The organism is Streptomyces sp. NPDC054765 (assembly GCF_053612065.1).
The window spans coordinates 1-49591 of record NZ_JBSHBP010000045.1 but is presented as its reverse complement, the minus strand read 5'-3'; the positions used below and the strand labels follow the sequence as shown (position 1 = coordinate 49591).

General features: G+C 70.5%; 40 protein-coding genes, 1 rRNA gene, 2 pseudogenes and 2 riboswitches. Of the genes and pseudogenes, 19 read left to right on the top strand and 24 right to left on the bottom strand.

Going from position 1 to position 49591, the window contains the following annotated elements; all coding sequences use genetic code 11:
- From ACWGJY_RS25770 to ACWGJY_RS25760, 3 genes are all read right to left on the bottom strand, one after another.
- The coding region (locus ACWGJY_RS25770; RefSeq protein ID WP_453263212.1) for an IPT/TIG domain-containing protein at window positions 1–974 on the bottom strand (974 nt) is incomplete at its 3' end.
- Between the two features lie 503 nt (window positions 975–1477).
- Window positions 1478–2137, bottom strand: a complete 660-nt coding sequence (locus ACWGJY_RS25765) for a TetR/AcrR family transcriptional regulator (RefSeq protein ID WP_453263211.1) — start codon at window positions 2135–2137, stop codon at window positions 1478–1480.
- Entirely contained in the window at window positions 2131–3381 is a 1251-nt protein-coding gene (locus ACWGJY_RS25760; protein ID WP_453263210.1) for a cytochrome P450, read from the bottom strand. Before ACWGJY_RS25760 ends, ACWGJY_RS25765 begins: the two co-directional genes overlap by 7 nt.
- 142 nt (window positions 3382–3523) lie before the next feature.
- Here ACWGJY_RS25760 and ACWGJY_RS25755 point away from each other — a divergent pair, with 142 nt between their 5' ends.
- From ACWGJY_RS25755 to ACWGJY_RS25735, 5 genes are all read left to right on the top strand, one after another.
- Window positions 3524–4540, top strand: coding sequence for a DUF5954 family protein (locus ACWGJY_RS25755; RefSeq protein WP_453263209.1), 1017 nt, complete (start codon window positions 3524–3526; stop codon window positions 4538–4540).
- Between the two features lie 233 nt (window positions 4541–4773).
- Window positions 4774–6756 carry a hypothetical protein gene (locus ACWGJY_RS25750; RefSeq protein WP_453263208.1) on the top strand — a complete coding sequence of 661 codons (1983 nt, stop codon included), beginning with the start codon at window positions 4774–4776 and terminating at the stop codon, window positions 6754–6756.
- A 37-nt stretch (window positions 6757–6793) separates the two neighbouring features.
- Window positions 6794–8341, top strand: a complete 1548-nt coding sequence (locus tag ACWGJY_RS25745) for an ABC transporter substrate-binding protein (RefSeq protein WP_453263207.1) — start codon at window positions 6794–6796, stop codon at window positions 8339–8341.
- Window positions 8342–8728: 387 nt separating this feature from the next.
- Window positions 8729–10873 carry a prolyl oligopeptidase family serine peptidase gene (locus ACWGJY_RS25740; RefSeq protein WP_453263226.1) on the top strand — a complete coding sequence of 715 codons (2145 nt, stop codon included), beginning with the start codon at window positions 8729–8731 and terminating at the stop codon, window positions 10871–10873.
- 209 nt (window positions 10874–11082) lie between these two features.
- Entirely contained in the window at window positions 11083–11628 is a 546-nt protein-coding gene (locus tag ACWGJY_RS25735) for a Rieske (2Fe-2S) protein (RefSeq protein ID WP_453263206.1), read from the top strand.
- A gap of 260 nt (window positions 11629–11888) precedes the next feature.
- On the opposite strand, the gene ACWGJY_RS25730 is transcribed toward ACWGJY_RS25735, so the two are convergent.
- Window positions 11889–12869 carry an AraC family transcriptional regulator gene (locus ACWGJY_RS25730; RefSeq protein ID WP_453263205.1) on the bottom strand — a complete coding sequence of 327 codons (981 nt, stop codon included), beginning with the start codon at window positions 12867–12869 and terminating at the stop codon, window positions 11889–11891.
- Between the two features lie 526 nt (window positions 12870–13395).
- Here ACWGJY_RS25730 and ACWGJY_RS25725 point away from each other — a divergent pair.
- Together ACWGJY_RS25725 and ACWGJY_RS25720 are read left to right on the top strand one after the other, a co-directional pair.
- The gene (locus tag ACWGJY_RS25725) at window positions 13396–14616 is read left to right on the top strand and encodes a styrene monooxygenase/indole monooxygenase family protein (RefSeq protein ID WP_453263204.1); all 1221 of its coding nucleotides are present in this window, start codon (window positions 13396–13398) and stop codon (window positions 14614–14616) included.
- 74 nt (window positions 14617–14690) lie between these two features.
- Window positions 14691–16415 carry a styrene monooxygenase/indole monooxygenase family protein gene (locus tag ACWGJY_RS25720; protein WP_453263203.1) on the top strand — a complete coding sequence of 575 codons (1725 nt, stop codon included), beginning with the start codon at window positions 14691–14693 and terminating at the stop codon, window positions 16413–16415.
- Window positions 16416–16677: 262 nt separating this feature from the next.
- On the opposite strand, the gene ACWGJY_RS25715 is transcribed toward ACWGJY_RS25720, so the two are convergent.
- Window positions 16678–17325 (bottom strand): cysteine hydrolase, encoded by a 648-nt coding sequence (locus ACWGJY_RS25715; protein WP_453263202.1) that lies wholly within the window; start codon window positions 17323–17325, stop codon window positions 16678–16680.
- A gap of 304 nt (window positions 17326–17629) precedes the next feature.
- Here ACWGJY_RS25715 and ACWGJY_RS25710 point away from each other — a divergent pair, with 304 nt between their 5' ends.
- The 3 genes from ACWGJY_RS25710 (at window position 17630) to ACWGJY_RS25700 (ending at window position 21324) form a co-directional block, all read left to right on the top strand.
- Complete coding sequence (locus tag ACWGJY_RS25710; protein ID WP_453263201.1) at window positions 17630–18112, top strand: pyridoxamine 5'-phosphate oxidase family protein; 483 nt, start codon at window positions 17630–17632, stop codon at window positions 18110–18112.
- A 238-nt stretch (window positions 18113–18350) separates the two neighbouring features.
- The gene (locus ACWGJY_RS25705) at window positions 18351–19811 is read left to right on the top strand and encodes an acyl-CoA synthetase (protein ID WP_453263200.1); all 1461 of its coding nucleotides are present in this window, start codon (window positions 18351–18353) and stop codon (window positions 19809–19811) included.
- 139 nt (window positions 19812–19950) lie between these two features.
- Complete coding sequence (locus ACWGJY_RS25700; protein ID WP_453263225.1) at window positions 19951–21324, top strand: carboxyl transferase domain-containing protein; 1374 nt, start codon at window positions 19951–19953, stop codon at window positions 21322–21324.
- Window positions 21325–21346: 22 nt separating this feature from the next.
- Here ACWGJY_RS25700 and ACWGJY_RS25695 read toward each other — a convergent pair.
- Window positions 21347–21875: pseudogene (locus ACWGJY_RS25695) on the bottom strand (LysR substrate-binding domain-containing protein); the annotation flags it as partial.
- A 2-nt stretch (window positions 21876–21877) separates the two neighbouring features.
- On the opposite strand from ACWGJY_RS25695, the pseudogene ACWGJY_RS25690 reads away from it, so the two are divergent.
- Window positions 21878–22057: pseudogene (locus ACWGJY_RS25690) on the top strand (EamA/RhaT family transporter); the annotation flags it as partial.
- Window positions 22058–22439: 382 nt separating this feature from the next.
- Here the strand turns inward: ACWGJY_RS25690 and ACWGJY_RS25685 are convergent.
- Entirely contained in the window at window positions 22440–23771 is a 1332-nt protein-coding gene (locus ACWGJY_RS25685) for an aminotransferase class I/II-fold pyridoxal phosphate-dependent enzyme (protein ID WP_453263199.1), read from the bottom strand.
- 35 nt (window positions 23772–23806) lie between these two features.
- Here ACWGJY_RS25685 and ACWGJY_RS25680 point away from each other — a divergent pair, with 35 nt between their 5' ends.
- Both ACWGJY_RS25680 and ACWGJY_RS25675 read left to right on the top strand, forming a co-directional pair.
- Window positions 23807–24472, top strand: a complete 666-nt coding sequence (locus ACWGJY_RS25680) for a pyridoxamine 5'-phosphate oxidase family protein (protein ID WP_453263198.1) — start codon at window positions 23807–23809, stop codon at window positions 24470–24472.
- A 9-nt stretch (window positions 24473–24481) separates the two neighbouring features.
- Window positions 24482–25144 (top strand): FMN-binding negative transcriptional regulator, encoded by a 663-nt coding sequence (locus ACWGJY_RS25675; protein WP_453263197.1) that lies wholly within the window; start codon window positions 24482–24484, stop codon window positions 25142–25144.
- A 231-nt stretch (window positions 25145–25375) separates the two neighbouring features.
- On the opposite strand, the gene ACWGJY_RS25670 is transcribed toward ACWGJY_RS25675, so the two are convergent.
- Both ACWGJY_RS25670 and ACWGJY_RS25665 read right to left on the bottom strand, forming a co-directional pair.
- Window positions 25376–26536 carry an EamA family transporter gene (locus ACWGJY_RS25670; protein ID WP_453263196.1) on the bottom strand — a complete coding sequence of 387 codons (1161 nt, stop codon included), beginning with the start codon at window positions 26534–26536 and terminating at the stop codon, window positions 25376–25378.
- Between the two features lie 70 nt (window positions 26537–26606).
- Entirely contained in the window at window positions 26607–27137 is a 531-nt protein-coding gene (locus ACWGJY_RS25665) for a Clp protease N-terminal domain-containing protein (protein WP_453263195.1), read from the bottom strand.
- 373 nt (window positions 27138–27510) lie between these two features.
- Here ACWGJY_RS25665 and ACWGJY_RS25660 point away from each other — a divergent pair, with 373 nt between their 5' ends.
- Window positions 27511–27939: a type II toxin-antitoxin system Rv0910 family toxin gene (locus tag ACWGJY_RS25660; protein WP_453263194.1), complete on the top strand. Its 429-nt coding sequence runs from the start codon at window positions 27511–27513 to the stop codon at window positions 27937–27939.
- A gap of 120 nt (window positions 27940–28059) precedes the next feature.
- On the opposite strand, the gene ACWGJY_RS25655 is transcribed toward ACWGJY_RS25660, so the two are convergent.
- On the bottom strand, window positions 28060–28686 hold the full coding sequence (locus tag ACWGJY_RS25655; protein WP_453263193.1) for a PadR family transcriptional regulator: 627 nt from the start codon (window positions 28684–28686) through the stop codon (window positions 28060–28062).
- Window positions 28687–28896: 210 nt separating this feature from the next.
- Here ACWGJY_RS25655 and ACWGJY_RS25650 point away from each other — a divergent pair, with 210 nt between their 5' ends.
- Window positions 28897–29718 (top strand): PhzF family phenazine biosynthesis protein, encoded by an 822-nt coding sequence (locus ACWGJY_RS25650; protein WP_453263192.1) that lies wholly within the window; start codon window positions 28897–28899, stop codon window positions 29716–29718.
- 125 nt (window positions 29719–29843) lie between these two features.
- On the opposite strand, the gene ACWGJY_RS25645 is transcribed toward ACWGJY_RS25650, so the two are convergent.
- On the bottom strand, window positions 29844–30686 hold the full coding sequence (locus tag ACWGJY_RS25645; protein WP_453263191.1) for a CPBP family intramembrane glutamic endopeptidase: 843 nt from the start codon (window positions 30684–30686) through the stop codon (window positions 29844–29846).
- Between the two features lie 173 nt (window positions 30687–30859).
- Here ACWGJY_RS25645 and ACWGJY_RS25640 point away from each other — a divergent pair, with 173 nt between their 5' ends.
- Window positions 30860–32011, top strand: a complete 1152-nt coding sequence (locus ACWGJY_RS25640; protein WP_453263190.1) for a substrate-binding domain-containing protein — start codon at window positions 30860–30862, stop codon at window positions 32009–32011.
- Between the two features lie 46 nt (window positions 32012–32057).
- On the opposite strand, the gene ACWGJY_RS25635 is transcribed toward ACWGJY_RS25640, so the two are convergent.
- Window positions 32058–33611 carry a glutamate-cysteine ligase family protein gene (locus tag ACWGJY_RS25635; protein ID WP_453263189.1) on the bottom strand — a complete coding sequence of 518 codons (1554 nt, stop codon included), beginning with the start codon at window positions 33609–33611 and terminating at the stop codon, window positions 32058–32060.
- A gap of 567 nt (window positions 33612–34178) precedes the next feature.
- Between ACWGJY_RS25635 and ACWGJY_RS25630 the strand changes: the two genes are divergently transcribed.
- Window positions 34179–34769: a hypothetical protein gene (locus tag ACWGJY_RS25630; protein WP_453263188.1), complete on the top strand. Its 591-nt coding sequence runs from the start codon at window positions 34179–34181 to the stop codon at window positions 34767–34769.
- 344 nt (window positions 34770–35113) lie between these two features.
- The gene (locus ACWGJY_RS25625) at window positions 35114–35308 is read left to right on the top strand and encodes a DUF5999 family protein (RefSeq protein ID WP_281392292.1); all 195 of its coding nucleotides are present in this window, start codon (window positions 35114–35116) and stop codon (window positions 35306–35308) included.
- Window positions 35309–35392: 84 nt separating this feature from the next.
- Here ACWGJY_RS25625 and gcvP read toward each other — a convergent pair whose 3' ends face one another.
- Complete coding sequence (gene gcvP / locus ACWGJY_RS25620) at window positions 35393–38278, bottom strand: aminomethyl-transferring glycine dehydrogenase (RefSeq protein WP_453263187.1); 2886 nt, start codon at window positions 38276–38278, stop codon at window positions 35393–35395.
- Between the two features lie 61 nt (window positions 38279–38339).
- Window positions 38340–38466: riboswitch (glycine riboswitch) on the bottom strand.
- Window positions 38467–38564, bottom strand: a riboswitch (glycine riboswitch).
- A 114-nt stretch (window positions 38565–38678) separates the two neighbouring features.
- On the opposite strand from gcvP, the gene ACWGJY_RS25615 reads away from it, so the two are divergent.
- On the top strand, window positions 38679–39068 hold the full coding sequence (locus ACWGJY_RS25615) for a PRC-barrel domain-containing protein (protein ID WP_327701500.1): 390 nt from the start codon (window positions 38679–38681) through the stop codon (window positions 39066–39068).
- Here ACWGJY_RS25615 and ACWGJY_RS25610 read toward each other — a convergent pair.
- From ACWGJY_RS25610 to rrf, 11 genes are all read right to left on the bottom strand, one after another.
- Entirely contained in the window at window positions 38972–40441 is a 1470-nt protein-coding gene (locus tag ACWGJY_RS25610) for a DNA polymerase IV (protein WP_453263186.1), read from the bottom strand. The genes ACWGJY_RS25615 and ACWGJY_RS25610 overlap by 97 nt on opposite strands.
- Before the next feature lie 66 nt (window positions 40442–40507).
- Window positions 40508–41113, bottom strand: a complete 606-nt coding sequence (locus ACWGJY_RS25605) for a MerR family transcriptional regulator (protein WP_453263185.1) — start codon at window positions 41111–41113, stop codon at window positions 40508–40510.
- Between the two features lie 187 nt (window positions 41114–41300).
- Window positions 41301–41774 carry a bifunctional nuclease family protein gene (locus ACWGJY_RS25600; RefSeq protein ID WP_006606439.1) on the bottom strand — a complete coding sequence of 158 codons (474 nt, stop codon included), beginning with the start codon at window positions 41772–41774 and terminating at the stop codon, window positions 41301–41303.
- A 56-nt stretch (window positions 41775–41830) separates the two neighbouring features.
- A complete protein-coding gene (ftsR, locus tag ACWGJY_RS25595; protein WP_453263184.1) occupies window positions 41831–42577 on the bottom strand; it encodes a transcriptional regulator FtsR in 747 nt (248 codons plus the stop codon).
- A 17-nt stretch (window positions 42578–42594) separates the two neighbouring features.
- Window positions 42595–43440 (bottom strand): FHA domain-containing protein, encoded by an 846-nt coding sequence (locus ACWGJY_RS25590; protein WP_453263183.1) that lies wholly within the window; start codon window positions 43438–43440, stop codon window positions 42595–42597.
- Between the two features lie 118 nt (window positions 43441–43558).
- Window positions 43559–44608, bottom strand: coding sequence for a DUF881 domain-containing protein (locus tag ACWGJY_RS25585; protein ID WP_453263182.1), 1050 nt, complete (start codon window positions 44606–44608; stop codon window positions 43559–43561).
- Window positions 44609–44613: 5 nt separating this feature from the next.
- Window positions 44614–44946: a small basic family protein gene (locus ACWGJY_RS25580; protein WP_003984969.1), complete on the bottom strand. Its 333-nt coding sequence runs from the start codon at window positions 44944–44946 to the stop codon at window positions 44614–44616.
- A complete protein-coding gene (locus tag ACWGJY_RS25575; protein WP_453263181.1) occupies window positions 44943–45875 on the bottom strand; it encodes a DUF881 domain-containing protein in 933 nt (310 codons plus the stop codon). The genes ACWGJY_RS25580 and ACWGJY_RS25575 overlap by 4 nt, the downstream gene beginning before the upstream one ends.
- Before the next feature lie 75 nt (window positions 45876–45950).
- A complete protein-coding gene (locus ACWGJY_RS25570) occupies window positions 45951–48446 on the bottom strand; it encodes a sugar phosphate nucleotidyltransferase (RefSeq protein ID WP_453263180.1) in 2496 nt (831 codons plus the stop codon).
- A gap of 123 nt (window positions 48447–48569) precedes the next feature.
- Window positions 48570–49178, bottom strand: coding sequence for a CDP-alcohol phosphatidyltransferase family protein (locus ACWGJY_RS25565; RefSeq protein WP_453263179.1), 609 nt, complete (start codon window positions 49176–49178; stop codon window positions 48570–48572).
- Window positions 49179–49326: 148 nt separating this feature from the next.
- Window positions 49327–49443, bottom strand: a 5S ribosomal RNA gene (gene rrf / locus ACWGJY_RS25560).
- Window positions 49444–49591 lie beyond the last annotated feature (148 nt).

Below are 49591 nucleotides of genomic sequence, written 5' to 3'. Positions count from 1 at the left end.
TTGAACGTGACCCCGGCCCCGCCCAGACTGCTCCCCGAGATCACAAACGCCGTACCACCCGCAGCACTCCCCGACGACGGCGACAGCAGTGTCACCACCGGCGGTGGCGGCGTGGTGTAGGTGAATCCACCGGCGACCGTGGTGCTGCCGGCCGGTGTGGTGACCACGACCGGGACATTGCCGAGCGGTCCGGCGGGGGTGAAACCGACCAGCGCCGTACCCGACGCATTCACCGAAACCCCCGTCGCCGCAACCCCGTTGAACGTGACCCCGGCCCCGCCCAGACTGCTCCCCGAGATCACAAACGCCGTACCACCCGCAGCACTCCCCGACGACGGCGACAGCAGTGTCACGACGGGAGGGGGTGGGGTGTAGGTGAATCCACCGGCGACGGTGGTGCTCCCCGCCGGTGTCGTGACGACGACCGGGACGTTGCCGGCGGGGCCGGGCGGTGTGGTGCCGGTGAGCACCGTGCCCATGGCGTTGATCGACACTCCGGTGGCCGGAACCCCGTTGAAGGTGACCGTCGCGCCGGTGAGGTGGGTGCCGATGATGGCGAAGGCGGTGCCGCCGGCGGTGGGCCCGCTGTTGGGCACGAGGGCGGTGACCGTGGGACCGGCGGGTGTGACGACGGTGTAGGTGTAGCTCACCGGATTGGTGTTGCCCCGCGGGGTGGTGGCGACCACCTGGACGGTGCCCGCTGCGTGCGGCGGCGCGAGGACGGTGAGCGAACCGCCGGAGGGGTCCTGGGTGACGAGGGTGGCGGGGATGCCGTCGAAGGTGACCTGGCTCGCGCCCTGCAGGCCGGCCCCGGTGAGCAGGACGGTGGTCCCTCCGGTGGTCGGCCCCGAGTCCGGAATGGCCTCGTAGAGCCTCGGGTATCTCGGCCGGTTTCCCCCGTCCCCGCCCCCGTCCCCGCCGGGCCAGGAGCCCGGGGACTGCGGATTTCCTTGCTGCTGTATCACTGCGGACATGGCTTCTCCCTGAGCAGCCGCCGCTCCGTCGCCGTGCACGCACCGCTGCGTGAACGGATCACCGGGGAGCGGAAGTTGCTGCCGTCGAATGCTGGATGTGGATGCCTGCGACGGTAAGGTTCCCGGCAGATCGGAAGAAGGCGTGCAGGTGACAGCAATGACGCGTTCGGCGATCAAAATGACCATACGGAAACGAGCGTCGCTCCCGCACCGCGGAACGGCGTGCGCCTGGTGTTCCGGCACTCCTTTTGCACGCCGGTCAGGGCACGGGCCGGCGGGGCGTGCACGTCGGACGGTCCGCGGCAGACCGGCAGCGGCCCCGGACCACTCGCACGGCAGGGGTGGTCAGCTCTCCACCAACTCCGCATACCCCTTGCCGAGCTGCGCCGTGGCGCACCCCCGGGACGGAGCCCCGCTCTCCGCCGCCCGCCCCGGCCACCTGCTGTGCGTACGCGTCCACCGCATGCACCGGCCGGTGGAACGGCACCGCGGCCGCACCGACGTCACGGGCGGTGGGTGACGGGTGCCAGCCACACCCCGACAATCCCGTCGATCAGGCCGGAGGCCGCGTCGTGCCAGCTGGACCGGGCGGTGGGGGCGCTCTCGGCGAGTGCGCGTTCCCGCTCGGCGCACATGTGCACGATCAACTGCCGTGCCATGGCGCCGCGTTCGATGTGCACCTCGGGCGGCAGGTCGGGCAGGCACCGGTTCAGGCCTTCGACGGTCTGCCGTAGCGCCGGGGACGTGAGCGACTCCTCCACCATGATCTCCCGGAGTGCGGGGTCGGTCATCACCTGGGCGCAAAACCGCGCGTACCAGGTCGGGCTGCCCAGGGCCGCGAGGTGCTCGGGGACCGGGCGGACCAGGCAGGCCACCCACTCCCGCAGGTCGACGCAGTCGCCGGTCCCGGCCAGCAGCCGCACGCGTACCCGCTCGATCTGCTCGGCGTGCTTGCGCGCGATCGCCCGCACCAGATCGGCCTTGGTGCCGAAGTGATAGCCGACCGCGGCGTTGTTGCCCTGCCCCGCGGCCTCACTGACCTGACGGTTGGACACCGCGTACACCCCGTGCTCGGCGAACAGCCGCTCCGCCGCGGTCAGGATCAGCTCCCGCGTCGCGCTGACCTGCTCGGCCCGTACGGTCCTGCCCACCGCGGTCACCACCGCACCGGAACGTCGCGCAGCCCGCCGACGGCGAGGCCTTCGAGCCGGCGCAGATCCTCGACCGGGACGGCCAGTTCCAGGGTGGGCAGCCGGCGCAGCAGAACGTCGAGTACGACCTGCAGCTCCGTGCGGGCCAGCGCCTGCCCCAGACACGAGTGTGCGCCCGCGCCGAATGCCAGATGGGGGTTCGGGCTGCGGCCGAGCATCATCTCCCCGGCATTGCCGAAGGCGGTCTCGTCACGGTTGGCCGCGGCCATGCTGCACACCACCGTGGTGCCGCGCGGCAGCACGGAGCCGGCGACCTCGGCGTCCTCGCCGATGTACCGCGGCATTCCGAATCCGGGGTTGGCGTCACACCGCAGCGCCTCTTCCACCGCGGAACGCACCAGCGACCGGTCCGCCAACAGCTGTTCCCAGCGCCGCCGGTCGGCGAGCAGCATGGCCACCATTTTCCCGATCATGTTCGCCGTGGTCTCGTGCCCGGCGACCAGCAACGCCTGGCCGGTGGCCACCAGTTCCGTGTCGGTCAGCCGGCCGCCCTCGGAATCGGTGGCCGTGATCAGCTCACCGAGCAGGTCGTCGCCCGGCGCCGCCTTCCTGGCGGCCACATGACCCGCCATGTAACGGGTGAACTCGGCCTGTGCCGCATCGACTTCCCGCTGCGCGTACCGGGTCAGGTTGAGCAGCGTGTCGGACCAGTAGGCGAAGGAGTCCCGGTCCGAGTCGGGGACCCCGAGCAGGTCACAGATCACCCACACCGGCAACGGGAACGCCAGGCCGGCCTTGAGATCCGCGGGGTGACCGCGCTCCAGCATGCCGTCGACGAGCCGTTCGGCCATTGCCTCGATGCCCGGTCGCAGCGCGGCCATGCGCCTGGCCGTGAACCATTTGACCACCATCCGCCGCCACCGCTGATGCCCCTCACCGCTCTGGGGGATCGACATCGCCATCGAGCTGTTGAACACCCCGCCCGACTCGCTGTCCGAGAGCCGGGCCGCGTCATCGGCGTTCAACAAGCGGGTGAACCGCGGGTCGGCCAACACCTGTTTGACGTCGTCATAGCGCGTCAGCAGCGACGCCTCATCCCCGCTGGGCAAGGTCACCCGCGCCACCGGACACGTCTCCCGCAGCTGCCCCCACTCCGCCGGCGGCCCGAGCGCCGTCCCACCGGGAATCGGATAGTCCAGCGCCTGCTCACCCTCGCCTTGCCCCACCGCGCACTCCTTCGCTCCGGTCTTCGCCACACGCTCAGGCAACCCGGCCGCACCCCATAAGTCAAGCAACTGACTTACATCTGCCCCACGGGAAACGACAGACCCGTGCCGGACTCTGATCATTTGCGGCGTTCCGGCCGACCGCCCGTCACCCGGACCTCACCATATGCACATGGGTGATGACTGGAAGCGACAGATCGACCGGCTCCACGAAGGGCTGGTGCGCCGCGACGATCCGACCGAGTGGGTAACCGAGGCCGACGCCGTCGACGCCTCCTACCGCTACCCCCATCTCATGCTCCGCGGCCCGGTCTTCGGCATCGCCGCACTCAGCCCCCACACCACCGACGGCTGGCGGCTGCTGAGACCCGCAACCAGCGGCACTCCCCAGGAAGCCCGGGACGCCCTCAACTCGCTGCTGTGGTTCAAGGCGAAGGACGACACCGACGATCCCCGCCACCGCCGCGAACTCCTCGACGCCGTCTCCGTGCTCGAATGCGAACCGGTCGACGAACTCACCGTTCTCGGCGTGCGCTACCGAGTCGTCCGGGGGGACGAGTTCACCCGCAGCGGCCCCAGCGGCCTCGAACCGCCGCGCCCCACGGACCCGCCCCCGGCCGACGCCTCCTGGGACACCCGGCACCAGCCCCCGTCACCCGATCCGGGCTTCGCCCTCGCCCCGGACAAGGACCGCGGCTTCATGGCCGGTGCCATGAAACTGGGGCTCAAGGGGTTCGCCTACTCCGGCCCGCGGTTCCCCGCCGACGTACGCAAGGACTCCGAGCGGGCCCTCACTTCCCACCCCGATGTCGCGCTCCTCCCCGTCGGGTTCGGAGTGGTCGAACGCCACGGCCGCGGATGGCTGCCCAAGGGCGCCCTCATGCCCACACCGCACGACGCCCGTCGGCTGCTCTTCGACGCGATGACCGAATTCTGGCCCCTGCTCCACAAGTTCACCGACCGCCAACGAGCCCGATACGCCCAGGCAGCAGAGCAGTTCAAAGCCGCGGGCCGGGCCGACGAAGCCCGCGTCGGCGACGCCGTGTACCGGATCTGCCGTATCGAGCGGATGGTCCGCTCCGGCCCCGACGGACCGGAACCGCCACGCCCCTCGGACGAGGACGACTACGGTCCGACAAAGATCCACCCCACGATGGACGAGAACGGCACCATCCACCACGGCGGCTGAACCACCGGCCGGCCGCATCCCCAGCGGGAAGCGGCCGGCCGGCGGCCCGCATCGCAGCTCTCCGTCGCCCGTACAGCGCGCCGCATTTCGGGACGTTGGGTGAAACGCTGGCACGTTGTGCGTACGCATGCCAACCTTCTGTAATCAGCCGACGACTGTCGTCGCTGACATCACAGCTGCTGTCAGCACAGCGCTGTCTTCACAGGGGGCCGAGCCGCGTGACGGAACGTCCGTTGGGGATACCAGGGGTCGAGGCGCTCTACGAGGAGTGCCGCACCCGCGTACAGGACGGCAGGGCCGCCGGCACCGGGCGGGGGCTTCCCGCGATCGTCCTCGTCGGCCCGCGCGGCAGCGGCAAGACCACGACGCTGAACTGGCTCGGCTACCTCGGATCGCGGCGGCCGCACGCATATTTCGACTTCGGTTCCGCCGCGACCCGCAGGCCCCACGAGGTCGCCGGCCGTCTGGCGTACGGGCTGTCGCACCGCTTCCCCCGGCAGACACCGCTGGCCTTCCCGCGGCTGACCCTGGGGCTGTTCGTGGTGGCCCCCGAGCTGTCGTTGGACGCGACGGACCCCGAACGGGCCAAGAAGCAGTTGCGCCAGGCGCTGCGCGGGCCCCAGGAGCCCAGCGCCGCGGGCGACCGGGTCGCCGCGGTCGCCGGGCTGCTGCAGGACCTCAACCTGCTCCGGATCCCCGGCGTCAGCCTGCTGGCCAGCCTGATCCGGCAGCCGCCCAGTATGCCGCTGCGGGTCACCCGGCACACCGGATTCGCCTGGTACGCCGGTCCGTTGGCGGCCCTCGACGCACTGGTCGAACTCAATCAGCTGAGCAAGAGCGAGGAGCCGGCGGACCGGGCCGCGGTGGACCGGCGGCTGTGCGAGGCGTTCCTTGCCGATCTGCGCGGCGAATACGCACGGCGCCAACGCGACCGCAACTGCGTCGTGTTGCTGGACAACATCGACGCTCCCGGCGGACGGGAGTTCCTGGACCTGCTGATGGAACTCCGGGACGCCGGCGGGGAACCGGATCCGCTGCTGGCCGTCGCCGCGGCGTCGAACGTCGGCCGGGTGCCCGCGATGTTCGCGAACGGACCGGCGGGCGTACGGGTTCGCGCCCCCGAGCAGGCCTCCTACACCGACTGGGAACAGGCCGTCCCGGACCCGCCGCCGAACCGTTCCTGGCGCTGGTACTGCGTCCAGCTGCGCGGACTGACCGCCGGCGAGACGGCGCAGCTCGGCACGAACACCGCCGCGCGGCTGCCGGAGGCGCCGCTGCTCGCGCACCGGCTGACCGACGGCCATCCATGGAGCGTCCGCCAACTGCTGGCCGCCTCGGCGCGCCTGGTGGGCCGTGAGGAGCCGGAGACGCTGCTGCGGGCGGTGCTCTCCGGCACCGCGCCATCCGCGGAGGGCACCGACGCAGGACCGCCGCTGGAAGAAGCGGCGCGGCAGTATCTGCTCCGGGATCTGACCGACGACCAGCACCGTGCGCTCGTCGAGTGCTGTGCCGCCCGCGAGTTCGACGCCGCATGCGACGCGGGCCTCCTCGACGGCTTCCAGCTGCACACCCGCGATTCGCTGGCCCGGGTGGTCGCGACCCGGCTGTGGCTGGCCGATCCGGTCCCCCAGGATGCCGAAGCGCGCGGCGGCCGGGGTGCCGGGTATCTCGAAGGGGTCCATCCGCACCCGTTGCGCGGCAGCGCCGTCCTGCACCCGTGGCTGCGTCTGCTGCTGTTGCAGGAGTTGGCGGCCCGTCCGGACCGCTGGGACGCCGTCCACGGAAAGCTGCGGACCTGGCACGCCCATCACGGCCACCCGCTGGAAGTGCTGTACCACTCGCTGGCCCTCCACCGGGTGGACGACGTCATCGACCATCTCGCCCGGCGTCTGGTCGAACTCTCCGACACGGACATCTGGCTGTACGAGCTCTACACGATCACCGCCGCGCCGCTTCGTGAACCGGTGGTACCGGAGCAGTCCGCCACGCTGCGGGTGGAGCAGCTGGCCGCCGGCCTCGCGCCCCGCTCGTTCGCGGAACACACACCGCTGACCCTGCTGGTGGTCGGGCTGTGGCTGGCGTCCGATCCACGCAACCGTCTGCCCGGCGCGAATCCCGAGCTCAATCGCACGATCAACGCGATGCTCCAGGACCTGGCCATGCGCTCCGTCCCCCGCCGGATCGGGCTCATGCACGAGGCCGCCAAGTACGTGTGAGCGCAGTGGAGCACCCCGTCCCCTAGGAGCTGGCACCATGCATCTGCCCACGCAACCCGCCGACGAACTGCCCCCTTGGTGGAAGGGATGGCGAGGGGTTGCCGCCCTCCTCGTCGCACTGGCCCTGACAGCCGGCGGACTCTGGTTCTTCTGGCCGGCCACACAGGACAACAGCTGTGCGGCGGACCAGCCGGGGCTGCACTGGTCCGGCACCGGCGCGCAGCGCGAGTGCGTCGGCATCACGGATGAGAAGGCGTTCTCCTTCGACCCCCGGCTCAAGGTGATCACCGACCGGATCGCGCAGGAGAACAGACGGGTCCGCGCCCAGTGGGAGAAGCCCGCAGCCGGCAAGAGCCGCCTGCCCTACGTCAAGGTCGCCGTGCTGACGCCCCTGACGGAAAGCGACACCAGCGCGCTGCCGATCGAGGAGATCCGCACCAGCCTGGAGGGTGCTTTCATCGCGCAGTGCCGGGCGAATGCCTGCCCCGCACTCTCCACGACCAGCTCCACCGGCATTCAGGGCAAGACGCCGCTGATCCAGCTCGTCCTGGCCAACGAGGGCCGTAGTGAGACGCATTGGCAGCCGGTGGTCGGCCAGCTGGCCGACCTGGTCCATGACGCGCATCCCCTGGTCGCGGTCACCGGTATGGGTGTCAGCATCCCGGAGACGCAGGCGGCGGCCACCGAACTCAGCAGGCTCAAGATCCCCGCGATCGGGGCGGTCCTGACCGCCACCGACCTCCATGCGCCGCACCTGTTCAAGGTGTCGCCGTCCAACGTCGACTACGCCAAGGCGCTGCGCCGCTATCTGGACCACTCCCCGCTGGCGGGCCGCCGCGGCTACCTCGTCTTCGACAGCCGGGACGACAACTACGTCAAGACCATGCGCAAGGCCTTCGACGAGGAGTTCGGCGACTACATCGGACGGCGGCGCGCCTCGTTCGTCGGCACGACCGGCCACAGCTCGGCGGGCATCCCCCGGCTCTTCTACAACGCCGTCAACAACATCTGTCTGACCAAGGCGGAAGTGATCTTCTACGCCGGGCGCGACCGCGACCTCGCCGATCTCGTCCGGGCCCTGTCCACCCGTAGCCAGTGCGGTCATGACACGCCGATCACGGTGATGACCGGGGCAACGGGAACGTTTGCGCAGGGACAGCAGGTACGGGGCCTGCTCAAGGACAACAAGATCACCATTTTGGACGTCGCGGCAACGAGCCCCGCCCAGTGGACCCGTGGCGTCCATGCCCCGCCCGGCTTCAAGCCCTTCCACCAGGCCCTGCGGGATCTGGGCTTCCCCGACTCGGTGATGGACGACGGATACGCGATCATGCACCACGATGCCGTGCTGACCGCGGTGTGGGCCACGCGCAGCGTCACCGGCCAGACCGGCAAGGAAGCGCCCGACGTCCAGGACGTCTACAACGAGATCACCAATCTGCACGACGCGAGCACCGTTCCCGCGGCCGGCGGAGAACTCAGCTTCGACGACGCCTCCAACGGCTGGCCGCACAACAAGCCGGTGCCTGTCATCCGGCTGCCCGAGCCCCTCAAGGATCCCGGCCCGCCGTATCTGGTGCCGTGACCGGGGTCCGCGGTGCGCAGGAGCCGGCTCGGCAGCGACCGGGGGTGGACGGGCACCTCGAACTCCGGGTCGTACAGTTCGTCGTCCTCTTCGACCGGAACGGCCGGCCGGTCCCCGCGCCGCCGGATGCGTGAAAGTCGGGCGCCATCGGCTGCCGGGGGACACCCTCCCTGGACCGGCCTGCGGCTTTCCCGGTCCTGACCGGTCCCTGCCCGGTCTCTCGCTCACCGGGAAGCGCGGGCGTCGCGGTCCGCTCTTTTCCGTGGCTCTCGGACCTGCCTATGTTGCCTCCAGGGATCGCCGCACCCGGGACCACCGCGGACCCGGCCCCTCAGCATCCTGGAGGACAGCACCTTGCACCGCAGCACCGTGAACTCCGCCCCCACCATGAGCTCGGCACCGTCTCCGCGCTCCACGCATTCGGCTGATTTCCCCCGTCAGTTCGCCCGCAGCCGCCGCTTCTCCCTCGGAGTGCCCCGGCACTTCACCGTCTCCCCCGACGGCAGCCGGGTGCTCTTCGTCCGGACGGTCTCGGGCACCGATCCCGTCGGCCGGCTGTGGCAGTACGAGGACGGCGCGGAACGGCTGTTGGCCGATCCGGCTCTCCTGGTGGGCGCCGGCTCCGGAGCGGTCCCGCAGGAGGAGCGGCTGCGCCGGGAGCGCGCCCGGGAGCGGTCCGTGGGAGTGGTGTCCTATGCGGCCGACGGCGCCGCCCGCCTTGTGGCGTTCGCGCTGTCCGGGGCCCTGTGGGCGGTACGCACCGAGGGCGGCACGCCGTTCTCCGTGCCCGCCGCCGGTCCGGTGGTCGACCCCCGCCCCTCCCCCGACGGCCGGCACATCGCCTATGTGAGCCGCCGCTGTCTCCATGTCGTCGATCTGACCGGCGCCGACCGTCAACTGGCCCGTGCGGAGGGCCCCGAGATCTCCTACGGCCTCGCCGAATACGTCGCTGCCGAGTCCATGCACCGGATGCGCGGCTACTGGTGGGCACCGGACAGCCGCCATGTCCTGGTGGCCAGGGTCGACACCGGCCCGGTGGAACGGCGTTACGTCAGCGATCCGGCCGACCCGGCGAAGCGGCCGCAGGCGATCCCCTACCCGGCGGCCGGCACCCCCAACGCGGAGGTCACCCTGCAGCTCCTCTCCCTGGCGGGGGAACGGGTCGACGTGGAGTGGGACCGGACGGCGTACGAGTACCTCGTGGACGCCGGCTGGGATGCGCACGGCCCGTTTCTCGCCGTGCAGAGCCGTGACCAGCGCATCGTGCGTACCCTCTCGGTCGATCCGGCGACCGGGGCCACCGAGGTGCTGCATGAGCGGACCGATCCCGCATGGGTGGAGCTCGTCTCCGGTACCCCGGCCCGTACGGCGTCGGGCGCGCTGGTGCTCCCGGAGGACGACGGTGACACCCGGTATCTGACCGTCGGCGGCCGACGGGTCACCCCGGACGGGCTGCAGCTGTGCGGAGTCCTCGGGGTCGAGGGCGAGCAGGTGCTGTTCACCGCGAGCGAGGACCCGTTGGAGACCCATGTGTGGTGCCATGAGCCCGGCCACGGCACCCGTCGGCTGAGCCGGGGTCCCGGCAGGTACACCGGCGTGCGGCGGGGCGGCACGGTCGTCCTGTCAGGGGTGACACCGCGGGGCACGGAAGTGGGCGTGCTGCGGGGAACGGAACCGGGGATGCCGGCGGGGGCCGCAAAGGGCGCGGCGTACCGGCCCATCGGCTCGCTCGCGGAGGAGCCGGCGGTCACCCCGCGACCGCTCCATCTGACCCTCGGTGAGCGGCAGTTGCACGGCGCGCTCTTCCTGCCGTCGTGGCACGAGGAGGGTGCCGGGAAGCTGCCGGTGCTGCTCGACCCCTACGGCGGCCCGGCCATGCAGCTCGTGGGACGGGCCCGCGGATGGCCCAGCTGTGTGTCGCAGTGGTTTGCCGAGCAGGGGTTCGCGGTGCTGGTGGTCGACGGGCGTGGGACCCCGAACCGGGGCCCGGCCTGGGAGAAGGCGATTCACGGTGACCAGCTGACGCCCCCGCTGGAGGACCAGGTGGACGCGCTGCGGGCGGCCGGAGCGCGCTTCGGCGACCTGGATCTGACGCGGGTGGCGATCCGTGGCTGGTCGTTCGGCGGGTTCCTGGCCGCGGCCGCGGTGCTGCACCACCCCGACATCTTCCACGCGGCGGTGGCCGGCGCCCCGCCCACCGACCAGCGGCTGTACGACACCCACTGGAAGGAACGGTTCCTGGGCCACCCGGAGGAGCATCCGGAGAACTATGCACGCTCCTCCCTCACCGGCCGCGGCCATCTGCTGCGCCGCCCGTTGCTGCTGATCCACGGGCTCGCGGACGACAATGTGGCGGCCGCGCACACCCTGCGCTTCTCCGCGGAGCTGCTCGCGGCGGGCAGACCGCACAGCGTGCTGCCGCTGCCCGGCGCCACACATCTGCCGGCCGACGACGCGGTCAATGAGCAGCTGCTGCACTTCCAGCGGGACTTCCTGCTGGATGCGCTGGGGGAGCACGCCGACGGGGGCTGAGGGGGCCCGGTGGTGCGCTCGGCGGTGCGCTCCGGCGGTGCGCCCGGCGTTCCAGGCCGCGGCTCCTCATCGGCCCTCCACAGGGGCCGCTTCGGCGGAGCGACATCATCCCGCGTTGAACATGCCGGGCCATCGCTCCGTATGGACCTTGTGCAACGTCCTGGAGCACCACGCGCACCGAAGGCACCACCAAGAACCGGAGGCACACCATGGCTCGACAGGCAGCGTCGGAGCGGACGGAGACCGAAGCGGTGACGGCGGCGGAGGACACCGGCCGGCCGACGGCAGGGGGCAAAGCGGCACGGCGCACCGTCGTCGCGGCGGTCGGCGCGGCCGGGCTGACGGCGGCGCTCGCAGCCTGCGGCGGCAGCACGGCGGACGCGGGCAGCGGCGACTCCAAGGCCGCGGGTGGTGACCAGGCCGGCGGCTCGGGCGCGAGCGGTGGGGGCGCCGCCGGTGGCGGGAGCGGCACGGTCCTCGCCAAGACCTCCGAGATCCCCCAGGGCGGCGGCAAGATCTTCAAGGCCGACAAGGTCGTCGTCACCCAGCCGAAGGACGGCGAGATCAAAGCGTTCTCCGCGATCTGCACCCACGCGGGCTGCGTCGTCGGCGAGGTCTCCGGCGGCACCATCAACTGCATGTGTCACGGCAGCAAGTTCGACATCAACGACGGCAGTGTGAAGAAGGGCCCCGCCACCAAGGGGCTGGCGCCCGCCAAGGTGAACGTCAAGGGAGGCTCGGTCGCCCTCGGCTGACGGCCCGGCCGCCCGGCCGCTCGCCGGGCTGGAGTCCCGGCGGGCGGGTGTCCCGTGCGCCGCTCCAGCCGGCTGGGGAGAACCTGGGGAGAAGCAAGCCCGCTCCCCTTCGAGCTGCCGCCCGCCGCCCCGCCCCGGCCTGGCGGCCCTGCCTGGTCGAGGCCGAGCGGCACCGTCAGGACGGAGGACAGACACAACGGCCTGCATCGTCCGGCCCGCCGCCCGCTGATCGACAGGGCGGCCGAAAGACCGAATTTCTCCTACGACCGCAACGTCTCCGAAGGCGACTCCCCGAACTGTTGGCGGTACGCGAGTGAGAAACGCCCCGGGTGCAGGAAGCCCCAGCGGGAGGCGACGGCGGTGACGGTCGCGGCACCAGGGTCGGAGGCCAGGAGTTCCTTGCGTACGCGGTCCAGACGGACCTCGCGCAGGTACGCGAGCGGTGTCGTGTCGAGATGCCGGCGGAAGCCTTCCTGAAGGGCCCGTACGCCGACGCCGACGCATTCCGCGATCTCCGCGACCGTGAGCGGCTCAGCGGCGTGTCCCTCGATGACCTCCATGGCACGGCGGACCGCGGGCGGTGCGACGCGCGGCTGCTCGCCGAGCAGCGCCGAGGTGTAGTTGTGGGGCTGAGCCATCAACAGCTGGGTCATGAGGAGTGATTCAAGCTGTTTTGTCACGAAGGGCTGGCTTGTCATGCCACCAGGCCCCTCCGCCTCCCGGCGCATGAGGTCGACGATGTTGAGCCAGGATCGGGAGCCCGGCGTGGTGAGGTTCATGCCGAGCGAGAAGTGGATCGGGCGGCGCACGGTGCGGCCGAGCAAACTGCCCAGGTGCGATTCCAGCGACGATCGGTCGAACCACACGATCAGCTGCGGATTGCCGTCACCCCAGCGCATGTCCAACTTTCCGTCCGGAGAGGGGACAGAAGCGAGTTCTGGGGAGGAAATGATCTCCTCGCGGCCGCAGGTGATTTCGGCGTAACCGGCGAGCGGGATCTGGACGAGGAAAAAGCTCTCCAGATCGCCCGGTGTGATCCGGACTTCCGTTCCGTAATCGAGGTAATAGAGACCTGTCCGATCGAAGGGTGCGCCGTGCAGCCTGGCGTCGAGCGTCGCCGAGCGCCGCATGATGCGCAGCTCATGCGGGCAGAAGGCGCGCCCGACCTCGGCCCGCGCCTCCCAAATGTCCGCTGTATGGAACCGCTGGTGATTTGCGAGGGGGGACTCTTCAGCGGGCATGTGAACCTCCACCGCCGAGATGCGCGATCGGGACAGCAACCCGCGTGATCCGGATAGCGCAGGTGATCTTGCCATACCAAGATTGCCCCCTGACCACCGCGGACCCGAGAAAATCCTGGGAATCAGCAATGCAGGGAATGCCGGGCCGGACTGCGCTCGTCAGAGGCGGAGTCACGCCCAGTGGACAGGCCGTCGCATGCGTGCTGCGCGTATGACACGCGACCGGCGCGGCGAGGGCCGCCAAGGCCGTACCCCCGCACGTCGCGGCACCCTTGCCGCTGCTGCCCCGGCTCGCCGATTCGGCCGGGCCCCTTTGGCCGGCCGGGTTACTCGGGGCCCATCCCCCGGTCCTACGGGTGACCCGGCCTCCCGCGGCTGCCCGCCGGCCCCCTCCGGCGGGCAGCCGCATTCCACACAACCGCCGCCCACTCGCTGACGCCGCCACGTGCCGAAACGCCGCACAGCGCACGGCACTGCACGGCACCGCTCAAAAAACCGCACACCCCAATCCCCGGAGATCCCCCTCATGCGCAAGATCACCATCGTCGGAGCCGGCCAGGCCGGTCTCCAGCTCGGCATCGGCCTGGTCGACCACGGTTTTGACGTCACCCTCGTGTCCAACCGCACCGGAGACCAGATCCGCGACGGCCGGGTCGTGTCCAGCCAGGCCATGTTCGGCACCGCGCTGGCCCACGAGCGCAACCTCGGCCTCGACTTCTGGGGCGACGCCTGCCCGTCGATCGACGGTCTCGGCGTGAGCATCGCCGACGGCCAGGGTGGCCGGGCGCTCTCCTTCGACGCCCGCCTCGAGGCCACCGCCCGCTCCATCGACCAGCGCGTGAAAATGCCACTCTGGATGGGCGAGTTCGCGCGCCGCGGCGGCCGTCTGGAGCTCTGTGAGGCCGGCCTCGAGGACCTGGAGCGCTACGCCGCCGAGTCCGACCTGGTGATCGTCGCGGCCGGCAAGGGCGAGATCGCCGGGCTGTTCGAGCGGGACGCCATGCGTTCCCCGTACGACGCTCCGCAGCGCGCGCTGGCCCTGGCGTACGTCACCGGCATGGCACCGCTGCCCGACCGCCCCGGCGTCAGCTTCAACGTCATCCCCGGCGTGGGTGAGTACTTCACCATGCCCAGCCTCACCACCAGCGGCCCTTGCGACATCATGTTCTTCGAGGGCATCCCGGGTGGCCCGCTCGACTGCTTCGACGGGCTCACCCCCCACCAGCAGCTGGCGAAGTTCCAGGAGCTGCTGCGGAGGTACGTGCCGTGGGAGGCCGAGCGCTGCACCGATGTCACGCTCACCGACTGGAACGGCACCCTCGCGGGCCGCTTCGCGCCGACCGTCCGCAAGCCCGTCGCCACGCTGCCCTCCGGCGCGCAGGTCCTCGGCCTCGCCGACGTCGTCGTCCTCAACGACCCGATCACCGGCCAGGGGTCCAACAACGCCTCGAAGTGCGCGGCCTCCTACCTCGCCACCATCCTGGACCACGGCGAGCGCCCGTACGACGTCGCGTTCATGGAGCTGGCCTTCGGCCGCTTCTGGGACAACGCGCAGTCTGCCACGGTCTGGACCAACGCGATGCTCGGTGCCCCGCCGCAGCACGTCCTGGAGATCTTCGGCGCGGCGAGCGCCAACTCCCGTATCGCCGCACGCTTCGTCAACGGCTTCGACGACCCGCGCGACTTGATGCACTGGTTCCTGGACCCGGTCGCCGCGAAGAATTACCTAACAGAGAGCGGCGCCTGAGTGGCCCTCAGGAGCCGCCAAAGCAACTGACACTACGTCAGCGAACAAACGTCACGAGATCGGGACAGCAGTACATGAGAAGGATCGCGGTGGTTGGCGCCGGGCAGGCGGGTGCCCAACTCGCCCTGGGCCTCCAGGCGCACGGTTATGACGTCACCTTGGTCACCGACCGCGACCCCGACGAGATACGTCGCGGCCCGGTCATGTCCAGCCAGTGCATGTTCGACACCGCGCTGCAGAGCGAGCGCGAACTCGGCCTGCACCACTGGGAGGACCAGGCCCCGGACATCTCCGGCATCGCGCTCTCTCTCATCGGTCCGCACGGTACTCCGAACGTCTCCTGGCGCGCACTGCTGGAGGGCCCTGCACACTCCGTCGACCAGCGGGTCAAGTGTGCCGCCTGGATCGAGCAGTTCGCGGACGGCGACCGCGGCGAGATCGTGCTGCACGAGGCGGGCGTCAACGACCTCGAATGGTACGCCCGTACGCACGATCTCGTCGTGGTCTCCACGGGCAAGGGCGAACTGAGCCAACTCTTCCCGCGCAACTCCGAACTCTCCCCGTACGACCGGCCGCGCCGTGCGCTTGCCCTGACGTACGTCACGGGAACGGCACCGCGGGAGGGGGAGGACGCCGTCCACTACCGCCTGGTCCCCGGCGTCGGCGAATACTTCTCCTTCCCTGCCCTCACCACCACCGGCCCCTGCGACATCATGGTCTTCGAAGGTGTCCCCGGCGGCCCGATGGACTGCTGGGACGACATCCGCACACCTGAAGGCCACCTCACCCGCTCACTGGAAATCCTCCACCGGTTCTTCCCCGACGAATACGAGCGCTACCGGCACGCCCGACTCACCGACAGCGGCGGCGTGTTGCGCGGCAGGCTCACGCCGACCGTCCGGCACCCCGTCGCCCGCCTGGCCTCCGGCCGGCACGTCCTCGGCATGGCCGACGCCGTCATCCTCAACGATCCGATCACCGGCCAGGGTTCGAACAACGCGGCCCAGGCCGCGACCCACTACCTCGACAGCATCCTCCGCCACGGCACCGCCGAATTCACCCCGCAGTGGATGCAGCTCACCTTCGACAACTTCTGGCGCGGCTGGGCTCAATGGGCCGTCGGCTGGACCAACTCCCTCCTGACCGACCTGAGTCCCCACCACCACGAACTCCTGACAGCGGCGGCCGAGATCCCCTCTGTCGCCGGCGCCCTCGCCGCCGGATTCGACGACCCGCGCACCCTCTACCGCTGGTGGTTCGAGGAGGCCGAGGCACACCGCTTCCTTGCCGAGAAGCGCGCCCAGCACGCCGCCCGCATCGACGGCCGCGAACTGCGCCGCGCGCTGGGCCAGTACGCCACCGGCGTGACCGTGGTGACGGCCCGCGCCCCCGACGGCCGCAACGTCGGCATGACCGCGAACTCCTTCACGTCCGTCTCGTTGAACCCGCCCCTCGTCCTGTGGTGCCCCGGCAAAAACAGCCCGAGCCTCCCGGACTTCACCGACGCCTCGCACTTCGCCGTCCACATACTGGCCGCCGACCAGCACCACCTCTCCCGCCAGTTCGCCACCCCGGCCGACGACAAATTCCGCGGTACCCCCACCACCCCCGGCATCGCCGGCACCCCCCTCCTGGACGGCGCGGTCGCCCGCTTCCAATGCCGCACCGTCCAACGCCTCGACGCCGGCGACCACATCATCTTCCTCGGCGAGGTCGAACAGTACGAGGCCGACGGCGGTACCCCTCTGGTGTTCCACTCGGGGTACTACCACGTGGCGACGAAGCATCCAGATCTGTGAACGCGCATGCGGATCCGTTCCGTTCTTCTGCGCGATGGAGAGAGACTTCCCGAGGTTGTCCCATGACACCGGACTTCCCCTCCAGACGCCCCGGGCGCGACGGTCTCCGTCCGCGCCCGGGGCGTCGAGGGTGACGCTGCGCCGCGCCCCGGACCCCCTATGTCCCGGCCATGTAATTCGTCACGAACCGGTGGATCTCGCGGTCGGCGCCGCATTCTCCGCCGAGGAGTGCCTGCTGCGCCCGGCCGTCCGCCGTGCCGGGTCAGCGGGCACGGCGCGGGCGTCGCCAGCCGGTCAGGATGTCGTCGGTGGTGGTGACGGTGGCCACCAGAGCGAGGGTGTTGCGGACCATTGCGGGGGTGTAGTCGGCAGGCACCCCCGCAATGGCGTCCGCGGGCACCACGGCCGTGTATCCGAGGTTGACCGCGTCGAACACGGCATTGGGGATGGCCACATTCGCCGACACCCCGGTGACGACAAGTGTCCGGCACCCGAAGTTGCGCAGCAGCGCGTCCACCTCGGTGCCGGCGATCGGCGAGAGGCCGTGCAGTCTGCGCACCACCAGGTCGTCGCCCGAGACGGGTATCGGATCGGCGATGCGTACCGCGGTGGATCCGGTGAGCTGCTGGACGGGCAGCCGCTCGGCCGCCTTGAAGAGGCGGGCGTTGTGGCTGGCGCCGCGGCCGTCGGGACGGCGTTCGGCCACGGCGTGCAGCACCTGGACGCCGGCGTCATGGGCGGCCGCCACCAGCCGGGCGACATTCGCCAGCGCCCCCGACTTACGGGCCGCGTCGGCCAGTTCGGGCAGCGCACTGTCCGGACCGACCACACCGTGTTGGCACTCGACGGTGAGCAGCACCGTCGAGGCCGGGTCCAGTTGCTCGATGAGCCGTGCAGCACCCGAGGACATCGCATTCCCTTCTGACGTGCCGGTTTTCCTGCGGACCGGCTTTCCTGCGGACATGGTCCTGCCGGACGCGTTTCCCCGGAGGGCCTGGTTCCTCGCCTGACCAGGCTCCCCGTCCGACCCATGACCCGGTTTCCCGGCCTGTCCGGGCCGGGCGAGGGTACCGGGCATTGCGCACGCCAGGAAGTACCCCCATGATTCCTGACACTCAGTCAGATGAACGGGGTCGGTTTCAGGCAAGCAGATCGGTTTCAGGCAAGCAGGTCAGTTCCCCTGCGCGGGGGCACACGACGGAGGGCGATGACGGATGGCCGGCACACAACGGCGCGGGCGCCGGATCATGATGACGCAGGACGAGCTCGACGCGTTCCTCGCGGCGCGGCGCACCTGCCGGGTCGCGACGGTCGGCGCAGACGGTGCGCCGCATGTGGGGGCGCTGTGGTTCGTCTGGGACGGTACGGCCCTGTGGCTGTATTCGATCACCCGCAGCAAGCGGTGGGCGCAATTGCGCAAGGACCCGCGGATCGCGGTGGTCGTCGATGACGGGCACGAGTACGGCGAGCTGCGCGGGGCCGAGCTGGCGGGCCGCGCGGACTTCGTCGGCGAGGCGCCGCGCACCGGTGAGCCGTGCCCCGGCCTCGACACCCCGGAGCGGCTCTTCGCGGAGAAGTACTTCGGGATGCCTGGGATATCCGGAATATCCAGGATGCCGCACGACGGCCGCCATGCGTGGCTGCGCCTGACGCCGGAGTCGATCACGTCGTGGGACTTCCGCAAGATCCCGGGGTGAACGGGATGTGCGGGGTGAACGGGATGAATGAGGTGAGCGGGGTGAGTGGGAGGGCGCGGGGTGCGTCGGGGCGATGCCCGCGGACGATAGGGCCGGGGTCGGTTACCCGGAGGTGATCGCATTGTCAGTGGTCTCTGCGAGAGTGGTGTGGGTCAGCCCGTTCGGCACCGGCAGGGGTGCGGGAGCGGGACGGCCCGGCCGCGACGGGCCGGGCGCCGACGAGGACGAAGGAGATCCGGTGAACGTGCTCTTCCCCGCGCTGCGCGACGCTTCGCCCGCGCCCGCGCTGCGCTTCGGCGACCGTGCCCTCAGCTATCACCAGTTGGCGTCGGTGGCCGGTGCGCTCGCCGAGCGGATCGCCGGTGAGACCCGTATCGCCGTCTGGGCGACGCCGACGCTGGAGACCTCGGTCGGTGTGGTGGCCGCGCTGCTCGCCGGAGTGGCCGTGGTGCCGGTGAATCCGAAGATCGGCGAGAGCGAGCTGGCGCATATCGTGACGGACAGCGCCCCGTCTCTCGTCCTGGCCGAGCCGGGTGCCGATCTGCCGGAGCCGCTCGCCGCGCTGTCCCGGGTCGACATCGAGGCCGCGGAGCCGCCGGAGGACGCCGAGCCGGCCCCGCTGCCGTACGAACCGGGCGACGAGGCACCGGCCCTGATCGTCTACACCTCCGGCACGACCGGGCCGCCCAAGGGCGTCGTCCTCCCCCGGCGTGCCCTTGCACACACCCTCGACGCCCTGGAGGACGCCTGGCAGTGGACCGCCGATGACGTCCTCGTCCATGCCCTGCCGCTCTTCCATGTCCATGGTCTGATCCTCGGCATCCTCGGCCCGCTGCGCCGCGGTGGCAGCGTTCACCACCTGGGACGCTTCAGCACCGACGCAGTCACCCGCGAGCTGTCCGCGGACGGCACGATGCTGTTCGGCGTGCCGACGATGTACCACCGCCTGGCCGCCGAGGCCGGCCGTGACCCCGCGCTCGCCAAGGCGCTCTCCCGCGCCCGGCTGCTGGTCTCCGGCTCGGCCGCACTCCCACTGACCGATCATGAGCGGATCGCGGCGGCCTCCGGCCGGCGGGTGATCGAGCGCTACGGCATGACGGAAACCCTCATGAACACCAGCGTGCGGGCGGACGGCCCCGGTGCCGTGGGCACGGTAGGGGTGCCGCTGCCGGGGGTGTACGTCCGCCTCGTCGACGACGCGGGCCAGGCCATCGAGGCGAACGACGCCGAGACGGTCGGCGAGATCCAGGTCCGCGGCCCGAATCTCTTCGTCGAGTACCTCAATCGTCCCGATGCCACCGCCGCCGCCTTCGACGGGGGATGGTTCCGCACCGGCGACATGGCGGTCCGGGACGCCGCCGGGAACTACCGCATCGTGGGCCGCAAGGCCACCGATCTGATCAAGAGCGGCGGCTACAAGATCGGTGCGGGTGAGATCGAGAATGCGCTGCTGGCCCACCCCGGGGTCGCCGAGGCCGCCGTCACCGGCGCACCGGATGAGGATCTCGGCGAGCGGATCGTCGCCTGGGTCGTGGCCGAGACGGGTCCGGACACCGGCCCCCCGCCCTCCGGCCAGGAGCTCACCGAGCATGTCGCCCGCCAGCTCGCGCCACACAAGCGTCCGCGTACGGTGCACTTCCTGGACGCCCTGCCGCGCAATGACATGGGCAAGATCCTCAAGCGTGAGCTCCGTGCGTAACGGCGGAGGCGGCGCGGCCGGAAACGGCACCGGGGCCGCAGGGGCCCGAGGCCAGGCCGGCGACGACGGCCGAGAAGCAGCCGACGAGGCCACGGCGGGCAACCGGGCTCCGGCCACTGCTGCCACTGCTGCCACGACGATGCCGTGTGCCCGGCTGACGGCCCGTCAAGCGATCGCCGCCGTGGCGGACAGCTACACCGAGACAACCGTTCCCGACGGTCGTGGGCCGTCGGTCGCGGCACCCTCCGCACCCGACGGCCCACTCGGCTGGCGCGGCTACGACGACGCAAGGGCCCGCGCCCGCGCCCGGACCGGCGAGGACGAGTCGGTGGTCACGGCCCTGGCCACGATAGGCGGCAGGGAAACGGTCGTGCTCTCCTTCGAGTTCCGCTATCTGGGCGGCTCCCTCGGTGAGCGCACCGGCGACCTTCTGGAGGCCGCCTGCACCCAGGCGCGCGAGCGCGGTCTGCCGGTCGTCTCCCTGATCGCCACGGGCGGCAGCCGGATACAGGAAGGGATGCGCGCGCTGACCCAACTCCAGCGGGTGGCACGGCAGTCGGCGCTGAACCGTGCCGCGGGTCTGCCGCAGATCGCCGTGCTGCGCGATCCGGCGACCGGCGGCGGCTGGGCCACCCTCGGCGCGGGCGCCGATGTCATCCTCGCGCTCCCCGGGGCCCAGATCGGCTTCGCGGGCTCACGGGTGCGGCCCCCCGATGCCGATCCCCACGCCTACTCCGCCGAGGGACAGCTCGCCTCGGGCCATATCGACGCCGTCGTCCCGCCCGACCGGCTGCGCGCCACGCTCCGGCAGTGGCTGCAACTGCTGTGCCCACCGCAGGAGTCCCGCACGCACTCCGTGGAGCCGGCGCCCCCGCCGCACACACTCGGCGTGCCCGAGCTGCCGGAGACCGGCTGGGGTGCAGTGATCCGCGCCCGTGAACCCCGGCGGCCGCGCGCCGAGGCGTATCTGCGCGCGTACTTCGACGACCGGGAGGAGATCAGCGGCGACCGCTGCGGCGGCATCGACCCCGGGATACGGTGCGGATTCGGTCATCGCGAGGGGCGCACGATCGCCTTCGCCGCCCAGTGCGGCACGGCCACCCGCCCCGCCGGTTTCCGAACCGCCGCGCGTCTGGTCCGGCTCGCCGGCCGGCTGGGCATCCCGGTCCTCACCCTCGTGGACACCCCGGGCGCCGCCAACGACGCGGCGGCCGAGCGGGCCGGCGCCGGGGCGGCCATCGCCGACGCCTTCGCGGCGCTCGCCGGCGCCGAGGTGCCCGTCACCTCCCTGCTCATCGGTGAAGGAGGTTCGGGCGGCGCACTGGCCCTCGCCGCACCGGACCGGCTCTGGGCGACACCGGACAGCTACTTCTCCGTGATCGCCCCGGAGCTGGCCGCGGCCATCCTCAAACGCGACGAAACGCAGATCCACGACACCGCCGGCCAACTCCGCCTCCGTCCGCAGGACTTGCTGGAACTCGGCGTCATCCGCGGCATCGTCCCACCGGCCTGAGGGGGCCCGGAGGCCATCGGCCTCAGCAGCCCTCCACACGCTTCCCGGCCGCACGGAGCGCGCCCACGGCGGCACGGATCGACGGTCTGCGGTCGGCGTCCGCGCGCCAGATGGCATAGACATGCCGGCGCATCGTATGGCGCACGGGCACCACGCTCACCCCCTCCGGCACCGGCCCGCGGCCGAGGCGCGGAGCCACCGCGACGCCCAGCCCGGAAGCGATCAAGGCCAGTTGGGTGTGGTGCTCCTCGACCATGTGCGCGATGCGCGGCTCCACGCCCTTGCTGCGCAGGGTGAACATCAGCCAGTCGTGGCAGAACTGGCCCGCGGCCAGGAGATCCACTCATCGTCCGCGAATTCCTCCAGCTCCACGGACCGCCGCCCGGCGAGCGGATGGGTGGACGGCATCACCACATCGGCCGGATCGTCCAGGAGCGGGCCTTCGCCAGCCCTTCGGGCAGCGACGGCGGCCGGTTGTACCAGTCCAGGACGACGGCGAGATCGATATCGCCGCGCACCACGCCCCGTACCGACTCGTCCGGTTCCCTCTCCGTTGGTCACGTACTTCATCCCCGTGATCGCCACCGCGGCAGGAGCGGCCCTCCCGCACGAACAGCTGAGCTGGAACACCCCGGTGGGCGCCGTCATCGTCCTGGCCGGAGCCGCCCTCCCCCAGAGCAAGCCCCGCCCGAGCAGCCCGTCACTCCCCCGGCCCGGCTCCACCACCGACTGACGACACCCCCGGGCACCACGCCCGGGGCCTCCGAAAGCCTGAGCCCTTGAGTCCTGGACCCCTTTGACCCCTTGACCCCTGGACCCCTTGAGCTCCTGAGTGCTTGGGCACCGGCTCGGGGCTCCTGCCTCTGTGGGCTTCGTGCACCGCGGGGTCACCACCCGTCAGGCGGCATCCGCGCAGCACACAACGCATCGGAGGACCCTGACCATCCGGCCCCCGGGCCCACCCCCGACCCCGACCCCGACCAGGGTCGTCCGCTCCCTCACAGGACACCCCCACGGCCGGCCGCCCGTGACCACGGCGAGTGGCTGCACCGCCCCCGTATCTCCCCTCCCCTCCCCTCCCCCCGCCCCACCCACCCCTCACTCACACCGCTCACTCACTCATACCGCCGCACCTCCCCCACCCCCGTTGCCGCCGTAATGGCATCCGCGACGGAGGTGATGTCGTCGTCGGAGAGCGCGGAGACGGTGATACGGATGCCGGGCGGGGACTGCAGGCGGAAGCGCGCGCCGGGGGCCACCGCCCAGCCGGAGTGCAGAAGCCGGGCCACCGCGCCGGTCTCGTCCGGAACCGGTACCCACACGTTCATACCGCTGCGGCCCCGCGCGCGGACCCCGCGCTCCGCCAGTGCCCGTATCAGCGCCTCGCGCCGTCGGCCGTACGCCTTGGCCACCGCATGCGCGTCGACCGCGGACGTCCGCCACAGGTGGAGGACCGTGTCCTGGAGCAGATGGCTGATCCAGCCGGGGCCGAGGCCCTGGCGGCCCCGCACCCGGTCGATGGTCAGCGGATCGCCGGTGAGCACCGCCAGCCGCAGATCCGGGCCGTACGCCTTGGCCGTCGAGCGGACCAGGACCCAGTGGTCGGTGACGCCGGAGAGCGGATGGAGCGGGACGTCGACGATGCCATGACCGTGGTCGTCCTCGATGAGGAGGACGCCGGGGTGCGCGGCCAGGAGAGTCCGGAGTTCGGTGGCGCGGGCGCGGCTGACGGCGGCTCCGGTGGGGTTCTGCGCCCGGTCAGTGATGACCACGGCACGGGCGCCGTCCTGGAGGGCGCGCGCCAGCTGCTCCGGCAGCGGGCCGTCGTCGTCCACCCCGACGGGGGCGGGACGGAGCCCGAGCGCCGGGATGAGGTCCAGCAGGCTGCCCCATCCCGGGTCTTCCACCGCCACGGTGTCGCCGGGTCGCAGATGGGCGGCCAGCACCCGCTCTATTGCGTCCAGTGAGCCGCTGGTGACGGCGACGGGGCCCGTCGGCACACCGTCGTCGGCGAACGCCGCGCGGGCGAGGGTCGCAAGGTCGTCGTCCACAGCAGGCGTGCCGTAGAGCACGGGGCGCCGGGTGCTGCGCGCCGCGGCCTGTGCGAGCGCCCGCTCGAGCGGGGGCAGCAGGGCCGGATCGGGGTTCCCGTCGGAGGCGTCGCGGACGCCGGGCGGCACCTCCACCCGCAGCGCCTCGCGTGGCGTGCTCGCAGGGCGGGGACGCACCCGGCTGCCACGCCGGCCCGCGGTTTCGATCACCCCGCGGTCACGGAGCGTGCGGTACGCGGCCGCGACCGTATTCGGATTGACCTCCAGATAGACGGCCAACTCTCTTAGCGGGGGCAGCACTTCGCCCGGTTGGAGCTCGCCCGCACCGACGGCTCGCTCGACACTGGCGGCAATCTCCGATGCGCGCCGCCCTTCGATCCGATACTCTCCTAGCACAAACATGATTATGCACTAGTGCAATGGAGTTGGCAATGGCACGAGTCGAGGCGTACGAACCGACCGCGCGCACGACCCCCACCCGCGCCCGCGAACGCGCGGCCTACGACCACGAGACGGTGCACGCCATCCTCGACGCGGGTTACGTCTGCCATCTGGGCTTTGTCCGCGACGGCTCCCCCGTCGTCCTGCCGACGCTCTACGGCCGCGTCGGCGACCGCCTCTATCTGCACGGGTCGACCGGATCCCGCCCACTGCGGATGGCCGGTGAGACACCGGACCCCGGCCTGGAGGTATGCGTCACGGTCACTCACGTCGACGGTCTGGTGCTGGCCAGGTCCGCGTTCCACCACTCCGTCAACTACCGCTGTGTCGTGGTGCACGGCACCGCGCACCAGGTGACCGGCCACGAGGAGAAGACGGCCGCGCTCGACGCGCTCGTCGACCATGTGGTGCCCGGACGCGCCGCGGACTCCCGGCCGGGCAACGCCAAGGAACTCGCCGCGACCGCCGTGATCCGGCTCGATCTGCGCGAGGCCTCCGCCAAGATCCGCAGCGGCGGCCCCCACGACGAACCCGAGGACCTCGCGCTGCCGTACTGGAGTGGTGTCCTGCCCGTGGCACCGGTGTACGGCACCCCCATACCGTCCGACGATCTCGCGCCCGGCACACCCGAGCCGGCGTATCTCTCCGCCCGCTGAGGAGCTCCCGTGCTGATCCATCCCTGGGACGCCCCCACCGACGAGGGCGAGTGGCAACAGTGGCTCGCGACACATGACTTCGGCCAGCTGGCCGTCAATGGACCGCCCGGCGCACCGCCGATGCTGCAACCGCTGCACTTCGCCTACGACCCGTCCCGGTGCGAGGCCGTCACACACCTGGCCCGCCCCAACCCCCTCTGGGGCGCGCTGGAGGAACGGCCGACGGTGCTGCTGAGCGTGGTGGACGACTACACGTTCATCCCCGGCCCCTGGCAGGCGGCCGAGGACCAGCCGCCCGAGCACGGCGTCCCCACCAGCTTCTATGCCGCGGTCCAGCTGACCTGCACCGCCCATGTGGTGGACGACCCGGAGGCGAAGGCGGCGCTGTTGCAGCGGCAGCTGGGCCACTTCCAGCCGGACGGCGGTTCGGCTCCGGTCGCCGCGGAGGCGGCGCCGTACGGAAGACTGCTGTCGGGCATCCGTGGTCTGCGCCTCGAAGTGCGGGAGGTCCGGGCCAAGTTCAAGTACGGGGGCAAGCGGAGCGAAGCGGTCCAGCACGGTATCTCGGAGCGCCTCGCCGAACGGGACGGCCCCGGCGATGCTGCCGCCCGCACCCACCAGCAGCGCCGGCTGGCCACGAGCGGCACCGCCACCCGGACGCCCCGCCCCTGAACGCCGCTCCTGCCCCGCCGCCCCATACGGCCCCGGCCCGGTCGTCGGTCGTCGGCGGGGCCCGGGAGAGGTGCTCCGGGAAATCCAGGACGGCGCGGTGCGCCATGGAGTGGTCGCGTGGTCAAGTCGTCCCTGGAACGCCCCTTGGGAGGGGCGAGGCGGGACGAGGTGACGCAACGACAGAACTGCGCAACGGAGCAACGGCGCACCAGCAGAACGACAGCGAAAAACCTAGGACGCCGACGTCGTCGAGGACGCCGGAGACCCGGGCCCCGCCGAGGACACCGGCGATGCCGGCGAAACCCCGCCCCCCGCAACGCCGCCGGCCCCCGCCACCCGCACCGTCTCCGTCGCCTTCGGATCCGCCTTCTCATCCGCCTTCGGCTTGGCCGACTGCGCGATGAAGGCGCCGACCAGCACCACCACTCCCCCGACGATCTGCGGCGCGGAGAGATGTTCGCCGAGCAGGACCCAGGCCAGGACCGTCGCGATGACCGCCTCCAAGCAGGCGACCACCCCGGCCACCTGCGGCGAGAGCCTGCGGATCGAGACCACTCCGGTGAGATAGGCGACGACCGTCGCGATCAGCACGATCCACGCGAGCAGCAGGATGGCGGGCACCTGCGTCCCGTTCATCTCCGCGCTGCCGCCGAGGACCGACCAGCGCATGTCCCAGGGCCGGGCGGACACAGTGAGAAGGGCAGCGCCGATCAGCAGGCCGTAAGCGATCACGCCGAGCGGGTTCACCGTGTCGTCGCCGTCCGTGCCGTGATCGGAGAGCACGAAGTAGCCGACCTGGCAGCAGGCGGCGCCGAGCGCGAAGACCAGACCGATGGCGTCGAAGCTCAGCCCGGACCAGACCTCGACGACACAGGCCAGTCCGCCGACGGCCAGCGCCACCCCGGCCGCCGCGGCACGGGTGACCGGCCGTTTCTGGATGAAGCGGACCCAGCCCAGCACCAGCGCGGGAGCCAGATATTCGACGAGCAGCGCGACACCGACGGGGATACGGGAGAGCGCGGCGAAGTAGCAGGCCTGTACGCCCGCGACGGCGAGCAGCCCGAAGCCCGCGAGCAGCGCGGGCCGGCGCCGCGGCAGATCGCGGTGGCGCCAGGCGACCGGCAGCATGACCAGCGCCGCCCCGACGACCCGTAGCCAGGTGACATCCAGCGGTTCGAGTCCGGCGGTGATCAGGGGCTTGGCGGCGACGCCCGAACCGCCGAAGGCGAAGGCGGACACCAGGGCGATACCGAGGCCGGCGCCGCGTCCCCGGGGCGCATCGCCACGGCGCGCCCCGACGCCGGGTGGCGGCGGCCGGGTCCCCCAGGACCCCGGAGTTCCCTGACCCGGACCGGTCGACGGACCGGCCGGACTCCCCGAAGACGCGTGCATCCGGCCATCATGGCAGCCGTCGTCAGCAGTGCCACCCCCGACACCCCTGTCGTTCGCGGCCAGGTTCGCGTCAGTCGCGGCCGGGGCGTTCCCCGTCCAGACGGTCGGCGAGCCGGGCGGTGTCGACGGAGGCCCGGCGCAGCACCTCGACGGCCCGGGATTCGGGGTCGTCCACCAGGGCGGCGAGCAGGTCCAGGCAGTCCGCACAGGTGGCGTAGCGGGCATGGGCGCGGTCCAGGGCGCCGTCCATGGCAGCTGCCGCCGCCGGTGACCATCCGGGGACACCGCCCTCGGTCACCACGGGGACCGCGCCGGAGTCCTCGATGGTGCCGTGCCATTGGAGCCCGTAGCCGATGCTGCGCTGGACGAGGTACCCGAGCAGCCGTGCGACCTGTGGTGTGCCGTCGAAGGCGTCGCGTACGGCGGGGTCCGACTCCAGGAGGCCGTGCAGCAGATGCGCGGTGTCGACCTGCCGGTCGCCGTCGCGGGTGGCCCTTCTACGGGCAGCGGATACGACCATTGCGAGCTCTACGGTGAGCCGGCTGTCGAGCTCGTCCTGGGTGGGCCCGTCGCCACCACTGTACGCAGTACGGTTTTGCACAGCACCCACCCCACCAGCCTCCGAGCGCCGGAACATCCCCGGCGGGGAGCATTTGCGCATCCCACAATGGTTGGGCACGGCCGCACACAATCTCATCCTTACGGAGGAGATGCGGGGGAATTGTGGAGGCTGGACATGCAGAACCGGAGCGGCCGCTTCCTCGCCGACGGGCCACTTCCTTGCCGACGGCCACTCCCCTGCCCACGGCCGCTTCCCTACCCACGGCCGCTTCCTCGCCGGCGGCCGCCCCGGAGAGTCCGCCCCCGAATCTGACGACTCATCAGCAAGGGCCGTTCATCGGTATTGAACCTTCACCCGCGTACGACTACGTTCCGCGGCACCAGCCAGGGACCGTCACCGAAGGGGTGATCGCATGGCCGAAGTCACCGCGCAGGCCCGTATCGAAGCGCCGGCCGAGAAGCTCTGGGACCGGCTCACCGACTTCGACTCGTACGGGGAGTGGAACGCCACCCACACCGCCTTCCCCAAAGGCGGACCGGAAACGCTCGAGGTCGGCGCGGGCTACGAGGAGAACATGAAGCTGATGGGCTTCCCCGCGGAGGTCCTCTGGACCGTGCGGGAGCTGGAGCCGGGCCGGCTGCTCGACGTCCAGGGCAAGGGCCCGATGGGGGTCAGCCTGGGGATGCGCTACGAGCTCACCCCGGACGGCGAGGCGACGGCCGTACGGATCGACGGGGCGTTCACCGGCGCCGCGGTCTCCCTGATGGCCGGCAAGCTCAGGGACTCGGCGGGTGCCGCACTGAACGAGTCGCTGCGCAAGCTCGCCGCCTTGGTCACCTGAACCTCCGGGAACCACGGCCACCCACCCACCCCGGCTCCCGGAGCCCCCTCACCCCCGACCCGTCACCCCCGACCCGTCACCCCCGGCCCCCTCACTCAGCCCCCCACTCAGCCCCCTGGCTCAGTCCTCCTCGGCGAGGATCAGATACAGCTCCTTGCGTGCCTTGTTGACCACCGCCATGGCCTTCTCCCGCTGTGCGGGAGTGCCCGTGGCCCACACCTGCCGGAACGCCTCGACCAGTCCGCCGCCCGCCTTGCGGATCTCGTTCATCGCCTCCCAGTCGACGCCGCGGCCGGCGTCCTCCCAGGGGGCGTCCGAGCCACTGTCGGCCTCGGCGCGCCCGGCGTCGGTCAGCGAGAACAGCTTCTTGCCGCCCTCACTGGCGCTGGCGATCAGCCCCTCGTCCTCCAGGAGTTGCAGCGTCGGGTAGACCGAGCCGGGGCTGGGCTTCCACGCCCCGCCGCTGCGCTCGGCGATCTCCTGGATCATTTCGTAGCCGTGCATCGGGCGGTCCTTGAGCAGCGCCAGGATCGAGGCGCGCACATCGCCGCGCCGCGCCCGGCCGCGCGGCCCGCCGCGGCCCCGGCCCCCGAAAGGCGGGCCTCCGAAAGGCGGTCCCCCGAAAGGCGGGCCGAACGGCCCGAAGGCCGAGCGCCTCCGCTCCCAGCCGCCCGGGAAGTCGCCACGCCCGCCGTGCCGCCCGGGACCCCCGTGTTCATGTCCGTGTTCGTGTCCGTGGGAACGCATGAGGCGTCCTCCATTTCTCTCGTTGATCGGTCGCGATACCTCAACGATATATCGGGACTGTTCACCGAAGCAAGCCCTTGAACGATGCCCGGGAAGGTCTCACGGGCCGGCGCCGAGCCGTTGGCGGCCACCATCGCGCCCCGCCCACCCGTCCAATTCCCTCGAATTGGCCTTGGCCTGCGGAGATGTGGCGCCCCTAGGCTCACGGCCATGAGGATTCGTATCGTCGACGCCTTCAGTGAGCGTCCGTTCGCCGGCAACCCCGCGGGAGTCGTGCTCCTCGACTCCCGCGCCTTCCCCGATACGGCCTGGCTGCAGCAGGTCGCCACCGAGGTCAATCTCTCCGAGACCGCCTTTGCGCACCGGCTGCCCGAGGGCGGCGACGCCGACTGGGCGCTGCGCTGGCTCACCCCGGCCGCCGAGGTGAATATGTGCGGGCACGCCACTTTGGCCACCGCACATGTGCTGCACACCACCGGGACGGCCACCGGTACGGTCCGCTTCCGCACCCGTAGCGGAGTGCTCACCACAACGGCCGGCGCCGGCGGATCGATCACCATGGACTTCCCCACCGCCCCGCTCACCCCCGTCGAGGTGCCGCCGGCCGTCGCCGGCGCGCTGGGCACCGAGATCCGCTCCGCGCACGACACCGGTCCCGATGTCGGGGATCTGCTGGTCGAGCTGGCCGACGAGAAGTCCGTACGGGCGCTCGCCCCGGACCTCGGGGCGCTGGCCGGGCACGGCGGCCGCGGCGTGATCACCACCGCGCGCGCCGACGATCCCGACGGTGGCTACGACTTCGTCTCGCGCTGCTTCTTTCCCGGCGTGGGCATCGACGAGGACCCGGTGACGGGCAGCGCGCACACCGCGCTCGCCCCGTTCTGGTCGGCGCGCCTGGGCCGTGACGCCCTGGTCGGCCTGCAGGGCGCCGCCCGCACCGGCTTCGTACGGACCGAGCTGCGCGGCGACCGTACGCTGCTGACCGGCTCGGCGGTCACGGTCATCGACGGCGAGCTGCTGGTCACCGGCTGAGCCGGACCCGGCGGAAACGGCGGTCAGGACCGGACCCGGGGAGAGCGGCCGTCAGGACCGGACCCGGCGGAAGCGGCCGTCAGGGGGCGCGGCAGGCACCGGCGGTGCCCCGCGCCCCGCTCGTCTCACGCCGTCGGCAGCCACCCCACGTGCCCCGCGAGCACCGCGTAGCCGACGAACGCCACGGTGTCGATCAGGGCATGGGCGGCGACCAGCGGCCCGACCCGCCCCCACCGCCGGTAGAGCAGGACGAAGACCACGCCCATCACCATGTTGCCGACGAAACCGCCGATGCCCTGGTAGAGGTGGTAGGAACCGCGCAGCACGGAGCTGGCCGCGAGTGCTGCCATCGGCGACCAGCCCAACTGCCCCAGTCGGCGCAGCAGATAGCCGACGACGATGACCTCCTCCAGCACGGCGTTCTGCACCGCGGAGGCGATCAGCACCGGGATCTTCCACCACACCGCGGGCAGCGCTTCGGGAACCACCGTCAGATTGACGCCGGCCGCCCGCGCGCCCAGATAGAGCAGCAGCCCGCTGCCCCCGATGACGGCCGCGAGGGCGACACCGCGGCTCAGGTCGAAACCGGGCCGCCGCCGGTCGAAGCCGACCGCCCGCAGTCCCCCGGCCCGTTCACGCAGCAGCAGATGCGCCACCAGCACGACGGGGACGAGCGCGGTCGCGATACCGAACAGCTGCCAGGCGAGATCCAGCCAGGGCCGGCCGGGCGCATGGGACCCGTTGAGCGTGGCCGCCTGGTGCTTGAGGCCGCCGGGCTTGGTCACCGAGCCGATGAAGCTGATCAACGCCGACAGTGCACTGGCTCCCAGCGAGAGGGCCAGGACGATCAGCGTCTCGTTCCGCAGGATGCTCCGGTACGGCCCCTTCACCACCCCCGCTCCCGGCCCCGTACCGGGCCCTTCACCTGGAACGTCCGCACCGGCCACGGGACTTGTCTCCGACTGCACACTTCCTCCACTTCCGCATTACCGTCTCTTCGCCATCTCTGCCCCGCTAGGGTCGCGACAGCAGGTACGAAGATCGCGCGCGACAGGCCGGGGGACGGGTGCCATCCACATGGCGCCGCTCCCCCTCCTCACCGAATCCCGGTCGAGCGACGAGAAGGAGAGGCGCTACCGCAATGGGACGACACAGCTTGCCCGACGGCTCCCCTCCGGAACGCACGGGGGCCCGTCCCGGTGGACGCCGGCGCACCATCGTCCTCTCCACCGGACTCGTTCTCGCCGTCGCCGCGGGCTCCGTGGTGGCGCTGCACAGCGGCCTGCTCCCCTTCGGGGGCCCGTGCGGCAGCGGGTCGGCACGGCTCGACGTGGCCGCCTCGCCCGATATCGCCCCGGCGCTCGAAGCGGTGGCCGAGACCGCCCGCGAGGACGCGACGCGCACCGACGGCAGATGTCTGGATGTCAGGATCACCGCGGGGGCCGGCAACGACATCGCCGACGCCTTGGGGCAGCGGCCGGTCAACCCCGAATTCCAGGTCTGGATACCGGATTCGAGCCTGTGGGTGGACCGGGTCGACGCGGAGCGCGGCACTCCGCTGACCGCCGCCGGCACCATCGCCTCCTCCGCGGTCGTGCTCGGCGCCGTCCCCCAGGCCGCCACCTCGCTGGGCTGGCCGAAGAAGACCTACACCTGGACGCAGCTGACCCGGACCGCGACGTCCGGCGACGCACTGCGCCTGGGCATCGCCGACCCGGACCGCAGCGCCACCGGGCTGCTCGCCCTGGCCCGTATCAGCGCCGCCGACGCCAGGGACGCCAAGGACAGCGACGAGGCCGGCACCCGCACCGCCGCGACGGCAAAGGTCCTCCACCGGCGGGTCGCGGAGGGCGACAAGGAGGCGCTGGCCACCCTGCCGCGCGACAACTCCGTGACGGAGCTGGGCAATCCGCGCCGCAACGAAGCACTGCTGCTGTCGGAACAGGCCGCCTACGCCCACAACACCGGGGCGGGCGGCGGTCTTGACCTGGACCTGTTCTACCCCCAGGACGGCACGGCCCGGCTCGACTACCCGTACACACTGGTCGACGACACGGACATGAGCCCCGAGCAGACCCGCGCCGCCAACCGCTTCATGACGCTGCTCGGCGAGAGCGACGGACAGCGCACGCTGCGCGAGCACGGCTTCCGGGCCGGCAGCGGCGAGGCGGACCCGACGGTGACCGCCGCGGCCGGCGGGCGTGCCCCGCAGCCGTACTCCGCCGGCGCCGCCGATCCACCGACGGCCAAGGAACTCCAGGCGCTGAGGGGCCTGTGGACGGTGGCCCCGTGATCCGGCCCGCCCGTACCGGGCAGCGCCGGGCACTCCCACCGCCCGGCTACGCCCCCTCGGCCGCCGCCTCCCGTGGCGCGGAGACGGCGGTCCGCCCGCCCACCGGCCAGGCGACCGGCCAGGTGTGCACCGGCTCCCCGGTGTGCATCAGCTCGCTGTAGCGCCGGGTCATCGCGGCGAGCGCGGCATCCCGGTCCAGGCCTTGGCGCCGGGCGTGACGGCAGGCCGCGGCCTGCCAGGACGCACCGTTGACCCGGCGCCGGCAGCGCTCCTCGATGATGCCGAGGTAGTGGTCACGGTCGGCCGGTTCCACCCCCCAGGCATCCAGCCCGCGGGCCGCCAGCGGCAGCAGTTCCTTGCGCACCAGCCGTACGGCCGGGATGTCGACGAGAGTGCCGGCCCGCCCGGGACGGGGCCACTCCAGGGTGGCGTCGATGCCGTAGCGGCAGGCGGTGTCGAAGTTACGGGCCGCCGCGGCGAACGGGAGGCGCGACCATATGGGGCGCGGCTCCTCGGCCAGTGCCCGCACCAGCCCGTAGTAGAAGGCGGTGTTGGCGATGACGTCGCCGACGGTGGGGCCGGCCGGCAGTACCCGGTTCTCGACCCTGAGGTGGGCCACACCGTCGGCGACCGCGTAGACGGGCCGGTTCCAGCGGTAGATCGTGCCGTTGTGCAGCACCAGTTCGGCCAGGTCGGGCGCCCCGCCCTCGTCGAGCACCCGCAGCGGCTCCTGCGGCCCGCACACCGGCAGCAGCGGCGGGAAGTAGCGCAGATTCTCCTCGAACAGGTCGTACGCGGAGTCGATCCAGCGCTCGCCGAACCAGGTACGGGGACGTACTCCCTGGGCCTGCAGCTCGGGCACCCGGGTGTCGGTGGCCTGCTGGAAGACCGGGGGCCGGGACTCGCTCCACAGCTCACGGCCGAAGAGGAACGGTGAGTTGGCGCCGACCGCCACCTGCACCGCGGCGATTGCCTGTGCCGCGTTCCAGACGGCGGCGAAGCGGCCCGGTGTCACCTGAAGGTGCAGCTGGACCGAGGTACAGGCGGCCTCCGGCGCGATCGAGGGCGAGCGGGAGACCAGATGCTCCACGCCCCGGATATCGAGTGCGAAGTCCTCGCCGCGGGCCGCCCGCATCTGGTCGTTGAGCAGGACGTAGCGGTCGTTCTCGGAGAGGCTGGCGGCCGTGAGGTCGGTGGCGTGCAGGGTGGGCAGAATGCCGATCATCACGATCCGGGCGGCGACCTCGCGTGCTTTCCTTTCGGCGTAGGCGAGTCCCGTACGGAGTTCCTCGGCGAGCTGGTCCAGAACGCTGCCGCTCAATCGGTGCGGCAGGATGTTGACCTCAAGATTGCACTGGGCCAGTTCGGTCTGGAAATCACCGCTGGCGATCCGCTCGAGAACTTGAGAGTTCATCATGCGGGGCAGCCCGTCGGCACCGGCCAGATTGAGTTCGATCTCCAGGCCCATGAGATTCTTGGGCCGGTCGAATCTATCCTCCGCCAGGAGCCTGTGCAATCCCTTGAGGCACTCTTGAAGCTTTCTCCGATATCGCTCCCGGTCCGCCAGGTCGATCCCGTCCGCGGCGACCTTCTCCCCCATCGAAGGGTCCCTCCTCGAGTGAACGACCCGCGGCCGCGGGCCGCTTGGGGCCGTCCCCGACTCCACCGGGGCTCACGCTACGGTCGATGATGCCCCGGCAATCTGATCGATAACGCCGCAGCGGCACCCCGGTAACGATAGGCTCGAAGTGGCCCGGCCTCCGGCACCTTCCGCAGGCATATCTCGTTGGCGAGAGCCGACCGCATTTCCTTCGTGAGAAACACCGGTGAGATCCGGCCTACCCCACCGCCGAGGCAATACGAGGTAGCGCCGTATATTCGCGGCACAAAGCAGCGTAAAGCACCTCAGACAGGGGTCTGGATTTCACCTTGCCGGAAATCCACAAGGCCGGTAGCCGAAACACTTTCAGAACATACGTCGTATAAACTCCGCTTTACGAGGCAGAGACTTGGCGCCCAGCGTCTCGGTGTTCTCACCGGCACGGGGCACAGCGGCTGACCTCGCCGGGCCGCAGCCCCGGCCGGCCACGCTCTGACCCCGCACGCAGACAGCGTCGTTTGCACCCGCCACGCTCCACCGTGTCTCCGAAGTGAGAGGCGACCCACCATGCCGCTGCACATTCCCCCTGCCCCCGCGCCTGCCCTGCGCAGCGTTCTCGCCGCCCTCGGCTCGCCCACCGCGGTCCGCGAGGCCCCGGTCTCCGCGCTGCGCGCCCATCAGGGTCCGCTCAGCCCTGACCACCCCCTGCCCGTCCACATCTGGGACGACGTCAGCCGGGCCGGCGGTACGCCGCACACCCGGCTGGCCGGCTGGCGTTTCCTGGTCCGCGGCGGGGAACGCGCCGTGGCGACCGCCGAGGCAATGCTCACCGCCGACGGCTGGACCTTTTCGCGGTTCTGCGGCGGCCCCTATGTCGCCGCGACCGAGCAGGCGCTGGCGCAGGCCGAGTCGCTCACCACCCCCTATCAGCCGCGTCTGCTGTCCGTTCCCGAGCTCTACATGCTCACCCTGTGGCTGCACCACGACATCGCCTCCGACGGCGCCGAAGGGCCGCCCTCACCCGCTGACCTGCTGGTTCCCCTGGCGCCCGCCCCACCGGGGATCGCCGCGCACCGTCCGCAGCGCATCGCCGACCTGCTCCCCCGGCTCACGCTGCGCCTGACGCCCGCCACCCCGCTCCTCGCCGAACCCGCCTGAACCGGCGCGCCGCCCCCGCTTCCCACCCGGGGACACCGGCACCCGCCACCCCGCCCGAGCATGCCCCGCGGCCCCTTCCGGCCGCGGGGCGCTCTGTCGCGCTCACCCACGCGGGCTAGCCCGCGGACGCCACCGCCAACCCTCTTGGGGAGGAGTGCAATTGGGAGCAACCGCCCGCATGGGTGACGCGTCCGTATCGAGTGAGCACCGCTGCCGCGAAATCCCTGCGGAATCCCCTCCGTGGGGCAACACTGGGACCGACCGATGGAAACGGGGGAGCGGCCATGAACACCTCATCGCGCCGCACAACGACGTTCACCACACCGCAGCGAAAGACAACTTCCATGTGCCAGCACCAACCGCCATGCCCGTCAGCAGACTCCACCGACCGGGAGGCCGCACACCTTGTGGCGCACCACCCGGAGCAAGGCTGGAGCCTGCTCTGCAACGGCGTCCTGCTCTTCGAGGACACCGGTGAGCTGCTGCCGGACGGGCAGGTCATCGCCCCGCACCGCGCTCGCGCCACCGCCGCCGCCTGACCCGCGAGCGCGGCACGAACCACAGGGCCCCCGGCAGATCTGCCGAGGGCCCTTGAATGTTGCGGTGATTCCGTTCCCGTGACGTCAGTTGTCGTACTCGTCCAGCGGCGGGCAGGAGCAGACGAGGTTACGGTCGCCGAAGGCACCGTCGATGCGGCGCACCGGCGGCCAGTACTTCTGCGAGGCTTCGACGCCGGCCGGGAAGACCGCCTCCTCGCGGGTGTACGGGTGCGACCAGTCACCGCCGAGCGCGCCCGCGGTGTGCGGGGCGTTGCGCAGCGGGTTGTCGTCCTTGTCCCACTCCCCCGTACCGACCTTCTCGATCTCCGCGCGGATGGCGATCATCGCGTCGCAGAACCGGTCCAGCTCGCCCAGGTCCTCGCTCTCGGTCGGCTCGATCATCAGCGTGCCGGCCACGGGGAAGGACATCGTCGGCGCGTGGAAGCCGTAGTCGATCAGCCGCTTGGCCACATCGTCGATGCTCACACCGGTCGCCTTGGTCAGCGGGCGGACGTCGATGATGCATTCGTGGGCGACCAGACCGCCGGGGCCGGTGTAGAGCACCGGGTAGTGCGGCTCCAGCCGCTTGGCGATGTAGTTGGCGCTCAGCACGGCGACCTGGGTGGCGCGCTTGAGGCCCTCGCCGCCCATCAGACGGACGTATGCCCAGGAGATCGGCAGAATGCCCGCCGAGCCCCAGGGTGCCGCGGAGATCGGTCCCACGCCCGTCTCGGGTCCCGCGGCGGGCTGCAGCGGGTGGTTGGGCAGGTACGGCGCCAGGTGGGCGCGCACGCCGACCGGGCCGACGCCCGGACCGCCGCCGCCGTGCGGGATGCAGAACGTCTTGTGCAGGTTGAGGTGCGAGACATCGCCGCCGAACTTGCCGGGCTCGGCGAGGCCGACCAGCGCATTGAGGTTGGCGCCGTCGACGTAGACCTGGCCGCCCGCGTCGTGCACCGCCGCGCAGATCTGGGTGATGTGTTCCTCGAACACGCCGTGCGTGGAGGGGTAGGTGACCATCAGGACCGCGAGCTCGTCACGGTGCTTCTCGATCTTGGCATGCAGATCGTCGGTGTCGACCTCGCCGTCCTCGCCGGTCTTGACGACGACGACCTTCATGCCGGCCATCACCGCGCTGGCGGCGTTGGTGCCGTGCGCGGAGGACGGGATCAGACAGACGGTGCGCTGCTCGTCGCCGTTGGCACGGTGGTAGGCGCGCACCGCCAGCAGGCCGGCCAGCTCGCCCTGCGACCCCGCGTTCGGCTGGATGGAGACCTTGTCGTAGCCGGTGACCGTGGCCAGCCGCTCCTCCAGCTCCTGGATCAGCGTGAGGTAGCCCTGGGCCTGGGCGGCCGGCGCGAACGGGTGCAGCTGGCCGAAGGCGGGCCAGGTGACCGGCTCCATCTCGGTGGTCGCGTTCAGCTTCATCGTGCAGGAGCCGAGCGGGATCATGCCGCGGTCCAGCGCGTAGTCCTTGTCCGCGAGGGTGCGCAGATAGCGCAGCATCGCGGTCTCGGAGCGGTACTGGTGGAAGACCGGGTGGGCGAGGTAGTCGTCGCTGCGCAGCAGGGCCTGCGGCAGCGTGTCGGCGGCGGCCGCATCCAGCTGCTCGACGTCCCCGTGCACACCGAAGGCACCCCAGACACCGGCCAGCTGCGCGCGCCCGGTGGTCTCGTCGCAGGCGATGCCGACCAGGTCGGCATCGACCTGCCGGAGGTTGACACCGGCCTCGCGGGCGGCGGCGACGACCTCCGCGGCCCGGCCGGGAACCCGCGCGGTCAGCGTGTCGAAGTAGGAGCCGTGCACGATCTCCACCCCGCCGGCCCGCAGGCCCTCGGCGAGGACCGCGGCGTAACGGTGGGTGCGCCGGGCGATGGTCCGCAGGCCCTCGGGGCCGTGGTGAACCGCGTACATGCCGGCCATCACGGCGAGCAGCACCTGCGCGGTGCAGATGTTGCTGGTGGCCTTCTCCCGGCGGATGTGCTGCTCACGGGTCTGCAGCGCGAGGCGGTAGGCCTTGTTGCCGTCGGCGTCGACCGAGACGCCCACCAGGCGGCCGGGCAGGCTGCGGGCGAACTGGTCACGTACGGCCATGAAGCCGGCGTGCGGGCCGCCGAAGCCCATCGGGACGCCGAAGCGCTGGGTGGTGCCCACCGCGATGTCCGCGCCGAGCTCACCGGGCGAGGTCAGCAGCGTCAGGGCCAGCAGATCGGCGGCGACGGTGACGATCGCGCCCAGCTCGTGGGCCCGCTCGATGACGGCGCGGGGGTCACGGACCACACCGGAGGCGCCCGGGTACTGCAGCAGCACACCGAACACACCGCGCTCGGCGACCTCGGCCGGGATGCCGTCGGACAGGTCAGCGACCACGACCTCGACGCCGGTGGGCTCCGCACGGGTCTGGATCACGGCGATGGTCTGCGGCAGACAGTCCGCGTCGACCAGGAAGACGCCCTGCTTGACCTTGCCGACCCGGCGGGACAGAGCCATCGCCTCGGCGGCCGCGGTGCCCTCGTCGAGCAGGGAGGCGCCGGAAGTGGGCAGTCCGGTCAGATCGGCGACCATCGTCTGGAAGTTCAGCAGCGCCTCGAGGCGGCCCTGCGAGATCTCCGGCTGGTAAGGGGTGTACGCCGTGTACCAGGCCGGGTTCTCCATGACGTTGCGCAGGATCACCGGCGGGGTGAACGTGCCGTAATAGCCGAGCCCGATCATGGACGCCAGCACCTGGTTACGGTCCGCGAGACCGTGCAGTTCCTGGAGGACCTCGGCCTCGGTACGGGCCTGCGGCAGGCCGAGCGCCTCGGCGCTCTTGATCACATCGGGAACGGCGGCGGCGGTGAGCTCGTCCAGCGACCCGAACCCGACCTGCGCGAGCATCTTCGCCTGCGCCTCATGGTCGGGACCGATGTGCCGGCGCTCGAAGGGGGTGCCGCGCTCCAGCTCGGTCAAGGAGATGCGATTGGTGGTCATCTGCGGGGGCCTCCTGGTCGGTACGACCTACGAGGGGCACCACGGCGCGGGTGCCCGGACGGCCTCCCCCTCTGTCATCTCAACCTGAGAGCTTCACCGGCCCGCGCGAGGCGGCCCGGCTTTCACCGTCGGTGAGGAGGGGTCCCGGCACTGTGCCTTCCGCGGCCCGCCCTGCTTTCCAGAGTGACCTCGCCCATGCGGTACGTGTGCCTGAGAGATTCCGGGGAGGATTTGCTCCTTCGGCGCCCTGGTCGCGAACGACAAAGGACTCTCCCGCACGGGGTCTGCGGCCATTGGCCAGCCTACCAGCGCGGCAGTCGAAGGCTCCTTCGAGTGGCCAGGGCATGAAATGTGCCGTTTGGTAGTTGTCAGAGGGCAGTTGCGACCAATTGGAGGGGCCGTGCAAACCGATATCGATCCCCGGAGCCTGATCGGCCGCAAAGCATTCGACCGTAACGGCACCAAAATAGGCACCATCGACGAGGTATATCTCGACGATGCGACGGGGGAACCGGAGTGGGCGGCCGTACGCACCGGACTCTTCAGCCGGGACGCGTTCGTCCCCCTGGAACCGAGCAAGATGGTCGGTGAGGGCCTGCACATCCCTTACGACCGCAAACTGATCAAGGACGCACCGGACTTCGGCGTCGGCCGCCATCTCTCCCCTGAGCAGGAACTTCAGCTCTATCACCACTACCGACTGGATATCTCCTCCCCGACCTCCGACCCGGTGTCCTCCCCCGGTTCCGGTGACAAGGACTTCGGCAAGATCGCCGGCTCGGACGACTGACCGTCCGCCGGCCCCCCGCCCACCAGCGGCAGGGGCTCCCCCGGCCGCAGCGCCGGATCCTCGACAGCAAAGGTCCGCACCCTCCCCGGTGCGGACCACGGCGTTTCGAAGCGTACGGTCACTCTTCCCACCCCGCTTCCCTGCACCCAGCCGGCGCCGTGCTCGTCGTGCACCACATCCAGTCCCGGATGCCAGTGCCGCGGCGGTTCCGCCTCGGCCTCGCCCGGCTCCGTCCCGCCACCGGCCGGCTCCACCGCAGCCGCTGCTGCTGCCTTGGCGCTCTCCTCCGCCTCCCGCTCCGTCGCCACCTGCGCGAACAGATCCTCCTGGGTGAAGTCCGCCAGTCCACTGACCCCCACCCCCAGCAGCCGCACCCCGCCAGTGGTGTCCACCGTCTCCAGCAGCCGCACAGCGGACTCCCGTATCACCGCCGGGTCGTCGGTGGGCCCCCGGAGCGTCTCGGAGCGCGTCAGCGTCGAGAAGTCGTAGTTGCGCACCTTGAGGACCACCGTCCGCCCCGAACGCCCGGCGGCCCGCAGCCGCTGGACGCAGCGGTCGGCCAGCCGCAGGACCTCGCTCCGCACCCGCGTCCGGTCGGTCAGATCGACCTCGAAGGTGTCCTCGACCGAGATGGACTTCGCGTCCCGCTCGGCCACCACCGGCCGGTCGTCCCGGCCCAGCGCCATCGCATACAGCCCGGCCCCGTGCGCCTTGCCCAGCAGCCGCACCAGCTCGGCCTCACCGGCCTCCGCGGTCTCCGCGACGGTGTGGATCCCGGCCCTGCGCAGCGTCTCGGCGGTCGCGGGGCCCACCCCGGGCAGCGTCCGCACCGTCATCGGGCCCAGCAACTCCCGTTCGGTACCGGGCTCGATCACCACCAGACCGTCCGGCTTGGCCGCCTCGGACGCGATCTTCGCCAGCATCTTGGCGCCGGCCAGCCCCACCGATCCGGTCAGGCCCGTGGCGCAACGGATATCGCGGCGCAGCTGCTCCCCCACGACCCGCACGGCGGCCGTCTCCGGCGGCACTCCGCCCGCTTCCAGATCGACGAAGGCCTCGTCCAGGCTCAGCGGCTCCACCAGCGGCGACAACGCGTGCAGCAGCTCCATCACCGTCTCACTCACCTGGCGGTACAACGAGAAGCGAGGGGTGAGATACGCGGCGTTGGGGCACAGCCGGCGCGCCTGGGCCGTGGGCATCGCGGAGCGGATACCGAACACCCGGGCTTCGTACGACGCCGTGGAGACCACTCCGCGCGCACCGATCCCCCCGACCACCACGGGCTTGCCGCGCAGGCTGGGCTTGGCCGCCTGCTCGGCGGCCGCAAAGAACGCATCCATGTCGAGATGCAGGATCGTCGGCGCAGGTCTCACATGTCCGATGCTGCCCCATGCCACTGACAATCGGCCCGATGCCGGGCCGCGCACACCGCCGGGGACTCAGCCGGCCCGGTTGCGCCGCCGCGCCAGCTCGTCGTGCGGGTTCTTCCCGACCAGGGTCTCGCCGGTGTCCACACGCTCTCCGTGGAGCTGTGACAGCGCGCTCTCCACGTCCCGCCACACCACCCCCACGGCGATCCCGAAGACGCCCTGGCCGCCCTGGAGCAGATCCACGACCTGGTCGGGCGAGGTGCACTCGTAGACCGTCGCACCGTCGCTCATCAGCGTCATCCGCGTCAGACCCGCCAGCCCGCGCGAGCGCAGATGCTGGACGGCGGTGCGGATGTTCTGCAGCGACACCCCGGTGTCCAGCAGCCGCTTGACGATTTTCAGGACCACGACGTCCCGGAAGCTGTAGAGCCGCTGGGTGCCGGAGCCGTACGCGGGCCGGATGCTCGGCTCCACCAGGCCCGTACGGGCCCAGTAGTCGAGCTGCCGGTAGGTGATGCCCGCTGCCGCACAGGCGGTCGGGCCGCGATAGCCGATGTTCTGCGCCTCGCAGTCCCCCGACACCGCCGCGGCCGGTGCCGCGACCGGGTTCGCTGCTGCGCCCGAGTGGAGCGGCAACGCCCCTTCCGCCGCCATACCGTCGCCGGTGATTGCCACGCCGCCCTCCGTCCTCCACGTCCCGGACGGGACCTGCCATATCGACGGTATGCAGTCACTCGGGGTGCGTCAACGATCGCCGCGCTCGCCACGCCGAGTGATAATCACCCTACGAGTGGTTTCTCGTGACCTCGCGCGGGGAACGGCTAATTATTTGGCCGGAAACAGGCGGTTCGCCTGGCCGGTATTACTGGCTGTTGGTCCCGAAGTCCTCGGGTGAGATCTGGTCGAGGAACTCACGGAACTTCTCCACCTCGTCCTCCTGCTCGTCCGGGATCGCGATCCCCGCGTCGTCCAGCACACCGTCGGTACCGAAGATCGGCGTTCCGGTGCGCAAGGCCAGCGCTATGGCGTCGGACGGCCGCGCACTGACCTCGACTCCACTCGCGAAGACGAGTTCGGCATAGAAAACCCCCTCGCGCAGATCCGTGATGCGGACCTGCGTCAGTTCCTGGCCCACCGCTTCGAGCACGTCCTTGAAAAGGTCGTGCGTCAGCGGCCTGGCAGGGACCATGCCCTGCTGGGCGAAGGCAATGGCGGTGGCCTCCCCTGGCCCGATCCAAATGGGCAAGTATCGGTCGCCTCCCACCTCCCGCAGGAGCACGATCGGTTGGCTGGAAGGCATTTCCACCCGGACACCCACGACGTCGAGCTCGTTCACACAGCAACCCTAGGACGTGCCCGGCCGGTTTGGGTAGTCGGGCACTCGTTTGCTCACTACAGCCGGACCCGCAATGCGCTCTGCAACAGCGCCGCATGCAGCCGTACGGACAGCGTCGCCAGCTCCCTGGCGGTGGCCTCGGCATGGGCCCTGGTCTGCGGGTTACGGTGCCGCCGAAGGGGTGCAACGACCTGCTCGACCAGGCCCGCCTCGCGCTCGGCGGCCGCCTTCACGGCACGCAGATGCCGCGGTTCGAGGCCGAACCGGCCCAGGTCCGCAACGAGCTTGGCCACCGTGACGGCCTCGATGTCGTATCCGCCCTCGGCATGAGGGACGATGAGTCCGTAGGACTCCCAGCCGGCGAGCGCCGCCTCGTCCACCTCCGCGGCGGCCAGCAGCTCGGCCCGGCCGATCCGGGCGGCCGTGGGGCGCTCCTCAGCCGGGTCGTGCACGCCCTCGACCAGATCCCGGGAGGGGGTGGCCGGGGCCGGGAGCTGTACCTGCTCTCCGCGCTCCAGGGCGTCCAGGTGCTCCCGGATGACCTTCAGCGGCAGATAGTGGTCCCGCTGCATCCGCAGGACGCCGGCCAGCCGCTGGACGTCCGCCGGCGTGAACTTGCGGTATCCGGAAGGCGTGCGCTTCGGCTCGACCAGTCCCTCGGCCTCCAGGAAGCGAATCTTGGAGATCGTGACCTCGGGAAACTCCTCGCGCAGCAGGGTGAGCACCGTGCCGATGCTCACCGGCTTACCGTCCGAGGAGGCGGCGCCGGCAAAGCCGGCACCGCCTTTCGGTGTATCGCGCATATGCCTTCCCCGGCCGGTCAGATACCGGCGCCTCGCTGGCTCGCGTAGAAGACCAGGCGGAACTTGCCGATCTGGACCTCGTCGCCGTTGGCAAGGGCGACGGAGTCGATCCGCTCGCGATTGACGTAGGTGCCGTTCAGACTGCCGACGTCGGCGACCGTGAAGAGGCCGTCCGCTCCGCGACGGAACTCCACATGACGGCGCGAGACCGTCACATCGTCGAGGAAGATGTCGCCCTGCGGATGCCGGCCCGCCGTCGTCAGCTCACTGTCCAAAAGGAAGCGGCTGCCCGAATTCGGACCGCGGCGGACGACCAGCAGCGCCGAGCCGAGCGGAAGGGCATCGACGGCCGCCTGGGCCTCGGGGGACAGCGACGGCGAAAGATTCTGGCCCGTCGTCTCCGAGTCGTAGGCCTCCAGCCCCGAAATGGAGATGGTCGAGGTCGTCTCGGCCGCCCGCTCGGGCTGGGCGCCCGGACGCAGCGGCGCACCACAGTTGGAACAGAACCGGCTCGCCTCGGCGTTCCGGTTCCCACACCTCGTACAAACCGGCAAGGCCGACCCTCCACCCGTGCGTGCGGCTGATGGTTCCTGGGAACCTATGCGGCCGGCCCCGGAGGGGTCAACAGAACCCGCGTCGTACCCCCCGGACGGACCGCTGACCTCGTCACGGAAGAGCGGACGGTCCTCGGCCGCGCCCTCCTCGGGCCGACCCGACGCGCGATGCCGCGCGGAGCCGCTGCCGCCCTCCTGGCGCGCGCTCTTGCCGAACAGCTTTCCAAACAACTTCACGGGCGATTCCCCTTGAACGAAATAGACCCGCCCGTGGGGCAGGACGAACCCTCGATGCACACACCGGCCCATCCGGACATCCTGTGAACGTCCGTGGCCTTCAGACAGTTTCCACCACACACCACACGCACGGTGCGTCGACCCCCCGTTACCTCATGCCCTCCCCGGGCACTCGACATACGTGAACACCTCACTGCGATGACGACCGAGCGTAGTCAGGCCGCTTCGCCTCTCGCAAGGCGTCCACAATGATCTTCTCCTCACGGGTCACAGACACCTTGGCCTGCTCCTTCTCCAGCGTCTGGACCACTCCGCCAGGAATGTTCAACGCCGGCTCCAGATCCTCCGGCTTGCCGATGACCTTGAAGCGGTACGGCGCCGTGACGCGCTTGCCGTCGATCTCCACACCGCCCCGGAGATCCGAGAGCGAGGTGTTCGCGACGACCCGGACATCATTGACCTGGATGGCCTCGGCGCCGGCCGCCCGCAGCTCCTGGATGGTGTCCAGCAGCTTGTCCGCCTCGACGGAGTGCGCCGGGTCGTCGATGATCAGGTTGATGCCGGGCCCCTGCGCCGCGACGGTCCCGGCCAGCACACCCAGCTGCTGTTCCTTCTCCACGGTCTGCTTACGGGCCTCCTCGGCCTGGTCCGAACTGTTCGCCAGCTCGGTCTTCTGCCCTTCCAGGCGCCGCTGTTCGTCGGTCAACCGCTGGGAGCGATTGTCCAGCTCATCCAGAATGCGCACCAAGTCCTCCTGGCGCGCACCCCGCAGCGCACTGCTGTCACTTGTGGAACGTACCTGAATCGCCAGGCCGAGGCCGAGAATGAACAGGAGCAACGCGACGATCAGTTGAGCCCGGGTCAGCCGCGGCGGCCACAGGCTCGCCACCAGCCGCTCCCGGCCGTTCTTCGGGCGCTCCGCACTCCCGTCATCGGCAACCGCTTCCGGAGTCGAGGAGTCTGCCCCTTTGTCCGCCTTCTGTCCAGCACTGTCCGGTTCCGGGGCCTCGGCATCCTCTTCGGCCACGGCCCGCTCAGCGGTGTCTCTGCTCTCGGGCGGCATCGGCCGCCGGCCGGCCGGGCCGCTCTCCTCACCCGCCTCGGGCCGCTCCGGATTCCTCTCGGGCTCCGACCGGACAGGCTTCTTCTCGGGCTCCGGCCGGACCGGGCGCTCCGGCTCGACCGGGCGCTCCGGCTCGACCTGCTTCTTCTCCGGGTCCGGGGTCTCCTCCGCCGACATCCGCCTCACGCCCGGAAGACGTGCCGGCGGATCGCGGCGGCGTTGGAGAAGATCCGGATACCCAGCACCACGACGACGCCGGTGGAGAGTTGGGCGCCGACGCCCAACTTGTCACCGAGGAAGACGATCAGCGCGGCGACGACGACATTCGACAGGAACGAGACCACGAAGACCTTGTCGTCGAAGATGCCGTCCAGCATCGCGCGCAGACCGCCGAACACGGCATCCAACGCCGCGACGACAGCGATCGGCAAGTAGGGCTCGACCACCGTCGGCACCACGGGTCGGACGACAAGTCCGACCACGACTCCCACGATGAGGCCCAATACGGCGATCACGATGTGCCCTTCCCTGTGTCGGCGCCGTCCGCCTTGGCGGCACCGGCCTGCGGCTTTGCGGTACGTACGATCAAACTCGGCGCGGGTGGCAGCGTGACCTCGGACTCCGCGGAAATCCTGGTGCGTACGCCGTAGTTCTCCTGCAGCGCATGCAGATACTGGCCATCGGCGCTGTCCTGGAACGCGGTGCTCAGCCTCTGCCCGTCCCCCACCGCCAGCACCGTATAAGGCGGCACCAGTGGCTTGTTGTCGACCAGTATGGCGTCTCCTGCGGCTCTGATCGCCGAGAGTGACGTAAGCCGCTGTCCATTGACGGAGACGGCCTCCGCACCGGACGCCCAGAGGCCGTTGACCACGCGTTGCATGTCTCTGTCGCGTACCCGCCCCGTGTCCGAAAACCCACTGCTCTCGCGCGGACCGCCGCCGCTGGATTCCGCGCCCTTGGCATCGTCCACGACGAGCTTCACGCCGGGCCCGGTGGCCTGGGTCGAGCCGGACAGCAGACTCAGCAGCTCGGCCTTGTCGCCGCCGTGCTTCTTCAGCGCCTCGCGCTGCATTCTGCTGACGTCGTCCCGGAGCGCGTCGACCCGCTGCTGCTGCCGGTCCGCCTCGCCGGTGCCCTTCTGGATGCGGTTGATCAGCTCTTCGCGCTCCTTGGCCAGCGTCGGTGCCGATATCTGCGCCTGTGCCGCCCCCACCGTCACCACGACCGCGGCGAGCACCAGACCGGCCGCAAGACCCAACTTCGCCCGCAAGGTACGCGGCAGACCGCGCACACCGGCTTCGGACTTCCGCGCGGCGGCCTCGGCGTATCCGTCGTCGAGGCTGTGATCCATCACATTGGTCAGCAGCGACATGGACGCATCGGGGCGCGCGGGCGGCCGGTTCGTGTTGCTCCGATCGGGGCGCTGCTGCGACATGCCGCACATCGTCGCACGTCGGCCGCATGGTCTCCCAATGGCCCCACCGGCGTGCCGATGCACGGCCCGCCGGCGGGGTCCGGGTCAGCGTCCTGCGCTGTCCACCACTGCGGACCACTCGTCCAGCAGCTGCTGGGCGGAAGCGTCGTCCGGCCCTTCGGCCCACAGGTGCGTGACCGCCTCTGCGGGGTCGGGCAGCACCAGAACCCAGCGGCCGTCGGGCTCCACGACCCGTACGCCGTCGGTGGTGTCCACGTCCCGGTCACCGGCCGCCTCGACGACATGCCGCATGACGAGCCCCTTGACCGCCCAGGGAGTGGCCAGGTCACGGCGCTGGACATGCGCCCGCGGGATGCGTGCGTCGATCTGGCTGAGCGTGAGCTGGGTGCGGGCCACCAGGCCGATCAGCCGGACGAACGCGGCCGCGCCGTCGAAGACGCTGCTGAACTCGGGGATGATGAAGCCGCCCCTGCCGTCCCCGCCGAAGACGGTGCCGTCTTCGCGCCCCACCCGGGTCAGATCGTCGGGCGAGGTCGTCGTCCACTCCACCTGGGTCCCGTGATACGCCGCCACCTGCTCGGCGATCCGGGTCGTGGTGACCGGTAGCGCCACCCGGCCGGTGCGCCGCTCGGCCGCCACCAGGTCCAGCATGACCAGCAGCGCACGGTCGTCCTCGATGATCCGACCGCGTTCGTCCACGAGGGACAGCCGCTCTCCGACGGGGTCGAAGCGCACGCCGAAGGCGGCCCGCGCCGAGGCCACGATCTCGCCGAGCCGGACGAGCCCGGCTCGGCGAGCCTCGGCGGTCTCGGTCGGGCGGGACTCGTCAAGCCCGGGATTGATCGTCAGCGAGTCGACGCCCAGCCGTCCCAACAGGCTGGGCAGCACCAGACCCGCGCTGCCGTTCGAGGCGTCCACGACGACCTTCAGTCCGGACTCGCCGATGCCCGTGGTGTCCACGGCCCGCAGCAGTGACCCCGTATAGGAGTCGAAGACACTCGCCGGGAAGATCAGATCCCCGATCTCACCGGGGAAGGCGCGACGGTACTCCTGGCGGGCGAAGACGCGGTCGAGCTTGCGCTGCCCGGCCTGCGAGAGGTCGGCGCCGCGCTCGTCGAAGAACATGATGTCGACGGAGTCCGGCACGCCGGGCGTCGTACGGACCATGATGCCGCCGGCGCTGCCACGGGCGGTCTGCTGACGGGCGACGGGCAGCGGGACGTTCTCCAGATCGCGTACGTCGATGGCGCTGGCCTGCAGCGCGGAGATCACCGCGCGCTTGAGCGCGCGGGCGCCTCGGGAGTGGTCTCGCGCGGTGGTGACCGTGGAGCCCTTCTTGAGGGTGGTGGCATACGCGCCCGCGATCCGTACGGCGAGTTCCGGAGTGATCTCGACATTGAGGATCCCGGACACCCCTCGGGCGCCGAACAGATGCGCCTGGCCGCGGGACTCCCAGATCACCGACGTATTGACGAATGCACCGGCCTCGATGGTCTTGAACGGATAGACCCGCACATTGCCCTGGACGATCGATTCTTCACCGATGAGGCACTCATCGCCGATGACGGCGCCGTCCTCGATCCGGGCGGCCCGCATGATGTCGGTGTTCTTACCGATCACACAGCCGCGCAGATTGCTCTGCTGACCGATGTAGACGTTGTCGTGCACAACGGCCCGGTGCAGGAAGGCGCCGGTCTTGACGACGACGTTGGAGCCGACGACGGTGTGCTCGCGAAGCTCCGCATCCGCTTCGATCTTGGCATAGTCACCGATGTACAACGGACCGCGGAGCACCGCGTCGGGATGGACCTCGGCACCCTCGGCAACCCATACGCCCGGCGAAATCTCGAAGCCGTCGATTTCGACGTCGACCTTGCCTTCGAGCACATCGGCCTGGGCCTTCACATAGCTTTCGTGAGTGCCGACATCTTCCCAGTAGCCCTCGGCGACATAGCCGTAGATCGGCTTGCCTTCCTTCATGAGCTGCGGAAAGACATCACCGGACCAGTCGACCGGCACATCGGGCTCGAAATAGTCGAAGACCTCCGGCTCCATGACGTAGATACCGGTGTTGACGGTGTCCGAGAAGACCTGGCCCCAGGTGGGCTTTTCCAGGAAACGCTCGACCTTGCCGGCCTCGTCGACGATGGTGATGCCGAACTCGAGCGGGTTGGGAACCCGCGTGAGGCAGACGGTGACGAGGGCGCCCTTTTCCTTGTGGAACCGGATCAGATCGGTGAGATCGAAATCGGTGAGGGCATCGCCGGAGATGACGAGGAAGGCGTCGTCCTTGAGGGCTTCCTCGGCATTCTTCACGCTGCCTGCGGTGCCGAGCGGCTTTTCCTCATTGGCATAAGTGAGCTCCATCCCGAGCTCTTCGCCGTCGCCGAAATAGTTCTTGACGAGCGAGGCAAGGAATTGCACGGTCACGACGGTCTCATTGAGACCATGCCGTTTCAGCAGCCTGAGTACATGCTCCATGATCGGCCTGTTGGCGACAGGAAGCAGAGGCTTGGGCATGCTGGACGTCATGGGGCGAAGGCGTGTTCCTTCGCCGCCGGCCATCACAACGGCCTTCATGTCGGAAGCGTCCTCCTCTAAAGAGACGACGGTCTTGCCGACTTCACCTGTCCAAAACGCCCGCTGTTCCTGTATTCAGGCACGGGCGCCGGGCCCTGGCACAACCTGCCGGTGTCGGAGAGCTCAGTCGGCCGTGGTGTCCGCCCTGATGAGCCGGCGGACCTGGACCACGTAGAGGATCCCTGCCCACCAGTAGAGCGCTGTACCCCATCCTGCGAACGCCCATCCGAAAATAGTGGCGAGTTCGTGAAGCCAGCCCCTTCCGTCGCTCAGGAGGAGCAGCGGGAAGGCATACATCAAGTTGAACGTAGCCGCTTTGCCCAGGAAGTTCACCTGGGGAGGCCCGTAACCGTGGCGTCCGAGGAATCCGACCGCGATGAGCAGCATCAGTTCCCGAGCCAGCAAGGCCGCCGTGAGCCACAGCGGCAGGATCTCGCGCCATGTCAGACCGACGAGGGTGGACAGGATGTAGAGGCGGTCGGCGGCCGGGTCGAGGATTCGGCCCAGACTGCTGATCTGGTTCCAGCGCCGGGCGAGCTTGCCGTCCAGGTAGTCACTGACGCCGCTCAGCGCGAGGATCAGGAGCGCCCAGCCATCAGCGTTCGGGCCACCGAATTCCGGCCACAGGATCAGCCACAGGAACACGGGCACGCCGACGAGGCGTGCCATGCTCAGAATATTCGGGATGGTGAGGACGCGATCCGTCTGGACCCGCGTCTCCTGGACCTCCACGCGGGGGCCTCCTGTGGGGGAAATGTGCCAACGATGCCCCCTGACCTTACCTGCCCCGTCGGCCGTGCCGTGCCGCGGGTCCCAAGATCAGGAAACGCAGAAAAGCCCCGCAGGAACGTTGGTTCCCACAGGGCTTTTCTCAAAAATTGTTCGGCGGCGTCCTACTCTCCCACAGGGTCCCCCCTGCAGTACCATCGGCGCTGAAAGGCTTAGCTTCCGGGTTCGGAATGTAACCGGGCGTTTCCCTAACGCAATGACCACCGAAACACTATGAAGTTGACCAACCCGGCAAAAACACAGGTCGTTACTTCAGAACCTACACAGTGGACGCGAGCAACTGAGGACAAGCCCTCGGCCTATTAGTACCAGTCAACTCCACCCGTTACCAGGCTTCCATATCTGGCCTATCAACC

What these genes read in the sequence shown, in the direction of transcription:
- ACWGJY_RS25755 (WP_453263209.1), top strand. Translation starts at nt 3,524, where the DNA reads ATGGGTGATGACTGGAAGCGACAGATCGACCGGCTCCACGAAGGGCTG.
- ACWGJY_RS25745 (WP_453263207.1), top strand. Translation starts at nt 6,794, where the DNA reads ATGCATCTGCCCACGCAACCCGCCGACGAACTGCCCCCTTGGTGGAAG.
- ACWGJY_RS25740 (WP_453263226.1), top strand. Translation starts at nt 8,729, where the DNA reads ATGAGCTCGGCACCGTCTCCGCGCTCCACGCATTCGGCTGATTTCCCC.
- ACWGJY_RS25735 (WP_453263206.1), top strand. Translation starts at nt 11,083, where the DNA reads ATGGCTCGACAGGCAGCGTCGGAGCGGACGGAGACCGAAGCGGTGACG.
- ACWGJY_RS25730 (WP_453263205.1), bottom strand. Translation starts at nt 12,869, where the DNA reads ATGCCCGCTGAAGAGTCCCCCCTCGCAAATCACCAGCGGTTCCATACA.
- ACWGJY_RS25725 (WP_453263204.1), top strand. Translation starts at nt 13,396, where the DNA reads ATGCGCAAGATCACCATCGTCGGAGCCGGCCAGGCCGGTCTCCAGCTC.
- ACWGJY_RS25720 (WP_453263203.1), top strand. Translation starts at nt 14,691, where the DNA reads ATGAGAAGGATCGCGGTGGTTGGCGCCGGGCAGGCGGGTGCCCAACTC.
- ACWGJY_RS25715 (WP_453263202.1), bottom strand. Translation starts at nt 17,325, where the DNA reads ATGTCCTCGGGTGCTGCACGGCTCATCGAGCAACTGGACCCGGCCTCG.
- ACWGJY_RS25710 (WP_453263201.1), top strand. Translation starts at nt 17,630, where the DNA reads ATGGCCGGCACACAACGGCGCGGGCGCCGGATCATGATGACGCAGGAC.
- ACWGJY_RS25700 (WP_453263225.1), top strand. Translation starts at nt 19,951, where the DNA reads ATGCCGTGTGCCCGGCTGACGGCCCGTCAAGCGATCGCCGCCGTGGCG.
- ACWGJY_RS25680 (WP_453263198.1), top strand. Translation starts at nt 23,807, where the DNA reads ATGGCACGAGTCGAGGCGTACGAACCGACCGCGCGCACGACCCCCACC.
- ACWGJY_RS25670 (WP_453263196.1), bottom strand. Translation starts at nt 26,536, where the DNA reads ATGCACGCGTCTTCGGGGAGTCCGGCCGGTCCGTCGACCGGTCCGGGT.
- ACWGJY_RS25660 (WP_453263194.1), top strand. Translation starts at nt 27,511, where the DNA reads ATGGCCGAAGTCACCGCGCAGGCCCGTATCGAAGCGCCGGCCGAGAAG.
- ACWGJY_RS25655 (WP_453263193.1), bottom strand. Translation starts at nt 28,686, where the DNA reads ATGCGTTCCCACGGACACGAACACGGACATGAACACGGGGGTCCCGGG.
- ACWGJY_RS25650 (WP_453263192.1), top strand. Translation starts at nt 28,897, where the DNA reads ATGAGGATTCGTATCGTCGACGCCTTCAGTGAGCGTCCGTTCGCCGGC.
- ACWGJY_RS25640 (WP_453263190.1), top strand. Translation starts at nt 30,860, where the DNA reads ATGGGACGACACAGCTTGCCCGACGGCTCCCCTCCGGAACGCACGGGG.
- ACWGJY_RS25635 (WP_453263189.1), bottom strand. Translation starts at nt 33,611, where the DNA reads ATGGGGGAGAAGGTCGCCGCGGACGGGATCGACCTGGCGGACCGGGAG.
- ACWGJY_RS25630 (WP_453263188.1), top strand. Translation starts at nt 34,179, where the DNA reads ATGCCGCTGCACATTCCCCCTGCCCCCGCGCCTGCCCTGCGCAGCGTT.
- ACWGJY_RS25625 (WP_281392292.1), top strand. Translation starts at nt 35,114, where the DNA reads ATGTGCCAGCACCAACCGCCATGCCCGTCAGCAGACTCCACCGACCGG.
- gcvP (WP_453263187.1), bottom strand. Translation starts at nt 38,278, where the DNA reads ATGACCACCAATCGCATCTCCTTGACCGAGCTGGAGCGCGGCACCCCC.
- ftsR (WP_453263184.1), bottom strand. Translation starts at nt 42,577, where the DNA reads ATGCGCGATACACCGAAAGGCGGTGCCGGCTTTGCCGGCGCCGCCTCC.
- ACWGJY_RS25590 (WP_453263183.1), bottom strand. Translation starts at nt 43,440, where the DNA reads ATGGGCCGGTGTGTGCATCGAGGGTTCGTCCTGCCCCACGGGCGGGTC.
- ACWGJY_RS25585 (WP_453263182.1), bottom strand. Translation starts at nt 44,608, where the DNA reads ATGTCGGCGGAGGAGACCCCGGACCCGGAGAAGAAGCAGGTCGAGCCG.
- ACWGJY_RS25575 (WP_453263181.1), bottom strand. Translation starts at nt 45,875, where the DNA reads ATGTGCGGCATGTCGCAGCAGCGCCCCGATCGGAGCAACACGAACCGG.
- ACWGJY_RS25570 (WP_453263180.1), bottom strand. Translation starts at nt 48,446, where the DNA reads ATGAAGGCCGTTGTGATGGCCGGCGGCGAAGGAACACGCCTTCGCCCC.